The following is a 55,089-nucleotide window of genomic DNA, read 5'->3' on the forward strand; positions in this document are numbered from 1 at the left end:
TACATAACTAAACTCGTTGGATCGTATTGTTCGCATCTAAAGTCAAAATGCTATACTAGGTAAAAAACGAAAGGGGTGATACGCGATGCAGCGTCCACCGATGCCTTCCCCGACCCCGGAGGAAGTGCTCCGCTTAAAGCGGGAACATAATCCAATCAAACCGACCGAGCTCTTCGCGAAAGCGCTGCTCCTCTTGATCGGCTCCTTCATTTTCGCCATCGGACTTGAGGCGTTCCTCGTCCCGAACCAGATCATCGATGGCGGCATCGTCGGCGTCTCGATCATCGTCTCTTATCTGACGGAAACAAAAATCGCCATCTGGCTCGTCCTTTTCAATTTGCCGTTCATTTACTTCGGCTACCGCCAGATCGGGAAGACGTTCGCCGTCGTCACGCTCGTCGCCATCTTACTCATGTCTGGCTTCACCATCCTATTGCACTCAATCGAACCGTTCACGGACGATTTGCTCCTCTCGACCGTGTTCGGCGGTTTCTTGCTCGGTGCTGGGATCGGGCTCGTCATCCGGGCCGGTGGTTCGCTCGATGGGACCGAGATTTTGGCCGTGTCGTTCACGGACCGACTCCCGTTCTCGGTCGGCGAGATCGTCATGTTCTTCAACATCTTCATCCTAGGTACGGCCGGCTTCGTCTTCAGCTGGGACCGGGCCATGTACTCGCTTATCACCTATTTCGTCGCTTTCAAGACGATCGATATCGTGTTAGAAGGGATCGACCAATCGAAAGCGGCGTGGATCATCACGACGTCGCCGGACGACGTCGGCCAAGCCATCATGGACCGACTTGGCCGCGGTGTGACGTACCTTCACGGCGAAGGGGCGTACACGGGTGACGGCAAAAAAGTCGTCTTCACCGTCATTAGCCGACTAGAGGAGACGAAATTGAAAGACATCCTCGACGACTATGACGAGAAGGCGTTCCTCGCCATCGGTAACATCCACGACGTCCGGGGCGGACAGTTCAAAAAGAAAAATATTCACTAAAAAGGTCGGCCCCGGGGCCGACCTTTTGCGTTATCCTAAACGTGCCTGATCGCGTCCGCTCATCTTCGCCGCATAAAGCGCCGCATCGGCCCGCTCGAATACAAGCATACTCGGTTCGGCGTCGGCGACCGACGCTCCAATCGAAATCGTCATCGGAATCACTTCCCCTTCAAACGTGAAAGGCGTCTCGCGGACGATACCGACGACCGCCTCGGCAAGCGCCACGACGGCTTCTCCTGCATCTTCAACGACCATCAAAAATTCTTCGCCGCCGTACCGGCCGACAAATCCCCCGTCCGGACAGTTCAGGCGTAACGTCTCTCCGATTTGACGCAACGCCTCGTCGCCGGCACGATGGCCATATGTATCGTTCAACTGCTTGAAATGATCGACATCGATGACGAAGAGTGCCCACGGTCGACCGGACAGTTCTACCTCGCTCAACCGTTCGAGCGTCATGTAGCGGTTCGGGAGACCCGTCAACTCGTCGACGGTCGCCCGATGGGTATGCAGACGGAACATCCAAAGATGGGTCTCCAACTTCTTGACGCCCCAATAGCATATCCAAGCCCCAAGCGATGTCATCAGGAAATACGGGATGAACACGTCAATAAACGTATCGAGCGAGACGTTGCCGACGACGCGGACGAGGACGAGCGCCATGCCGATTGCGATGTACACTGCGAACGAATGACCTCGACGCACCGATTGGCGGCCGAGCCCGACGGCAATCACCAAAAAAATGCCGATCATGACGAAGCCGTTCATGATGATCATACTGAAGCCATCTGTCAGCAACCTGACCGCGACAGATGTGAGGATGGCGACGGTCACCCCGACCGGACCGGCGAATGCCGCCGCGAGTGCGAACGGAATGATCCGCAGGTCGATTTTGGCCCCGTCGACTATGATTGAGTTGATTGTCAGCAACACAGCGATCAGTCCGTTCGACAGCCCGAACCCGATGCGGATGGCGAGCGGTGACGACACTTGAATCGGCAAAACGTCACGCATCACATAGAACGTCAACGAAATGAGCAAATAGATGATGCTGATATTGATGAAAAAAATGTTTACAACCTGACCCAATCGACCCAATCCTTTCCCAATTCTTCCTGTCTATCCTATCGTACCCGTGTGACACGTGTCAGCCTATCTAAAAAATCAGCCAGCTAAAAAGTCGAAAGCTCATGCTTCCGACTTGTTTTTAAGCATTTGTTTCATCAAATTGGCACTATCGCGGGCCGACTCGTTCTCGGTTTGCATTTGGACATACACCTCGTGGCGATGGATGTCGATATGACGCGGGGCGTCGATGCCGAGCTTGACTTGGTCGCCTTCGATGGCGAGCACGGTGAGCGTCACATCGTCGCCGATATGGATCGCCTCACCTTGTTTTCGTTTCAATACGAGCATCAGCGCACCTCCGCTTTCTGGCCGCCGAGCGGGTAGCGGGCCGAGTAGGCATCGTCTAAGATGACTTGCTTGCCACGGCGCTCTTTCGTCTCGATGACGATCGGCGCCTTCAAGTTGAGCGTCGAGGCGTCGAACGGTTCGCGAAGCGTCACGATGGCATATACCGAAACGTGCTCGGCCTCACCGATCGCGAGCTGCTCCTTGGCACCGTCCGTCAGTTCGAACGCATAATCCGCCTTATGCCAGAACGGGTTCGTCACGACGAACGCACAAGCCGAATCTTCGATCGACTGCAACGACCAGAACGGGAGGTCGTCCCCGTACGGGATGAGGACGAACGTCTTCGAGTCCGGAAAACCGGGCACCTCGCTGACGAACGAAATCGTCTCTTCTTCATTCACTTCAATCTTGCCAAAATAATCTGTCTCAATGAACATGGATTGTCCTCACTTTCAACGCGTCTCATCATACATGCCACCGATCGGCCACATCTCGAGCGATGCTTCTTGGCGAAGCGAGATGTTCGTCGTCCATGGTGTGAACGAAATCTCGGCCGGGGTAAGCGATACATCTATTTGTGCCGGCGTCAGGTTCCATTCGATTTTGACATCCGCCGGCGTATACGTCAACTTGACGCGGTCGATCGACTTCGGCATATAGCCCATGTCGACGATCGGGTACGGGTCGTTCACTTTACTCGCGGCGATGCTCGGGATCGGGTTGCCGTTCTCGATCCGCATCAGTTGATCGCCTTCTCGGGCCGCCTGGCTCGTCGCCTCGCGCACGCCTTGTTCACCGAGCTGGCCGAAGTAGCGGCCGAGTTCGAGCGCGCCTTTCAAATTGCTCTCACTGCGTGCGACCGAAGAGTCGACTTCGAGCGTGCCTTGTCTCGTCTGTTGCGTCATCTCGACCTTGCCTTGCGTCATCGACACATCGGCCCGCCCTTGTCTCATCTCGTGCACGGGGCGGTTTGACGTCATCTGGATCGCGGCCTGTGTCTGCCGCATCTCAAGTCTCGCCAGGTTCATCCGCGCTTACCGGAGGAAGTCGAGGAGCGTCGGCTGGATGATGCGGGCCCCGGCCGACAATGCGGCCCGGTGTACCGTCTCATGTGACTTGAGCTCCATGATGACTTTCTCGATATCGATGTCTTCATTGTTCGACATGATCGTCTTCGCGATGATCTCGTGGTCTTGCAGACGGTTATCGACAAGTTCGAGGCGGTTCGCCCGAGCCCCGAGTTCAGCCCGCTCCGTAATCAAGCTTTGACCAAGCGTATCGAGCGTACCAAGCATTGTCGAGAAGTCTTGGCCTGTCTTCGTCGGGTCTTGAAGCGCCAAACTCAAGTCACGCAATCCTTTGAACAACTCTTCACCGAAGACGGTCTCAGGCTGCATATTCACTTGAACCGTGATTCCTTTTGATACTTCAAATTTGATTTCACCGCTACCAGCCGGAATAGCTCCACTTTCATAAATATCCGCCACAGGCGCAGCCGGATCCGTACTTGCCAAATACGCTTTTAGATTAGCGATATTAATAAGCGGCTTGTCTGTCTTCGTCCCGTTATAAATATACTTCTCGCCCGCTTTCGAGTTCGCGAGCGAACCGATGTGTTCGACGAGTTGGTCAATCTCACTTTTGATAATTTCACGTTGTGACGATTCGTACGTATCGTTCGCTGCTTGCGTCGTCAGTTCACGGATCCGTTTGACGGCTTCCGTCACTTCGTTCAATGTCGAGTCGGTCAAGTCCATCCAGCTCGTCGCTTCGCTGACGTTGCGGCGGAATTGATCGACTTCACGCACCTCGGTCCGGTAACGGATGCCTTGCATCGCAACGACCGGGTCCTCGGACGCTTTTTGGATCCGCTTCCCGCTGATGAGTTGCTCTTGGACGCGGGCGAGCGTGTTATAGCTGCTCGATAAATGTTTCAAGTTCGTCTGTGTGAGCATCGTCTGTGTGACACGCATTACTCATTACCTCCCTACGACACCCATGCCGTTAATGATTTTGTCGAGCATCTCGTCGACCGCCGTGATGTTCCGTGCCGCAGCGTTATAGGCGTGCTGGTACTGGATCATCATCGTCATCTCTTCATCGAGTGAGACCGCGCTTACCGATTGACGGCGCTGGTCTGAGCTCGCCATGAGTGCGAACGTGCTCTTGGCGAGACTACCACTCTGACTTGCTTGGACCGCCATGTTTCCGATGACGTTCTGATAATACTTGCCGATCGATGAATTGGTCGTGACCGATCCTCCGGTAAACGCCAACGCTTGGTTTTTCAAGTCAGCGAGTGCTAACGCCCCGCTACCGTCACCGATATTGCCGTCCTTTGAGGCAGCAATCAAATCAAGATTCTTCATAATGTCATCCCCGACAGTGATTTCAGCGGCACTCGTAATGTTTTCAAAGAATTGATTCGTTCCAGCGGCGCCTGTCGCGTCCATATTTCCACTATGCGCCGTATTGAATGCAGTCGCGAATTGTAGCGCCATCTCATCCAAGTCTTTCAACATGACCGTGAAGGCACCGTCAATCCCTTCACTCCCGCTCTCACCATACATCTCGACGAGTGCTTTCAACTTCCCGTTCGGAATATCGGCGTGGGTGAGCGGCGTAACTGCGCCTGCTGCATCCGTCAATTCAAGGCCGTCAAATTTCCCGACTCCTCCTCCGATAGCGTCAACAAGCGTCACGTTGTTCGGTGCCGCTTTCGTTCCGATATTTACGACGATATCAATCCGTCCTTCAGCCATCCGCTGCGAGTTACCACGCGTCTCCCCGTTCAAGTAATCGACCGGTTTGCGTTCGAACTCGACGTATTGCGCGAGCTCGTCCATGTAGCGATCGCGCTCGTCATATAGTTCGTTCGGTAGAACGCCAAGGGGCTCCGAGTCCCCGATTTGACGGTTGACATCGCTAATCTTCGTCAACAAATCGTTCACTTTCTTGATGACAACATCGGCTTCTGACTTCAAGTCGTCTTGGACTTTCGTGAGCGAGGACGACATATAGTTGAACGTCTCCGCGAGTGTCATCGCCCGTTGACGCACGACGCTGCGGGCACCGGTGTCGTCCGGGTTGACCGATAAGTCTTGGAGCGCGCCCCAGAACATGTCAAGTGACTTGGCGAGCCCGTTCTCAGACGGCTCGTTGATGATATCTTCCATCCGTCCGAATGCCGCTTGTTTCGTCGCGTAAAATGAGTTTTTGACCGTCTCATCACGATACTGTTGGTCGATCATCAAATCGCGGATGCGGGCGAGCGTCTCGCCGCGTACACCCGTTCCGAACTGTCCGGCCTTCGTGCCGCCGAAGTTGACACTAAGCTGTTCGGTCATACCAAGCGTCAATCGTTGACGCGAGTAGCCCGGGTTCGAGGCGTTGGCGATGTTGTTGCCCGTCGCCTGCAGCGCCCACTGGTGCGTCGTCAAACTGCGGCGCGCCGTCTCTAATCCCATAAATGTTGAACCCATGAATGTTCCTCCTTATACGTCACGGCTGAACGAGCGTGTCTCGAACGCCTGTTGTCCGTATGTGAAATCGTCTGCTTCTGGCATGAGCATATCCAAATGCCAATTGATATACCGGAGCGACTGTTCGAGCAACGTCGCGTTCAGTTCATTCTGTCGCTTCAGTTCGAATAACACCGGTCGTAGCGCTTCCTTCTCTTCATCGTCCAAAACGAGCAAACCTTGAAGTCGTTCTGTCTCTTTTTGTCCGATTTGTCGGACAATCGTCGCTTCTTCTTTGACGAGCGCGCTGAAAGCGGGCATATCACCTTTGATGAGCAGTTGTTCTTTCGCATAGGCGAGTTCGAGTAAACGTGTATGTAATGTGAGCATAATGGTCTCCTTTTTCCAAAAAAAGAGCTGACTAAAAAGGGATTCCCTTGTCTAGTCAGCTTCCGTGCCGTGTTATAAGTGCGAAGGCCTCAAGCGGACCTCGCTTCCATTCATCCTTGTAGAAAGCGTTTAGCGATGTCGCGCGCGTCCCGTGTATACGTCCCTGCGTTGATCTCCGCCTTTAAGGCGCTGATCTTCTCAAGACGGTCCGGATTTTTCACCGGTTCTTCAAACCGGGCGCGGGCTTCCGCCGATATCGATATTCGGTCCGTTTGGCGTGTTAGCTCGGGCTTCGTCTCGGCTAGCGTTTTCTTCTCGTAAGTGTTCGGTAAATGTACCCACTTTGCAGAATCGATGCGCATGCGTGTCCCCCCTCTTCATGTTGTTAGTCCAAACGATAAGCGCGAACGCTCGTCTTGTTTACACTTGCTTGTAAACCTTGTAGTTCTTGCTGCATCTCTGCCTGACAAGTCGAACAAACTTTTCCTTCGTTCGTCGCCTTGCCGCAGCGCACACAAGCGATGCTCATTGCTGGGTTGTCCTTGATGATCAAGCGTCCTTCATGGATATATCGCGTGATATCAAGTTCGGTGACACCTGTCGCTTCGACTAAGGCCCCGATTGTTACCTGTTTGTTGGCTGGTTCCCGAATGAAGTCCCGAACTTTCAAGAAGTTTTGGAAATCGACTTCACTACATGACGGACAGTACGGTGAGCGGCTTTGTTTCATGAACAAACGCCCACACATCTGACAAGTTGCTGCTTCCAATGTCATTCACCTCTGCCCTTTATATCGGACGCATTTTTGATTTGTTTAGCGCCCGGAACAGGCAAACCGCAGAAACTTCTGCATAGCCGGATTTCTTCAATGTGTACGCTGCTTGATGGAGCGTCGTGCCGGTCGTATAGACGTCGTCGACGAGCACGATTTTCCCATATGTAGTCGCAGCTTGTACAGCAAACGGGTTTGGACGGTGCCGCCTTTCTCCTTTCCCAAATTCACGCTGACTTGAAACCTCTTCTTTTTGAAGGAGTTGTTTTGTCGGTCCGATTAATCGGGAGAGCACGTCTGTCTGGTTGAAGCGACGCGTCAAAAGCCGCTCCTCCCCGAGCGGGATCGGTACGTAGACGACGCCCGGTTCACGCGTCTTTTTGAGCACGTGTGACACGTGACCGACGAGCGCGACGTCCCCGCCGAACTTGAAGCGATGGAGCCACGTCGCACCGGCCTCGTCGTAGGCGTAGAGACAACGGACCGTCAAATCGAGACCGAGCGCGAGCCAACGGACGCAGTCCGGACACGTCTTCCCGTCTTCAGTCGGATGACCGCACCGTGGGCAGCCCGCTTCGAGCGGGGTCAACATCGTTTCACAGTCCAGGCAGACCCAGTCGCGTTTCAATAGCGTCGACGGACTCCACGGCACCGTCATCGGTTGGCGACAGACGAGGCAGTTCATCGCCGGTTCGCCTCCTCGATCGCGCGGATGGTCTGGTCTTGTCGGAACGTCCGCTCGGTATAGAACAAGACGACGTCCCCGGTCGGCGCGTCGGGCTTTCGCCCGGCCCGGCCCGCCATCTGGATGAGGGCACGCGTCGAAAACAGCCGATGGTCACTGTCGAGAATGGCGACATGAACACCACGGACGGTCATGCCGCGTTCCCAAATCGACGTCGCGAGCACGATGCCGTTCGTCGACTCTAGCCACATGAGCGTGTCCGTTCGCTCGTCGGTATCGGCCGAGACGGCCCGGTAGTCGAGCCCGGCCGTCTCAAGCAGTTTTCCATAACGGACAAGGTCCGGTTTCGTCGGGACGAACAACAGGCGCGGCGCCTCATGGCTCCGGCAAAAATTGAGAATGGCGGAATCGGTCTGTTTTACGAGCCGCGGCACCGGCAAGTCGTGGCCGTGGTAGCGGCGCGACAAGTGAATGCTTGGAAATTGTCGCTGCCAGAGAGTCGGTGTCGCCGTCACGAACAAGAAGACACCTTTCCCCGCGCGCCAAAGCGTCCACCAGAGCGACAAGTCGAAGGCGAACGGGAACGCGTCCGACTCGTCGACGAGGACATAATCGAACACGTCGCGCAAATTCACGAGGAGCGGTGCCGTCGCGATGGTGATCATCCCGATCGATTCCTTGTCCCCGCCTCCGTAGCGCCTTGTGACCGGGACGGTGAAGCTTGCCTCGAGCCGGTCGGCCCACTCGATGGCGACGTCACGCCGTGGCGAGACGATCAACACACGCTTCTCTTCATTGACAATGCGAGCGATGACCGGGAACGTCATCTCGGTCTTGCCGGCGCCGCAGACAGCGTGGACGAGACCGGTCTGTCGTTTCTCCCACCACGTGAGCAGTTGCTCGCTGACACATTGTTGCGCCTCTGCCAACTCGAACGGCATGACGAGTTCAGTCGGTTCGACCGGCGTCGTGACGTCGATCTCTGCTAAAAAGTCACAGCGGCATACCCGCCCGAGGTGCAAACAGTTGCGACAGTAGCTGCATGCGCCGTGATGACAGGTGAACGCGCTGACATCGGTGCTCAGACAGCGTTGACAGACGCCGAAGCGGATGCCCGGTCTCCCGGTCGGACTAACGACGAGTTGTCCCAATAAAATCAGTCCTTTTTCACTGACACTAGCATATAACCGTTAAATCCACATGTCCTGTTCGTCGATGGAACAGGAACGGTTAATGCTAAGACATCAAGTCATATCATGCGAGAGACGGAGGTGAAGAATAAATTTACCGACTATACTACGAGTAGACCATTCATTGGAAATGAGGAGGATTTCATGTTTAAACGACCTATCCATAACGTACTGACCGGTTTAGGAATGTTCGGTATTTTTTTGACAGGATGGTGGCTATGGTATGTCTTTGACGGAAGCGATAAAGCGGAACAACGCGCGATTGAAGCGGCACAGAATTATGTCTATGTAACGTATTCAAACACGTCATTTTACGTAGTAGACGTGATGTACTTATCACTCTACGATCCGAAATACTATGTAAGGATGGCGTCCAAAACAAGCGCCGACACCGAATTCATGGTACGAATCACTCGAAGCGGGAAAGTCGTCGATGACAGCTATGAAGAAGACGTCGTCTCAAAGGAAAATACATACCAACGAATCAGCAAGGCTTATGCAGTTGCCGTTCAAACGTCAATCGGACCAACATTTTCAGACCGAATCGATATCATTACTGAAATCCCTCACTCAAACTGGGAGGCAGATGTCGAAAATGGGATTGATCTCAATGACTTACATATCGACCAACCCGTCGACCTCGAGTTTTACGGGGCTCGCTACGGTATACTCTTTCTGCATGCGGAAAGCAAATCTTATTCGTATGAAGAAGTGGTGGATGTCTTGCATGAACTGAAGTATGTCGCTGACAAAAACAATATCCATTTCCATTCCATCAAACTCCAAATTACGATTGAGGGAACCGATCGTTATGCTGAGGGTATCCTATACGATGATATCGATTCACCTTATCTATTAGAACGGTTAAAGCAACGCATGGACGACTAAAAAGGTTCATCCGACTCAAATGGATGAACCTTTTTCTTATGCCGTTTTAATGTCAGGGTGGATGATGAGTCGTACCCGTTCCTCATGATCCTCTGTCATCTGATGACGGTCAGCATGTAACGGTCGAACTCATCACTAATTTCCCCGACAATCTCTTCGAGCAAGTCCTCGAGCATAATGAGACCGGATGTTCCGCTATATTCGCTGAGAACGATAGCGATATGCGTCCGAACCTCACGCATCTGTTTCAATTTCCCCTCATTTATGCTTGTAGAACATGATCGCTTCATAAGCCCGGAGCGACAGTGTCGTTCCGTCGAGCTGCGGCACGTCGTAGTTATGGCTGACGACGTCGGCGCATGTGAACCGTTCCGGGATCTCATACGTCGTCTCGGGCCCATAGAAGTTGGCGACGACGAGCACTTCTTCATCGTCCGTCTTCCGCGTGTACGCCCAGACGTCTAGGTCCTGTTTCGTCAACAGCGTATAGTCCCCGTCCGTCAACACGTCGAGCTCTTTACGGAGCGAGATCAAGTTCTTGTAGTGGTAGAACACCGAATCCGGGTCGTCGAGCGCCGTCTCAACGTTGACCTCCGTATAGTTCGGTGCCACGTTGATCCACGGTGTGCCGCTCGTGAAGCCGGCGTGCGGCGTCGCGTCCCACTGCATCGGCGTCCGTGAGTTGTCACGTGACTTCTGTTTGATAGCTGCTATCATGTCCTCGTGCGACACGCCCTCGTCGCGCTTCAACTTGTAGATGTTGAGCGTCTCGATGTCGCGGTACTCGTCGAGCGAGTCAAACCCTGGGTTCGTCATCCCGATCTCTTCGCCTTGATAGATGTACGGCGTCCCTTGCAGGCCGTGGAGCACCGTCGCGAGCATCTTGGCGCTCTCGACGCGGTAATCGGTGTCGTTGCCGAAGCGGCTGACGACGCGCGGCTGGTCGTGGTTGCACCAGAAGATGGCGTTCCAGCCCTTGCCGTGCATCCCTTCCTGCCACGTCGACATGATGTCTTTCAGCTGCACGAAATCGAACGGTGCGGCGACGAACTTCTCGCCGTTCGGGTAATCGACTTTCAAGTGGTGGAAGCTGAACGTCATGCTGAGCTCACGCTCGTCCGGGCTCGAGTAGCGAACGCAATGGTCGAGCGTCGTCGACGACATCTCGCCGACCGTGATGACGTCATGCCCGTCGAACACTTCGCGGTTCATCTCTTTCAAGAACTCATGGATGCGCGGTCCGTCCGTATAGAACTTGCGGCCGTCCGAGTCGTCCTCCGGGAAGTCCTGTTGCTTCGAAATCAAGTTGATTACGTCGAGACGGAACCCTTTGATGCCTTTCTCGCGCCAGAAGCGCATCATCTCATAGACGTCCTCACGCATCTGTTCGTTCTCCCAGTTCAAGTCGGCCTGCGTCTCGTCGAACAAGTGGAGGAAGTACTGGCCGCTCTTGTCGTCGTACTTCCAGGCGTTGCCCCCGAACTTCGACTCCCAGTTCGTCGGTTCGTCGCGCCAAATGTAATAGTCCCGGTAACGTTCGTCACCGGCGAGCGATTTTTGGAACCACTCATGCTCGGTCGACGAGTGGTTGACGACGATGTCCATCATCAGTCCGATCCCGCGCGCCTCGGCCTCGCGGACGAGCTCGTCAAGGTCTTCCATCGTCCCGTACGACGGGTCGATCGCGTAATAGTCGCTCACGTCGTACCCGTTATCGTTTTGCGGCGATTTGTACACCGGTGTCATCCAAATATATTCGATGCCGAGATCGGCCAGATAATCGAGTTTCGACGTCACTCCTTTGATCGAGCCGGTAGCGTTGCCTTCCGGGCTGTAAAAGCTTTTCGGATAGATTTGATAGACGACTGATTTGCGCCAGTTTGTTTGTGTCATGAACGACAGCTCCTTTTGTAAGAGTTTTCATTTCGATAGGAAAAGGGGAAGAACCTCCGTCCCTCCCCCTGATGACTCCCGATATTAAGCGACTTTGTTTTCTTTGAGTTCGCCTTTTTTCATGTAGCGTTTCGACAAGGCGAATGTGAGCACGAACGGGACGACGATCGCGATGATCATCCCGACGATGAAGAGCAAGATCTTGTCCGTGAAGATCGACAGGAAGCCAGGGAGTCCCCCGACGCCGATACCGATCGCTTGAACATCGTTCAGTGTGATGAAGACGGCGGCAATCGCCGACCCGATCATCGCTGAGTAGAACGGGAATTTGTTCGGCAAGTTCACCCCGAACATGGCTGGCTCGGTGATCCCGAAGTAAGCCGAGATTGCTGACGTCGATGCCATACTCTTTTGTTTGGCGTTGTGTTTATAGACGAAGAACATCGCGAGCGCCGCCGAACCTTGAGCGATGTTCGACAGAGCGAGCATCGGCCAGATGAACGTGCCGCCTGTCTCCGCAATCAGCTGAAGATCGATCGCGATGAACAAGTGGTGCATCCCCGTGACGACGAGCGGTGCGTAGAACAAACCGAACAACAGTGCGCCGACGACCGGCACGACTTCGAACACGTTGACGAGACTCGTCGCGATGACGTTCCCGATTCCGCGTGTGACCGGTCCGACAATCGCAAGGGCGAGAAAACCTGTGACGACGATTGTCGTGATCGGCACGACGAGCAGTTGGATCGCGTTTGGAACATGTTTTTTCAAGAAGATCTCGATATGGCTCAAAATGAAGGCCGCGGCCAAAATCGGCAAGATTTGACCTTGATAGCCGACTTTCTCGATTTCGAACAGCCCGAGGATGTCGAACGTCGGGATATCGCCTTCAAGCGCCGCTTGCCCGTAACCCCATGCGTTCAACAAGTCCGGGTGGACGAGCAGTAGACCCATGACGATACCAAGTACTTCGCTGCCGCCAAAACGCTTCGTCGCCGACCAACCGACGAGTGCCGGTAGGAAGACGAACGCCGTGTTCGCCATCATGTTGATGAGGTCCCATAAACCTTGCAAGTTCGGATACGCCTCGATGAGCGTCGCATCGTCGACGAACAGTCCTTCCGACGCGAGCAAGTTGTTGATCCCCATCAAGAGACCGGCGACAATGATGGCCGGGATGATTGGCATGAACACGTCTGAGAACACTTTGACGAGTTTTTGGAGCGGGTTCATCTTCTTACCGCCGGACGATTTGACTTCAGCGACCGTTGCCGCCTCGAGCCCGGCGAGTTTGATGAACTCGGCGTAGACGCGCTCGACGTCCCCGGCACCGATGACGACTTGGTACACGCCCGAGTTCTCGAACGCCCCTTTGACGAGATCGGCTTCTTTTACTTTTGCCTCATTGACGAGCGACTGGTCTTTCAGTGAGAGACGGAGTCGCGTGACACAGTGTGCCGCTTTATCGACGTTATCCTTGCCACCGATGGCTTCTAGGATATCCGCGGCGATTTGACGATAATCTGCCTTCATAAGATAGGCCTCCTTTGTTTGAAAGCGTTTTTTGAGAACGGTTACATATGATTACAAACAAAGTTTAACTTATATAGATGAGTTCTGTCAACAACTTATCTATATAAGTTTATCGTGACGAATATGTGACAAGCGTTCACTAATTTTGTTCCCTCTCCTCTCGATTTAAAAACGACAAAAAAGACCCCTTCTTGAAGAAGGAGCCTTATCGGCGAGCCACATCGCTGAACTGAAACTTGTCGAGCCGGTGACGGGACTCGGTATATTCGAACTGTCTGCCCTCGTATAAGAACGTGTCGTTCGTAATGACGATGACGTATTCGTAATCGTGAAGATCGAGGCGTGACCGATCAAGCTCGGTCACGTCCTCGGCCGCGATTTTCCGCTTCGCGTAGCTGATCTGTTGCCCGAGCTCACGCTCGACGTATTGATAGATCGAGTGCTCGGCAATCTGTTTTGTCAGACCGGGGACGAGGTCTTTGACGAAATAGTTCACGTCTAAAATGACGTTCTCCCCGTCGAAGTTGCGGACCCGTTCAATCCGGTAGACGAGCGTGGCGGGCTCAAGACCCATCCGCTCGGCGAGCCAGCCTGGTGCCTCGATTTCCTCGAACGAGGCGACGCTCGTCTCGATCGAACGGCCGAGCATGCTGGCGTATATTTCCGAGAAGCTGACGATGCCGTTGAACTGGAACTCGATCTGGTCGCGGCGTAGCACGAACACGCCTTTACCGTGATGTTTGCGGACGTAGCCGTGCTCTTGGAGCAGATCGAGCGCCTTACGGACCGTGCCCCGGCTTGCATTGTATTCATGCATGAGTTCTGTCTCCGACGGCAGTTTCGACTCCGCCTCGTACTCACCCGTTTTCATCCGCTCGGCGAGCCGTTCATAGATTTGACGATACTTGGCCACAAGCCCACTCCTTTCTTCATCGAAAAAGACGACCATGCGGCCGTCTTCTGTTTAGCGTTCGCGGTGATACCACGTGATGCCGATTGCGCCAGGTCCAAGGTGTGTCCCGATGACAGGTCCGAAATGACCGCCCGTGACTTGCGCTTGCGGAAACTTCTGTTTCATCGAGGCAATTTCTTCGGCCTGACGTTCCGGGCAGTTGGCGTGGATGATGCCGATGCAATAGCCGGCGCCGTCACCGACGATTGATTGGTCCATCATCTCTTCGATGCGACGGACCGCCTTCTTGTAAGTCCGGATCTTCTCGAACGGGACGATCTGTCTATCCTGAAAATGAAGGACCGGCTTGATCTGCAGGAACGAGCCGACGAGCGCTTGCGCCGCGCTGAGCCGTCCGCCCCGTTGGAGGTGGTCGAGGTCATCGACGACGAAATAGGCACGGATCCGTTCACGCGTCTTCTCGAGATGCTGCATGATCTCCTCGGCCGAGGAACCATTGTCACGCATATGGACGGCCTCTTCGACGAGAAACGCCTGAGGCATGCACGAGATCTCCGAGTCGAACGCGTGCACGTTGACATCGACCATGTTGTTCAAGGCGATCATCGATTGATACGTCCCGCTGATCCCGCTCGAGAGCGTGATGGCGATGACGTCGGTCACTTCAGCCGGAAGGCTGTCGATCAGTTCGACCGTCTCCCCGATGATCGGTTGCGATGTCGTCGGCAAATTCCCCGCCTCGATCCGTTCATAAAACGCCTCCGTCGTGATATCGACGGCCTCACGGAACGATTCTCTGCCAAAGATTACACTGAGCGGTGCGACGTGGACGTCGTGGCGCTCACAAAAATCGGCTGGCAAATAGGCGGTACTGTCGGTCAAAATCGCTATGTTTCCCATACTATATCCTCACTTTACATCGTTTCGTTTTTCCAATTGAATTAAGATTCCATTCCATATTGTAGCACAAAAGCGATGTATTGCATCGGTCGAGGTCAAATCTCGACCCACCCGCGGCGGATCGCATCGACGACGGCTTGCGTCCGGTCGTTTACTTCCATTTTGCGCAGGACCGACGAGACATGGTTCTTGACAGTCTTCTCACTGATGAACAGCATGTCGCTAATGTCGCGGTTCGAGCGGCCATCGGCGAGCAAGTGGAGCACTTCGACCTCACGGCGCGACAGCAACCGATAGACGGGATCGTCCATCCGGTTCACGACGTTCCGTTCGGCTTGTTCTCCTTTGAACTGGAGCAGGCGACGGTAATCCTTCAACACGTTCGTCGTCACTTTCGGATGCAAGTACGCCCCGTCTTTCGCGACCGAACGGACGGCCGAGATGAGTTCGCTTGAAGCGACTTCCTTCAACAGGAAGCCCGATGCCCCGGCCTCGAGCGCATGCGTTATGTAAGATTCGTCGTCATGGATCGACAGGATGAGGACGCGCGTGTCCGAGGATGCCGCGGTCAACTGTTTCGTCGCCTCGATCCCGTTCAAGTCCGGCATGTTGATATCGAGGATCATGATCTCCGGTTTCTCCTCTTTGGCGATGCGGATCGCATCAGCACCCGTCCGCCCTTCAGCGATGACTGTGAACTCGTCTTCTAAATCAAAGATCCGCTTCAAGCCCTCGCGAAACAGCTCATGGTCATCGACGATTGCGATGCGGATTGTATTTGTCATTTCCATCGTACACTCCCCTTTATCTGTATTACAAAATCGGGATCGACATGCGGACGACCGTCCCTTTGCCGATTTCCGAATCAATATTGATACTGCCATCCACAAGATCGATCCGTTCGCGCATCCCAACGATGCCGAACGACTCTTGTCCGATCATACTCGGCACGAAGCCGACCCCGTGATCGCGCACATGAATGTGAATCACGTCTAGCGCTTGCTCGACGTTGACGATGATTTCCGTCGTCTTTGAATGCTTGATCGCATTTTGGACCGCCTCTTGGACGAGCCGGAAGACGTTGATCTCGAGTTTTTCCGAGAGACGCGCCCGGTTGCCGCGGTAGTTGAGCCGCGTCTTGATCGCCGTATACTCTTCCGTCTGATGTAAATAACGCTCGAGCGTCGGCAAGAAGCCAAGGTCGTCAAGCGACATCGGCCGCAGGTCGTAAATTAAGCGCCGTACGTCGACGAGCGCCCCGCGAATCAGCCGTTTCAGCTCGTGCAGTTCGGCGAACGCCTCTTCCTTGCCTCTTCGGTCGAACGTCTTCTCAATCAAGTCGGCCCGAATCAAAATATGAGCAAGCGATTGCGCGGGGCCGTCATGCATTTCCCGGGCCAGATGACGCCGCTCACGCTCAGCCGCCTCGAAGACGCTGATCGCCATCTCTTGCTTCTTCATCATGTCCGAATACTCTTGCTGCAGGTCGTCGCGTAAAAAGTTGAGGACGACCGAGACGCGGCTGACTAACCGGTCCGCCCGCTCCATCGTATCCTGAAGGGAGAGTAATCGCCGTTCGAGGTCGTTTCGGCGCTGCTGGCTCGCCATCTCCTCTTTCTGGATGAGGAACCGCTCGAGCTGCATCTGGTTGGCGAGTTCATACGCCTCGCGGATCTCTTGCTCACTATGTATGTGGAACTTCTTACTCACTTGAACGAGTTTATTCTTCGCCGCTTTCACTAATAGATCGAGGCGCTCGGACTCTTGAATGTGAAACTCGATCTTTTGCGTCAACTCTTTTAACTCAGTTTGGATTAACGAATATTCATTAGCTGAATTTTCAGTTATACGGACGATCTCCTCTTTACTCTCCGTCACCGTATCAATCATATTTGTTATGATATGCTCTAATGCTGTACGATCGGTAATATGATTCACGATGCCATCCCCTAATAGTTCGGTAGTAAGTCCTCATTTATTTCTATTATCGACTGCAGAAGCGTTCGTTTCCAGTAAGAATCAGAGGCTATCTTCACAATTCGCCACATAATCTACAGACGCCTACTCGATTTCAAAAAAAATACGTGAAAATAGAAAGGAGAATTTTCAGAAATGTCTACTGAACAAAATTATACTATAAAACAAGACGGAGAATACGAGGTCGTCATACAAAAATCAAAATTTATCGCTCACTTTAAACGCGTCACGACCGAAGCGGAAGCCCAGACGTTCATCCAAACAATCAAAAAAGCGCATTGGAGCGCCAATCATAATTGTTCGGCCTACATCATCGGAGCTCGGAACGAATTCCAAAAAGCGAACGATGACGGCGAGCCGAGCGGGACGGCCGGTTTGCCGATGCTCGAAGTGCTCCGTAAACGCAATTTGAAAGACACGGTCGTCGTCGTCACCCGCTACTTCGGCGGCATCAAGCTCGGCGGCGGCGGACTCATCCGCGCCTACGGCGGGACGGTGAGCGAAGGGCTCGACGCGGTCGGGATCGTCGAACGGCTGCCGATGCAACGTCTCACGCTCACGGTCGACTACGGATGGATCGGGAAAGTCGAGAACGAGCTCCGCCAGTCTGCTTATTTGCTTGACGAGATTGTATATGCCGACACCGTCACGTTCCACATCTCGGTCCCGGTCGAAACGACCGAGGAAGCGCTCGCCTGGCTCGTCGACTTGACGAACGGTCAAGGCGGACTCGAGACCCAGGACGTCCGTATCATCGAACGTGATTTTGTGCGCTAGGTCCCGTATACTAAAAGAAATGACTGAAATGAGGAGACAACATGGAACAAGACTCCCGTAAGAAACGCTCCGTGTGGAAAATCGGTCTGCTCGTGCTTGGCCTCGTCCTGCTGATCGGTGGTTCGGCCTTCGGCTACTTCGTCTTCAAGGCGAACGAGACGGCAGAGAACACGAACAGCGAACTGGCACGCGGCGACAAATCGGAACGCCGCGACGACACAATCGATTTGACAAAAAATCACTTCTCCGTCCTGCTTGCCGGCGTCGATGGCGGTGCCTCGCTCGAAGAAGGACGGACCGATTCACTGATGGTGGCGACGTTCAACAAGGAATCTCGCCAAGTGACGCTCGTCAGTATCCCCCGCGACGCGTACGTCGATATCGTCACGGAGGACGGCGAGTTCAAGGACAAGATCAACCATGCGTATGCGTACGGCGGCATCGACACGACAATCGCCACGGTTGAGACGCTGTTTGACATCCCGATCGATTATTACGCGACGATCAACTTTGACGGCATCGAAGACCTCGTCGATGCGGTCGGCGGCGTCGAAGTCGACGTGTTGATCCCGATCTCAGGACGAGCCACCGGCAACGTCGAGCTCGAACCGGGCGTCCAGATGCTAGACGGCAAGGAAGCACTCGCCTATGCTCGCATGCGGAAAGACGACCCTGAAGGCGACATTGGCCGGGCCAAACGCCAACAACAAGTGCTCGAGGCTATCATCAACGAAGCGACGACAATCAATTCGTTCACGAAGCTCAACCGGATCATGAATGCGGTCGGCAATAATATCCGAACGAATATGTCGCTCTCCGAGGCGTCCCAGCTCCAGCCGTATACGAAATCGCTCCGCTCGTTCAACCAAGAGACGCTAGCAGGCGGCGACTTGACGATCGGCGGCGTCTACTATTATGAGTTGGACCAAGCGGATTTGAACGATAAGCGGGCGCTGTTGAAAACAGAGCTCGGTCTTCCGGTCACTGCCAAAGACAGTGGACCCGACTCTGGCGACGGTTTTAGCGAAACGACGACGTATTGACCTAAAAAAAACGACCAAGGACATAGCGTCCTTGGTCGTTTTTATGTGCCTTGGTCACGTCTTCGCCCGACCGAGCAGGCGGCGTGACGTCCGGATGATCGGTTTGTAGTTCGGGTGGATCAACTCCGTCGACTCGACGATCAGTTCGATGACGATCAAGACGATGACGAACGTGATGACGGCACCGACCATCGTCGTCTTCGCGAAAAGAATCGAGGCGATGCCGAAGAAGAACGTCATCCCGTACATGAGGAGCACCGCTTGGCGCGTCGTGAACCCCATATCGATCAATTGGTGGTGCATGTGTGACTTGTCAGGCGACATCGGCGGGCGCCCTTGGACGAGCCGGCGAACGATCGCGAAGATCGTATCCGAGATCGGCAGTCCGAGCAAGAGGACCGGCACGACGAGCGAGAACAGTGTCACGTTCTTGAAGCCGATCAGCGAGAATACGGCGAGCATGTAGCCGAGGAAGAGGGCACCCGTGTCCCCCATGAATATCTTCGCCGGGTAGAAGTTGTGGACGAGGAACCCAAGCGTGCTCGCGAGCAGCAAGAGCGCCATCATTGTCAAATAGACGTTCCCTTGAATGATGGCGAGGAGCGCGATCGTCCCGAGCGCGATGCTCGAGACCCCGGCGGCGAGACCGTCGAGGCCGTCGATCAAGTTGATCGCGTTCGTGATCCCGATCAGCCAAAGCACCGTCACCGGGATGCTCCAAGCGCCGAGATAGAGCTGTTGGTCGAACGGCAAGTTGATGAGTTCGATCCGCATCCCGGCGTTCAAGACGACGACCGTCGCGATCATCTGCCCCATCAACTTGATGCGGGCGTTCAACTGGAACCGGTCGTCGATCAGGCCGGTCAAGATGATGATGACCGCTCCGATCAAGATGGCCTCGTTATAACGACTCGTCGGCAACAATAAGGCGTAGCCGATCAGGAAGGCGATGAAGATGGCGAGGCCGCCGATTCGCGGCATCGTCCGTAAATGTACTTTTCGGGCGTTCGGGTGATCGACCGCTCCGATCAGAAAAGCGAACCGGCGAACGAGCGGCGTGATCAAGATGGCCATCACAAAACTGACCAACATGGCAATCCATAACATGGCCAACGTTCCTCTCTCAAAAAAATATACTCTGGCGAATTATAGCATATTTCCCGTCATCAAATTCGTATCAGAAATGTTACAGCAAAAAAATCCGACGAGCCGTCTCGTCGGATAAAGGTCAAGCGTGTGCCGGTTCAGTCGTGACTTCTTCAGCTGATGCATATGTATATAGTCCGCGTCCGACTTTCTTGATTTCTGGGTTGACCGATTCGATCTTCACCATCAATTGGTAGATGTTGCTAATATGGTGACGATAACGAAGCTCGAGCTCCATCTGGATGTCACGCACACTCATCGTCTTCCGTTCTTTCAAAAGGTCTGTTACCTGATGGACGTAAACCTCGAGCGGATAACGTTGATTGACGCGACGCGGGCGCAACCGTTTCGACGGGTCTGTCGACAGCTCCTCTTCCCGTTTGTCCCGGCTCAGTTCAGAAATTAAATATTCGGCCCGGCGCTGTAATTGACGATACGACTCCTCGATCTCCATCAGTTCGCGATAGATATGTTCGTTGACGTTCGTAGATTCCATACACAATTCCCCTTCTACATCCAATTGAACTTCTCGATTACCTATTTTGAATCAAGAATTTCTAATTATTACTTGCTATCTTCTAAAAGTGTAACGGAGTTGTAATGTGTTTGTCATCTATTTTTGGGCATTCCTGTCTTTTTAGGACTTTCGGACCACAAAAAAAGATGACGACTGTTCGGGGCAGTCGTCATCTCACGGAAGATGAACGTAGTCTGTTACGCGCCGACGCGTTCGAGGATGCGTCGGAGCGAGAGTTCATCGGTCGAAGCGACGATGAGGTCTGCATGACCAAGCATCGACTCTTCCCCGACGGCGACAGCAAACATGTTTGCCGCTTTGATTGCAGTCACGCCTGCTGCTGCGTCTTCAACGCCGATGGCATGTTCGGGTTTCACGCCAAGGGCAGAGGCAGCCTTCAAAAACACTTCGGGATGTGGTTTTGAGTCGGCGACAGTTGCTGCATCGACAATGTGATCGAAGTAATGGCGGACACCAAGTGCGTCAACGACCGCGAATGCGTTCTTTGATGCAGATGCCATTCCGATTTTGAGACCGGCCTCTTTAATTTCATCGAGAAATGAAATGATGCCAGGAAGCAAATCGGCCGAAGAGATGTGCTGAATGAGTTCAACGTAGTGCTCGTTCTTCTTCTGGGCGAGTTCCGCCTTTTCATCCGGTGTGAAATCGTCCTGTCTTCCGCCGAGCGCAAGGATGCGTTCGAGCGAGTCAGTCCGGCTCACCCCTTTCAGCGTCTCATTGAACTCGCGGTCAAATGGAATGTCGAGCTCTTCTCCGAGTTGTTTCCAAGCGAGGTAATGATACTCCGCGGTGTCAGTGATGACACCGTCCAAATCAAAAATGACTGCTTCAATCGTCGACATACATGCTTTCCGCCTTTCCTTCAAATGTTTGTGTCCTCAGACTACATTTAGGGAACTTGACAAGTACCCGTTGCATGATTGGTCAATGATGCAAACGGTTGCACTTGTTCGATTTCTATTATATCGGATAACGCCTCATCTATGCAACCGCTTTCGCAGAAAAAATAAAAAATAGGAAGAGCGCTTCGCTCCTCCTATCATTTTACAATTGAATGCCGACGACTTTCACGTTCACCGCTAGCGGTGTCATCGCGAGCATCGTGTCCATGTCTTGCGTGATCCGCTCTTGGACGCCCGTCACCGTCTTGACGATCGATTGACCGTAAGCGATGTAGAGCGACAAGTTGATGATGACGCCTTCCGACGACTCATCGACTTTGACGTGCTTCATGAGCGCACGCTCTGAGAGTTTCGTGTCTTCTTGTGTGAACGACACGTGTTTCGTTTCTTTGACGACGACCGCGGCAATCATTTCGACGACGTGGCGTGAGACGTTGACGTCTCCTTCTGTACTGTTCATTCCATTTTCATATGGCATGCTGTCACTTCCTTAGCTCTAGTTTCGGTTCCCATCTAAAGTGTAGCGGAAAACCGCCGTTTAGAAAAGGGTTTACGATTTTGGGTCTTTCACGTCCTGCGCACGGCGGACGTCGATCTCAACGAGCGGCCTCAACATCCGGACGGCCGGCGGGCTGATGATGAGCAGGACGATGAGGCAGGCGACACCGAACAAGACGAGCAACTGTTGCCATGACGTCGGCATGAATCCGGCCGGCACGAACGCCTTCCAGGCGACGATCAAAAACACATGGACCAAGTAGACGTATAGACTATACTTCCCCGCCCGCGTGAACACGGGCAACTCACGCCCCGGCACGATGAGTGCGAAGCTGACGGCCATGAGCGTCGACACCGTGTAGACGATCAAGAAAGCGAACGGGCCGCTCCAAATCGCCTCCGGCACCGCCGTCTCGTAGGCGAACCGGAATTTGAACAAGTTGCCGACGTGATAGAACGTGTCTTCCTTTTGGAAGCTCATCGAGGCGAGCAGTCCGAGCGTGAGCACGGTGAAGACGACCGCCCCGCCGATTCGGTAGCGGTTCCGTTGCTCGGCCCGCTTCGGCAGCTCGAAGAAGTTCATCGTGTTGCGCTCACTCATCCAGTTGCCGATCAAGAAGAACGGATAGAACATGATGACTTTCCGGAGCGCGAAGAACCCGGTCGATTCTTCTTGGAAACCGAACAACAGGGCAAACAACAGCGCATAGAGCACATACCCTTTCAACTGGGTCACGTACGGCGTGATGACGTACCAGATGACGATCGCCATCAAATACCAGAGCGCCCAATACGGCTTGAGTATGTTCAATCCCGGGTTTTCGAGCGACAAGAGCGGGATCCCTTCCGTGAAGGCGAACCACGATCCGAGAATGATTTGCCAGATCACATAGACGACGAACAGCTGGATGACACGCAAATAACGGTTCTCCCGGAAGAAGTAACCGCTCAGCATGATGAATAACGGCATATGAAACATATATAAGAACAAATAAACCCACTTCGGCAGTAAATCGTCATAGGCGCCGCGTACATCGGTCAGCAAGTGACCGAAGACGACGAGCAAGACGAGCACGCCTTTAATATTGTCGTACCAATGATTTCGCATAGCGTTCCCTCTAGTTCTGCTGTTGATTTTTCTCTTTGATGTTGGTGTATCGCTTCTGAGCGACAACCCGGATTTCAGCCATCCCCTGCACCGATCATGTTTCGTTCAGTTGGCATTTCTTTCGCTCCCACCACTTGAGCAGGCCCGCCTTGTCCTCAGCCGGGACGTGCTCGAACAAATGATCGACTTCTTCGGTCAGTCCGAAGACGACGAGCTCGGGTTCTGTTTGTAACGTCTTCATCAGCTTATCGAATTCGGCGAAATAAGCGTTCAGCTCACCCGGCGCGACCGAATGAATCACATCGGCCTGCCTTTCCACATATTCAACAAAATAGTTTAGATAAAAGACCCGCACAACGTTTGTCGCGACCGGGTCGGTGAATGCGGTCGCCTCTTTGACAAGCTTCGCCCCGTCCCGTAATTGAGTGAATTTGAATAGATTCCGCGGATTCGGCTCGTCTAGCTTTTGGATGGCACCGACGAGTCGATGGACCTCTTCCTGTTCGAACCCTTCGTTGAAGTATCGGTTCAACGTCGTCTTCACATCGTTGTGCTGTTTATACAAGCCGACGACGAGCTCAATCAACTCTTCTTGAGTGAAGCGCTTCAGCTCAGCACGCAGTTCTCCGACTTTTAACTTTTTCATCTGACCACCCGCTTCATTTTTTTCCTTTCCCATCATAGCCGATTTTTTGACCCGGTGAAATTACGATTCAACAAAAAAATGATGACGTCATTGTCATCATTCCCCGTATCTGCCTCTTACAAGCCGAATCGTCGACAAATCTTCATGCGCGAGCAGGTTTTGCGCGTATTCAAATGGACGAGAGTGGGTAGAGTATAGTATAGTGGTTTTACTAAATAATCAGAATATTCTAATAAAGGAGGTGTGGAGAATGGCTTCTGTCATCCGTAACCGTCATCACGTGGTCCATGACCCGAAACGTTCGTTCTCTAACTTTGGATTTTGGTGGAGTATCGGCGCACTCTCGATCGGTTTATTCATCATCGCTTTCGAGCCGCTCCGTGAACGGTTCAGCGCGTTACATCCGGTCGCTTCAGTCTTGTTCCTGATTGGCATATCGTTCGTGGTCGGTGTCATCATGAAGCTCGCCCGTGATGTCTGGTGGCTCAACTACCTGCTCGAGCGCACGTCGAACCGGTACATGTATATCGGGGCGGACACACTCCGGAGCTGGCAGTACACGCTCGACTCGATCTGGTTGTTGACCCGCACCTCACAAAAAAAGCTCGGCCGATTGTACATCCAAATCGACCGAACCGTTCGTGCTGAAGAGGCGAAACGCATGTTCGCCGCCTATTTGATTGATCGTGGCGTCCTCGTCGTCTACTCGAGATCGTCCAAACCGAAGAAGATGGCCTGACCGTTTCAATCGATTAACGGCACAACCCATGCCCGAGCCGCTTCGACTTCCTCCATTCGCAGCTCGTGCCCGCCCCCGTGATAGAAGAGCTCGACGTCCGCTCCGGCTTCCCGTAGCGTCGACGTCAGCTCTTCTGTTTCTTGTTTCGGACAAATCGGGTCACGCTCGCCGGCCGAGATGAACACGGTCGCACCCGTCAAGTCAGGGAGCGTGAGCGAGCGGTCGGGCACCATCGGATGGAACAAGAGCGACGCCTTGAACGCGTTGTCCCGATAAAGGACCGATCCGATCAAGTTGGCACCGTTCGAGTAGCCGAGCGGGATCATCTTGTCGCGGGCGACACCGTATTTAGCCGCCGCCTCGTCAAGAAACGCGAGGAAGCGCTCCGTCTGTTTCTTCAAATCCTCAAGGTCTAACACGCCCTCCGCGTGACGGCGGAAGAACCGGGACATGCCGTTCTCGAGGACATCGCCCCGGAGCGTGAGAATATTTACTTCGGTTGATAGTTCACGGGCGAGCGGGATCAAGTCCTGCTCCGTCCCGCCTGTACCGTGCAACAAGACGAGCGTCGTCTCGGTCGTGCCTTTAATGAATTGATGAATCATATTCTGTCTCCTCTCGGAATTGTGATGGTTGGTAACGTACGTATGATCTTGTCGCGGTCGACTTCGAGCCAGTCCGGCAGCTTCAGCACGCTGCCGAGTTCATCGATCGTTTCATCAACGAGGAACCCGGGTGTGTCGGTCGCGAGCTCGTGCAAGATGCGTCCTTCGTCATGGAAGTAGACCGAGCGGAAGTAGTGCCGCTCTCTCACCTCGGTCGGACGGAGGCCGCGGTCAAAGATCGCATCTTGCCAAGCGTTATAATCGTCGCCGTCCGTGATGCGCCAGGCGATATGATGGACCGTCCCCGACCCCGGCACCCCGTTCGGGAGTACGGCTTTTTTGACGTCGATGACGTTGCCGTAATCGGCTTCGCCCTCAAGTCGGACCCATTCCGAATCTTCCCCCGTCTTCGTGAAGCCAAACAGTTCGGTCAATAGCCGCACCGTCGCCTCCGGGTCTTTCGACAAAAGCGTCGCCCCGGCGAACCCGGTGATCGCTTGTTGTTTCGTCACGCCTGGAACGAGCCAGTCCGTCTGTTTCGCGCTCTCACGTGCGACGAGCTCGACGACGAGTCCGTCCGGGTCTTCGAACAACAACGACGGCTCGCCGAATCGTTCGGTCGCGACCGTCGCGACACCATGTTCGCGGAGACGCACTTCCCAAAACAAGAGACTGCCAACTGGTACGAGATACGCGGTGACACCGACCTGCCCGCTACCGACGCTGCCTTTCCCGATACCTGGTATCGGGAAGAACGTGATGACCGTACCCGGCGTCCCGGTTTCATCGCCAAAGTAAAAGTGGTACGTGCCCGGGTCGTCGAAGTTGACCGTCTGCTTGATGAAACGAAGTCCGAGGACGTTGCCGTAGAAATCTAATGTGCGTTGCGGGTCTTTCACCATCGCCGAGATGTGATGGATACCTGCTGAGTACGTCGTCATGACATGTCCCCCTTTTTTATTATCTTGATTTCAAGATAAATCATTTTCGATGAAAAGTGAAACTTTTTGCTCACAATGCCGTACGCTAGGAGTAGACACCTAATAAGGAGGACTTACATATGACTTTACAAATTGACCGTGTCTCGAAGCAGTTCGGGGAGTTCACGGCCGTCGACGACTTGAGCTTTCACGTCCCCAGTGGCGAGATGTACGGCCTGCTCGGGGCGAACGGTGCCGGCAAGACGACGACGTTCCGGATGATCTTAGACATTTTAAAGCCGACCGACGGCACGATTCTCTGGGACGGACGCAACGTCGACCATCGCATCGTCGGTTATTTGCCGGAAGAGCGCGGCCTGTATCCGAAGTCGCCCGTCCGCGACCAGCTCGTCTTTCTCGCCAGCCTGAAAGGCATGAAGTCGGCTGAGGCGAAACGTGCCGTCAAGTCGTGGCTTGAACGGCTCGAGATCCCGCAGTACGAGACGATGCGTGTCGAACAGCTGTCAAAAGGAAACCAGCAAAAGATTCAGTTGATCGCGGCGCTGCTCCACAACCCGGAACTGCTCATTTTGGATGAGCCGTTCAGCGGCCTCGATCCCGTCAACGTCGAGATCTTGAAGCGTGAAGTGCTCGCCCTGCGCGACGAAGGGACGACGATCGTCTTCTCGAGTCACCGGATGGAGCACGTCGAAGAGCTGTGCCAACATATCGGCATCTTGAAAGGCGGCCGCGCCGTCGTCAGCGGCGACGTCCCGACGATCAAGTCGCGTTACGCCGAGCCCGTGCTCTTCATCGAGACCGATCGCGTCGACGTCCTCACGGCACTCCCGATCGTCAAAGCGGTCGAACCTCATCGCGACGGTCACCTCGTCCGGCTCGACTCGTTCGAAGGCAGCGACGCGGTGCTCGGCGCCCTCGTGCAAGCAGGTGCTTCCGTCAAGACGTTCATGCGCCAACCCGTCTCGCTCAACGATATCTTCATCAAGGAGGTAGGCAGCCATGTTTCATAACTTCAAACCACTGTACGCGTTCACGTTGCGCTCGAAACTGCGGTCGAAGGCGTTCCTCATCTCGACGATCTTGACGATCGTGTTCATCCTCGGCTTCACGAACATCGACCGTCTGCTCGCGAACTTCGAGGACACCGACCAAGGTCAGGCGCTCCTTGTCACGCAGAACGCCGAACTGACTGAAATCATGCAGTCGCTCGGTTACGAAGGGGTCAGATCGGCCGACATCACCGAGACCGAGGCGCGCGCGGGGCTCGAAAATGGAGATTACGAGATCGTCGCCTTCATCGACGGTGCTTCGGCCCGCGTCTTGTCCGACCGTCCGGAGCCCGATTTCACGACGCTCCTGCAGACGGCGCTCCGCGAAGTCCGCAACGCCGAGTTGATCGAGACGTCAAACATTGACCCGGCCGTCCTCGCCGCTTTGAACGAGCCGGTCCCGATCGAGGAGTCTTACCTCGGCCGTGGCGGCGAGAACTCAGAGGAGCTGTTCTCGTCATTCGCTTTCGTCTACATCATGCTCATGCTGCTCTACGTATCGATCATCACGTACGGCTCGATGATTTCGACCGAAGTGACGACCGAGAAGTCGTCGCGCGTCATGGAACTGATCATCTCGACGACGCATCCGGTGACGCACATGCTCGCCAAGATCTCGGCGATCGGTACGCTCGCCCTGTTACAGATCGGCATCTTCCTCGGGTTCGGTTACTTCAGCGCCCGTAGCAACGAGATGGCCCAATCGGTCATCGACAACGCCGGCAACGCCCGGGCCGTCATCTACTTATTGACGTTCTTCACGCTCGGCTATCTGCTCTATGCGGCCATGTTCGCCGTCCTCGGCTCGCTCGTCAGCCGCGTCGAAGAGTCACAGCAGATGACGATGCCGGTCATCATGCTCCTCGTCGCCGGTTTCCTCGCCGCGATGTTCGGGTTGAACAATCCGGAAGCGCAGATCGTCACGATTTTGTCGTTCGTCCCGTTCTTCACGCCGATGCTCATGTTCCTCCGCGTCATGCTCGTCGACGTACCGGTCTGGGAAGTCGCCTTGTCGATCGGCATCATGCTCGGTTCGATCGGTGTCATCCTCTGGATCGGCTCGAAGTTCTATCGCGGCGGCGTCCTGTTCTATGGCAACAATGCGATTAAACAATGGCGTCAAATATTACAAAATCGTCAATAACGTTTACAGCATTTTCGTTTTCGTATACTCTAAAGAATGTGCAAAATGAGGAGGAAACGAACTATGCGATCACGATTACTCGCAGCCTTGATCTTTACATTCATGACGACGCTCACGACGTTCATCTGTTATACCGTCTTCTTAGAGGCCGACGCGTTGTGGCAAATCTTGCTCGCATACGCGGGCAGCACGTTCCTCGGAACGCTCGCGTTTTGGTATCCGGTCAGTAGACGTTCTGAGACGTCAAGGTTCGGCGGCGCGTGGATCGGGATTTTGATCACGGCGGCGACACTCGTCGGATTCACGATCATCCGTTTCACCGTTCGCGGTGATGCCGCATCCTTACTCGACTGGCAGACGATGCTCGCGAGCCTCGCCTATACGTTCGGTTACGTCGGCTGGGTACTCACGATTCTCAACATCGTGCTCGGCTTCCTGCTTGCCGGGACGAAACCGAAAGTGCGTTATGAAGCAAGACCAATGCGTTGATAATGTCAAGAACGGCTGCCCTTTGGGTAGCCGTTCTTTTTCATGTTCGAAACCAGTCCCAGAACGCGGCTCCTTGTGCCACGATCAAATAATCTAGCCACCGTGAAAAATTAAAGGGCAAACGATTCAACCTCGCATCGGCTTCATCAAAGGTCAAAAACTCGCCTATCCACATCCGGTCTTCCGTTTCGCTTATGTATTCACAGACAATCCATTCTCCGTCACGACCGGCCCCTATAGGGAGAAAAGATGGAGGACATTCCCATCGTTCACGGCTTGCGATGATTTCTTCAACCGAAAATAGCTCAATCCCTCCACCGTACTCCACATCTTCAAACAATTTAGCTCCGTTATGTTCTTTTAATAATGCACGGACCGCTAGCGGTGTTTCTTTCGGTAACCGGTCTAACTCATCGTCTGTTCCGGGATGGTTGAACGCAAAAGCCAACTGATTCACGTATCCTTCTTCTAATTGCACGTCGAGCCGATTGTTCACTAGTCTTTGTTTCAGTGCTTGAACTGCGACCATGCTGCTCATCACTCCTTTTATACATATTGAAAAAGCCGTGGTCGCCCACGGCCTCGCTCACTGCAACTTATACGACTTATCGACGATGCCAAACTCCGTATATTGGAACGAGTTATCGACGAATTGTTCCGGGACGAGCTGATCGACATAGCGGGCGAACGGGACGATGCGATGTGTCGCCTCATGCGTCCGTCCGAGGTCGAGCACGGCATCGACCAACGCTTCTAACGCGTGGTGCGACGTCGGTTCCTCGTCCTCTTCAAAGATGCGGCGCAGTTCCTCTTCGTGCATCAAGTCGAAGATGCGCATGCGTGTCTCGAGCTGACGCTGCATGTCTTCCGTCGACTTCCCGTGCATCGCTTCTTCATAGGCGAGCTTCATCTGTTCGAGTTCAGGGGCTTTGCCTTTCATGAGCACCTTCAGGGATTCCCCCGTCCAAATGTGCCGTGCCAAGTAGTTCGCGTCAATCTTCAGCGCCTCGGCGAGCGCCTCTATGTAAGGCATCGTCGGGTACACTTCACTGAGCTCGGTCCGGCGAATAAAGTACGGAGCGACACCAATCTGTTCGGCGAGTGCCTCGATTGAGATACCCGTCCGCTCACGCAAGATTCGGATCCGGTCCCCATAACCCCGGTACGGTGCATTTTTACCATCCATTGAATTCTACCCCCTCTTTTCCATTATAGTTCCCGAATCCACAAAAAAATACTCGGAAGCGCATGCTTCCGAGCAAGTGGTCGAATTAATTATTTTTTCGTCAACTCGACGACTTCAGATGAACCAGCTGTGACGTTGTCGCCTTCAGCAACAAGTTTGTTCACAGCGAAGCTGTCATGGTTCGTGATGATGATCGGTGTGATCGTCGACGGTGCGTTCGCTTTGATGAAGTCAAGGTCGAACGTGACGAGCGGGTCGCCTGCTTTGACGGCTTGGCCTTCCGTGACGTGCGTCTCGAAGCCTTCACCTTTAAGGTTGACCGTGTCCAAACCGATGTGGATCAAGTACTCCGCACCGTTGTCCGCGTTGATGCCGATCGCGTGTTTCGTCGGGAAGACCGTCGCGATTGTCCCGTTGACCGGTGAGACGACTTTTCCGTCTGTCGGTTCGATGGCGATGCCATCACCCATCATTTTTTGTGAGAACACTTGGTCAGGCACGTTCGTAATATCGATGACTTTCCCTGTAAGCGGTGAAACCGCGTTCAGTTGCTCGTCTTTACCACCAAAAAGTTTTTTAAAGAATCCCATAGCTTAATCCCTCCAACATGTTCTGTTAATCAAAGTCTTAGCTTTTATACCCGAAAAGCTATTACTTCAATCCCTACCCTATTCACGGTATAGTTGTATTAAGGTAGTGCGAATTCGTTTACACATCGTAAGAATACGAGTGTGCAATCGCTTTTGCAAGCCCTTTTTACACTTTATAAAAATTTCACATGATGGAGGCGCTTACAATGACTACTTTCACAAAATTGTCATACGAACGGCCCGACGTGGACGTTTTAAACAGCCGATTGTCGGACTATTCAGTCGAATTGCAGCAAGCGAGCACACTCGAAGAGGCGAACGAATTGATTCGCCAAATCAACCAGGAACGGAACGCGTTCGAGACGCAAAGTCAGCTCGTCGCGATCCGCCACTCGATCGATACGCGCGATGCGTTCTACGAAGCCGAGCAGACGTTCTTTGACGACGCGTTGCCGGTCTACGAGAAAGAAGTCCAGGCGTACTATCGCGTCTTGACGGAGCACGACCTCCGCAGCCAGCTCGAAGCGGAATGGGGCAGCCAATTGTTCGAACTCGCGGAACGGGCACTCAAAACGTTCGACGAATCGCTCATCCCGAAACTGCAAGAAGAGAACCGACTCGCGACGAGCTATCAAAAAGTGATGTCGGCCGCACAGATCGAGTTCGATGGCAAGACGCTCAACTTGTCACAGTTCGGCCCATACTTACAGTCACCCGACCGGTCGGTACGAAAAGCAGCGTCCGAGGCGCGTTATACATACCTCGCCGACAACGGTGACGAGCTCGACCGGATCTATGGCGAACTCGTCCGCGTCCGGACCGAGATCGCGCACGCGCTCGACTTCCCGTCGTTCGTCGAACTCGGCTACGCCCGGATGCAACGCGTCGGCTATGATGAGTCGATGGTCGACAACTTCCGTAAACAAGTGCGCGACGTCATCGTCCCGCTCGCGACGACGTTAAAAGACAAGCAGGCGAAACGCATCGCTGTCGATACGCTCCGCTACTATGACGAATCGTTCGTCTTCCCGGACGGCAACGCGACACCGCAAGGCGACGAGTCGTTCATCATCGAGGGCGGCAACAAGATGTACCGTGAGCTCTCAAGCGAGACGGACGAGTTCTTCCAGTACATGCAAGAGCGCGGTGCCCTCGATCTTACGGCGAAGCCCGGCAAAGCCGGCGGCGGTTACTGCACGTACTTACCGTCTGAAGGCCTCCCGTTCATCTTCTCGAACTTCAACGGCACGGCGGGCGACATCGACGTGCTCACGCACGAGGTCGGTCACGCCTTCCAAGTGTACGAGAGCCGTCATTTGACGACACCGGAATATGCGTTCCCGACGTACGAGGCGTGTGAGATCCACTCGATGTCGATGGAGTTCTTCTGCTGGCCGTGGATGGAGCTGTTCTTCGGCGACCAGGTCGACAAGTACAAGTTCAACCACTTGGCCGGAAGCGTCACGTTCCTCCCGTACGGCGTCCTCGTCGACGAGTTCCAGCACATCGTCTATCGGAAGCCCGACATGACGGCAGCCGAACGTCGTCAGGCGTGGCGTGACCTTGAGAAGGCGTACTTGCCGCACCGCGACTATGAGACGAACGACTATCTCGAGTCGGGCGCGTGGTGGCACCAACAAGGCCACATCTTCCAAAGCCCGTTCTACTATATCGACTACACGCTCGCCCAAGTATGTGCCTTCCAGTTCTGGGTGCGCATGCATGAGGACCGTGAGTCGGCGTGGAGCGATTACCTCACGCTCTGTCAGGCCGGCGGCAGCCGCTCGTTCCTCGAGCTCGTCGACCTCGCCGGATTGAAGTCACCGTTCGAAGACGGTGTTTTAAAAGAAACGCTCGGACAGATTGAAGACTATCTATTGAAGCACCCGTTAGCAAACTAAAGACATACGAAAGGTGAGCCCACGCTGTGGACTCACCTTTTTTTAAATCACATCTAACGGTTCTTTCCCGCTCGGCGGCGGGAACGCCTCGTCGAGCGCTTTGAAATCTTCTTCAGTCAAATTGAGGAGCAGCGCTGCCCCGTTCTCTTCGACGTGCGCTTTCTGCCCCGCTTTCGGGATGGCGATAACGTTGCCGCTCCGCACAGTCCACGCGAGCAGGATTTGAGCCACCGACGCATGATACGCCTCGGCGATTTGTTTCACCGTCTCATCGTTAAAAATCTTCTCTTTCACGTCGCTGCCTTCAGCGAGCGGCGAATAGGCCATCATCGGGATGCGCTGCTCTTCTAGGAACGGCAACAAGTCGTGCTCGATGCCGCGGCTGCCGAGATGATACAGCACTTGGTTGACCGCACAATGCTTCCCGTTCGGCAAGGCGAGCAGTTCCTTCATGTCGTCGACGTCAAAGTTTGAGACGCCCCACGCCCGGATCTTCCCGTCTGCTTTCAGCTGTTCGAGCCCGTCGACCGTCTCCTTGAGCGGGATGTTGCCGCGCCAATGCAACAAGTAAAGGTCGAGATAGTCGGTGCCGAGCCGCTCGAGCGTCGCGTCGCACGCCTGTACGAGCTTGTCGCCCCCGGCGTTATGTGGATACACTTTCGAGACGAGGAAAACGTCCTCGCGACGGTCTTGGATTGCTTCCCCGACGAGTGTCTCCGACTTGCCTTCCCCGTACATCTCGGCCGTGTCGATGACGTGTAATCCGCAGTCGAGACCTGTCTGTAACGCCTCGATCTCCGCGTCATGTTTTGATGCGTCATCGCCCATGCGCCACGTGCCTTGACCGAGGGCGCGCATCTCGCGCCCGTCCGGCAATTTGACCACGTGTTGTTTCAATGCCGCCAAAATCAGTGTGTGTGGAATTCGGTTCATGTTGTTTCCTCCTTGATCCATTGATCGTGCAACGGCCCTGTCGTCCCGAAGACGGGATCGGTCGCCGGTTTGTCGACGCGTTCGATTCGATGGACGTTGTCCGGGCGTTCTTCCGGCTTGCCCGTCAACGTGTCATAGTCGCGTCCTTCCGGATACGCCCCGACGATTTCGAAGTCATCGCTCGCCTCGAGTCGGCGGTGTCCCGTCCCTGCTGGCAGGATCAACACGTCACCGGCATTCAACGAGACGAGATCGCCGGTCGCGCCGCCGAGTTGAACGGTCGCACGGCCTGACCTCACCCCGAGCACCTCGTGCGTGTTGCTGTGATAGTGGTGATAGTCGAACACACCGTTCACCCAACTGTTACCCCAACCGTTATGCTCGAACGTCGCCTGGATGCCGTCCGCCTCTTCGAACACGCGTCGGTATAACAGCACCGGGTAATACGGGTTGTTCGGGATCGAGCCGTCATCTTTAAATCGATATGTGGACATGTCCATGTGATCGCCTCCTTGTCTCTGACAATGTACCCGACATGAGGCAACAAAAAACGGCCGCACAAGATTGTGCGACCATTCGATCAGGAAATCACGTCTTCACCGGTTTGTTCGATATGCACTTCGCCCCAGGCGCACATGGCGTCGAGGATCGATTGGAGCGACCAGCCATAGTCAGAAAGCGAATAGACGACTTTCGGCGGGACTTGTTCATAGACGGTCCGGATGATGACGCCGTCCGCCTCGAGCTCACGCAACTGTTGCGTGAGCATTTTTTGCGTGATGTTCGGCATGAGCTTTTTCAATTCACTCGTCCGGCGTTCGCCTTTGATCAAATGACACATGATGATGACTTTCCTTCGCGGAAGTCGTCTTTCTAGTTACAGTTAAAGGCTCGATCGCGTGTAACTCAGTTTGAAAATGTTCATGAACAGTATATAGAAAAATGAAGGAAACCAGAATCAATTTAGGTTTCCTTCATCCTTTTTCCCATAAAGCAGTTGCTCCCTCGCTCGCCTTTTCCGTTCTGCCTCGGATATTTCTTTGTAAAGCGCAATCACGGCATCGAATGAACTTTCGACGTCGATTCGTTGTTCCAACAGTTGATCAACATAGAATCCGTGTCGCAAATTCTCGAGGTAGAGTTCCGCTGTTTGATTGAACATCATCTCGAACTGCTCTTTTGCTCTTTGAATCTCGTCACGAGGTCTCTTATCCGTTAAACGTTGCTGGTCGAAAGGGTCTGTCGAATGGATAAGCTCGTCCCACGCTTCAGGCGATAGTCTCGCTTTCCAATAATCATAGCCCGATTCAAAGCGTTGCAACGGTCGACCGGATGGAAACGACTTTTCGGCATACGCTTCGTACAGTTTTTTCCAATGTTCGAAAAACCAATTGATCATCGCCATGTCCCAGTCCATGAATATCTCCAACTTATCATGTTCGACATATTGGACCCTTCCGCCTTGATATGTCACCTCATAACGAATCGTCCCTTGAATGGATTCGTCGCGATAAAACATGTCATCGCGATACATCATATCATCTAAATCGAGGTCTGCCGGCTTCTCATACGCTTCGAGTGCACTTGCAAGCGATTGGACCGCTCCTGTCGTCAAATCGGTGAACGTCACCTCAATCCGCTCGATGGTTCGGGGTATCTTAAGAATCCCTTCGTTGTAACAGAAGGTCAAGACGAGCGACCGTAGGCTGTCCGTCGAATCGGGAATCGCAATCCATTCATGCAGCAGCGGGTCATGGTAATAACCCTCTTTAATCAATGCTTTTGTGTTGAGGGCATCGTTTTCGATGATTGAATACAACAGGACGTCGAGGTGTTGAATTTCACCGTAAGGAATTGTCCCATAAAAGCTTTCCTCAATCACGTCACCCGTCCGGAAGTCCCGACCGCTCCACCACTCCACGACAAAACGCCATCGCTCGACAAGCCACCATACCCACTCACCGCCGCTCATACCGGTTTGCCATTCATTCCGTTCATGGACAACCCACTCATCTTTATCAAACGAGACGGACTGAGAGGTCCCGTCTTGGTAGCGGACCTGATAGGTGAAGATGCCATGTAACGTGTCTCGGTGAAGCAACGAATACGCCGATTCATTCAAAAACAGCATGAAATCGATGAAGTTCACCGCTTCCTCAGACCCTGCCTCTTGAAACCATAGCTCAATCGATTCAATGACTCGTGCTTCCATCTGTAGCTTGCCTCCCCCATCGCTTGTAATCACACATACAAAAACCAACCCGCTTTCACACAGGTTGGTGCATTCGCTCAATTCACTTCGCTCTCAAGCTGTTTCAATTTCGTCGAGTAGTACTCGATGATGTCACGGCGTCGGATGATGCCAATGAAATACTTGCCGTCATCGACGACCGGCACGAAGTTTTGATCGGTGATCGCATCGACGAGCTCCTCGATTTGCGCCGTGATTGATACCGGTTTATAGCGTATACGTTGTTTGATGTCTTTCAGGCGAGTCCGGAGCACTTTCTCGTAATCTTCTTCCCCGCGAAGTTGTTCGGCGAGTGCCCACAGTAAGTCTCCTTCCGTCATCGTTCCGGCGTAAAAGCCGTTCTCGGATACGAGCGGCACCGAGGTGAAGCGATGATGCTTCATCTTCTCGAGCGCTTGCCGCACCGTCGACTCCGGGTCTAAATATTTGACGTCTTCTTTCGGATATAAAAAGAAAGCGATGTTCATATATAATCTCTCCTCAATCTGTTAATCCACCACGCTATTGTACCATGAATCGTAGGGTTGACCGCAATAGTTGAAAGCACCCCACAATTGTTTCACCCTCCCTTCATTAGTTGCTGCCACAGAAAAAAGTCCTTTACAAGAACAGGACCGGCGTGACACGTCATCAACAGAAAACTGGAAAGTAACTCCAATTATTTATACCCTGTACGCATCGATTCTACCCGTCCGAGTCCATAAAAAAAGACGCCTTTGATCAAGGCGTCTCGTCTAATCAGATAAATTGTAACATCGTTTGATTGAACTTCTCCATCTCATCGAGCACGGTACCGTGACCGCTCTCCTCGAAACGCTCGATGCGCGCGTTCGGGATGCCTTTTTCCATCTCTAGGGCAAACTCGAACGGACAGACTTTGTCGTGGACGCCATGGATGATCAGCGTCTCGACGCCGACTTTCGGCAAGTCTTCACGAAGGTCCTCGTCGCGGAGCGCTTTCGCCGAGGCGATCGTCCCGTGGCTCGAGGCGATGAGCGACAAGCTGTGGAACCAGTTTTGAAGCGGCTCTGGATGCTTCTTCTCAAAGAAGATCTCGCCGAACCCAGTCAACATCGAGGCCCGGTCGCGTTTCGTATCTTCGATCAACGCGTCGACTTCTTGTTTTGTCATCCCGTACGGATAGTCCGGGCGTTGCGTGAACACCGGTGCCGCCGCGCCGGCGAGGATAAGTTTTTTCAAACCGCCGTCCGGATAATCGACCGCATAGCGGATCGCGATCGCCCCACCCATCGAGAAGCCGACGAGTGTGAAGTCTTTGACACCGAGGCCGTTGACGACCATGTTCACGTCAGACGCCATCGTCTCGTAGTCATAGCCCGTAGCCGGTGCGTCCGACTTCCCGTAACCGCGGTAATCGATACCGACATAGCGGTAGCCCGCATCCAACAGCGCGTTTTTCTGATACTCGAACATGTTGTTGTTCGCCGGCCAGCCGTGCAAGAAGACGACCGCGTCACCCGTTCCGACGTCCTCGACAAAAATAGACGTCCCGTCATGTGCTGTAATGTAATTTCCCATTATTCAAAACCCCCAATCGTATTGTTGAGCGTTGTGCGCCGTACGTTTGCCCACAACCCATCTGTTCCCGTTTGAGCGAACTGAAAACCTGTCAACCGTCGCGCCAGAGCGATTCGGCCTTCAAAATATGCTCGACCGCTTGCGCGCCTTCTCGTAACACGGACGTCTTCCACGTCTCGTCTTCCGGGTAGAACATAGCCATGAATTCTTTTTTGATGCCGTTACGTGCCTCCGGATCTTTCGTGCCTTCGAAATAGAGGCGATTCTCTAAAATGATCGTCAAAAATTCGCGGATCAGCGCTTTCGTCGACGTCCCGAACGTCCCGAACTCGAACAAGGCCGAGACGAGCTGCTTGTCCGGGTAATGCGTGTCACGAACGTAATAAAAATGGTTCGTCGAATCGCCAAGCACGGCTTCCGGATCGTACGTCTTGATGTTCTTCAACCCGTACGTCTGTTTTAACTGCTCGGCGCTGCGTCCGTCCCGCTCGCTGACGAGCATCGTCACTTCGTTCGTCGGCCCGAGCGCGGTGTGCCAGTCCATATGGACGACCCGGTCGTAACGGTCGAGAAGATCGTGCTGGATCTCTTTCATGAAGACGGCGGACGGTTCGTCGGCGTCTCCGCCATAATAGACGCCTTTCGGGAATTGGTACTGGCCCATCCCTTTCGCCTCGGTCATCGCGTCGAACCCGTCGAGCTTGATGCCAGAGCCGAGGAACGAATAAATGTGTTCGCGCGCCTCGTGATAGTCGTCGATGACACCGTCCGGGACGAACAAGTGGCGCATCACCTCATACTCTTTATTGACGTTTCGCGGCAGCGATTCTCGGTCGACGACGTAGTTTCGGTTCAAATCGACGTTATGTTCGTTGACGCGCCGGAAATGCTTCATCCCCCATGGGTTGACCGCATGGATGAAGCAGACGCCTGTCACGTCATGGCGGACGTTGCCGAGCTGTGTCTCGATGAATTGCGTGGTCACAGCCGCACCGGCGTAGCCTTCGATCCCATGCTCGCCGATCGTCATGAGCAGCATCGCCTCACGTGACCCGGCCGGTTCGCCGATGATCACGTCGATCGTATCTTCCCCGATCGAATGCGACATCGTCCGCGCGCTCGGGTAGTATTGTTTGACGGTGTCGAGCAAATCGAGAAACCTCTCGCGCGACTCGTCGTAAGATGATGAAAAATAAGTACTCATAGTATTCCCTCCATTCATGTCTTCTGTACCCCTTTCCCATTTCGAGGCAAGCTAAAAACGCCTCCCGAGGAAGGCGTTTCGATTAATGGGCTCCGGCTTTCGTGCCGCGGTCTTGGCGGCGGAACGCAAACAAGTAGACAAGCGGGGCGAGCAAGACGGCACCGAACAGCCAATACGCACCAGGGCTTGCGAACAACGGTACGAACGCGCGGAAGAACAAGGCGACAAGTGAAAACCCGACGACGAGCTCGGCTGTCCAAATGACGGCGCGCCGGACGGCAAGCGTGAGCGTGTTCGTTTTTTGGAACAACGCTGCGATAAATGCGATCAAAAAAGCCGGGAAGCTACTGAACCAAAGCATCCGATTCAACGTCGATTCGGCAAAGTAGGTGTTGCCGAGCGACACGGTCATCACGTAATGGGCAATCAACACAAGCAAGACGACGATCCAACCGACAAGGACATCTCGTTCCCATTTTTTCATCGTTCTCCCTCCAATCTTACGAAAAAGAGCTACACTTGTATTTACCCGTTTTTCATGCAGTTCGGTCATATGACACAACAAAAAACGCATCCCATCAGGAACGCGTCTTCGTTCACTTATCGAACAGATGACTTGCCCAGTCGCGGGCCCGCTCGAGCTCTCCATCTTTGAGCGGTCCTTCTTTGTCGAGGACGAGGAATGATTCTTGAAGCACGGGCTCTGCCCCTTTTTCCGTAAGCTCCCGGCCGATCCGGGTCGAGGCGTGGCCGAACCATTTGACGATCTTCCCGACGAAATAGCCTTGGTCTTCTTCGGCCATGCTCGTATCGAACGCTGCGGCCCGCACTCCGCGGAGCGCATGATCCGACAGTCCGTCGAGAAACGTCTTCACGTCCTCGGTCTCACGCCCGCCGTGTGTCGGTGACCCGACGACGAGTAAATCAAGGTTGGCGAGATCCCCGTAGCCGATATGACTGATGTGAACCGCCTCGACTTGATGAAGCTCGTCGAATCCGTCCTTGATGGCGTGGGCGACTTTTTCTGTGCATCCGTACATCGAGTCAAAAGTGATGAGGATTTTCATGACGTATCCCTCCATTAAGCGAAAGCTCTCTCGGTCTACATGGGACTATTCCCTTAATGGTGGACCGCTCATCATGTATCCATTCTTTTCTCTATAATCCGATTCGAAGTCTGTTCCTCAACGTCATATAAGTTCATCGCTGTTTCCTCAGTCTAGCGCCAAAAAATACGGCGATTCCCAAGCCGATGGCGGCATAGGCGATCACGTCTAGATGATTTCGGCTGTCAAACGGCGCCTCATGGACGAATTTGGCCCGCTTCCACTCCGTCCCATCCTCGACCGCGAGCACGTCTTCGACCGACTCCCCTTCCACTTGACGATATTCCGTACCAATCGGATACATGTTCGAGGCGTCGCCGTAATAGTCGCCGGTCATATCGTCGGCCAACGTCTCGACCTCGCCGACGACCTCACCAAGATCCGCCTCAGCGACGACTTCGTCCGTCACTTCATACACCCGTCCGTCCAAGACAACGAACGCATACGCCCAGGACATGGCGTGGACCGACACTGAGACAGACAGCAGCAACGCCACCATCCAGACGACTCGTTTCATTCGATCGCCCAGACGAACGTCGCCGTATCGCTCAAATCGATATCGTCCGGCTGAAGCTCTGGCATCGACGCCTGTGAATGGAACACCTCTTCATGGAATACCAAATTAGTTGGCGAGTAAAGATGGAGCTCGGCCCACGTATAGTCAATCCGTTTCAATTCCCCAAGCTTCGCACCGGCCGCTTTCGTCAACAGTTCAGCCCGATGCAACGCACTCTCCGCCGCGCTGGCGAGGAGTGCATCGCTAACCGTATCTGAATCTTTAATTGTGAACTTGATGGACAGTTTCGGATCTGCCATTGAATTCGTGACGCTTTGGATGACGTCAGACAAGCGTTTCGTGTCGAGGTCAAACTCAAGTTTTGTTCGTTGCTCACACACATAGCCACGGAAACGAGATTTATAATTTCCATCCTCGTCACGGTAACTTTCATAGTCTGTATCGATCGAGAAGTCCGTCGTCTTTAGAGCGGTCTTATCGAAGCCGACCTGTCCAAGCGCCTTTTGCAGACGCGCCATGGCCGTCGCCGCTAGATTCATCGTCTCCTCATAGCGCACGGCCTTCGAAGTTAACTCCATTTTTACGACAATCAAATCCGGTTTGGCCGATACTTTTCCTGTTCCTTTGACTGTGATCGTACGGTCCATACGATTTCCTCCTTATAAGCTAAAAAAGTCGAATTGCACTACGTTTTTGAAGACACATTATAAACGGAACTCCATTCATGTACACAGGTGTTCCAAACAGTCGACACAGACTTTTTTGTCTAGAGTTGGTGACAGTTATTCTCATTTGGAAATTAATTATTCCATTCCCCTTTATTGTTAAATGATGGTATATTGGTAAGGTTGTTTTTGCACATATATATGAGGAGGATTTATTCATTGAACAAAAAATTATTCGAACGAGCCGACGTCATCATCGTTGCACTCATTTTACTGTTCCCATTAGGATTATTCCTGATGTGGCGTCATCAAAAATTTAACGAATCTACACGTGTTCTAATCACTTGCGCCATCTTAATTTTAGTTGGTTCGGCGTACACGCAAGCGACGAAAGTGAGCCGACAAGTGTATGAGCAAGATCTTTCCGCAGAACAAGCTAAATACGTCGCTCTCCAAACCAAAGTCGAGGCCGCCCAACAAGAATTAGACAATTCGATGGAAGAAGTCGAAGTACTTCGTGTAGAAGCTGACGAAAAATCCAAACTTCAAATTGCCGAAGCCGAACAACAAGCTTTACAACTTGTAAAAGAGGCAGAGTCTAAAGCCGACACGATTCTTTCCAAAGCTGAGGATGAAGCGGCAAGCGTCGCCCAAGCTCAACTCAATGAAGCGAAAGAAAAAGCTGCCAATCTCATTACACAAGCCGAGCAAGAGGCAAGCGCTTTGAAAGCCGCATCCGTAAATGAAAGTTCGTCTTACTCGGCCGCTGCTGCGCCGACAAGTCAAAAGTTCCAAAACTGTACGGACCTCCGCGGCACTTACCCGGGTGGTGTCAGTTCAGATCATGCGGCTTACCAGCCGAGCATGGACCGTGATAAAGACGGCTGGGCTTGTGAATAATGGATGCCAGAATCAATCTCCCATCATCGGTGAGGTTGATTTTTTATGCTTCTTACTTCTTACACCCGAGTTGTCAATGACACCACGAGTCCAACGAGATAGCCGAGTGCTGCACCTGCCGCAATCCCATACACCAGTTCAAAATCAAACAGGAGCGACCCAATGATTCCGATCCCCGCCCCAAACACTAAACCGAGTCCTACCCCTGACGCACGCCAATTCTGCTCTGTCATCGTAGCCCTCTCCTCTTCCATATCCTCTTCCCTTTAACGGAACCGTTCCATCATGAACGCCTCCACGTCATCGAGTGTTTCAGCGCCATTCAATGATGGATAGGCATCACGACTGAAGACGAGCCCTTCGTCCGTCTCTAGGAACATATATCGATCACCGTCTGGAAAGCCGTAATCACTCACATCCATCACTTGAAGCATGGCCCCATTTTGTGACCAGATGTGGGAAGCATCATGCCGTCTCGGCATAAAAATTCCTTCCGTGCCGAGGCGAAGTTCAGAGATGACGTCCGCATCCGACTGAAGCACCTTGGAACCGACACCGGCAACCGTGAGAACTTGAATCGTGCTGCCCGGCCCGATATCTCCCCGATAGACGTCTGTCACGCCAATCGTCACAATCGATTGATATTCCTCTTGTCCGTTGAAGTCGAGTTCAATCTGGTCAATCTGCTTCACAATGCCACGCACCACAATGGGATCCCATTTCGAGAACAGTTCATCCTCACTCATCTCGGCCAGGTTTGCGGACGACATCCCGACATCGATGTCCTCTTCATCAATATACGCGACCGACATATTGCTCGAGCTGTCCGATAGCGGAATCAGTTCTTTAAAACCATCCCATGTCACGGCAAAGAGTGTGACAGCAGCTGCTGCGATGAGACCGCCAATCCAACGCCAATGTCTCCGCTTTTTGACTTCAACCACCATCGATTCCTCAACGAAACAGTCATCGACGTCTCCCATCAAACGTGTGAGCCGATCTCCGTTCATAGCGCCACCCCTTCCGCTTCGAGCACTTGCTTCAAGTCGTTCCGAGTTCGCAGCAGCACCATCTTCACCTTGCTCTCGCTCACCTGGCGCATCTTCGCGATGTCTTTAATCGACTGAAAGTGAAAGTAACGCCCCATAAAGATCTGTCGGGTCTCTTGTGGCAACTGGGCCAAAAAATCGTTCAATAGCTCGACGACTTCCGAATCGGTCGCGACGGAGGAGGCGAGACAGTGCTCGAGCTCACTGACGATGAGGGGGACTTGCCCGGCTCCGCGTTTCTTGGCGTTCGCCTTCTCATACTTGTGGAGCGAGACGTTACGGACCAGCTTCGCCAAATAGGCGGCGAGCCGCGCTGGACGGGTCGGCGGAATCGCTTGCCACGCCTTCATGTACGTGTCATTGACGCACTCGTCCGCGTCTTCTCGGCTATGCAAAATATTATACGAAATCGAATGACAATAGCCGCCGTACTTTTGCGCCGTCGCTTCAATCGCCCGCTCGGAACGCCTCCAATACAAATCGATGATCGCTTGATCGTCCAATCGAATCCCCCTCTCGATGATTTACACTTCTATAGACCGGAAATGGAGCCAATCGGTCACACGTTTCGTAAAAGTTTTTTTGAGCGGCTCTTCACGGCTGGACTCCCCGTCTCGAGTTGCGTCTCGAGCAAGGCTTTCAGCTCGTCGCGGAAACGTGAATGCACGGCGTTCAAGTCGAAGATGGCCTGCAGCGAGTTGACGATGACGATATTGCTCGTCTCCGTTTCAATCCAACCGCTGAGCACACGGACGATGTCGGTTGCCTCATCCTCCGTCCACGTCATCCGTGGCATCACTTGAGCCAAGTGCCATCTCACTTCTTGTTGAGTAGTAGTATGTAGCTGTTGGAATAAGGACGCTTGATGCGGTCGCAGCAGTTCCGGATGACGACGTGTCACTTTCTCCATCGCATCTGCGCTCCGCATCCGGACGACGGGACGGTCATCAGTCAATCCGTTCATCAATTCATTGAATCGTTCCGGGTCGTTCCCGACGAAAGCGACGACCGCATCGACGTGACCGATGGAGCGCAAGTCCCCACCGTTCAATAGTTCTCGGATGTCCATTCTCCCACCTCTTTCCTCATTCTCATTTTACAGAAAAAGGGACTCAGTAGACACTGAATCCCTTTGCATGCATATTAGTTATTCTCTTGCTTCAACCGGTCGATGATATTATCCGACTTCACTTTCGAAATTGCATATACCATTGAAGAACCGACGATGAGGAAGATCACGATCGTGACAAATAAGATGTCACTCCACGGCAACGCGAACGGCACTTCGAACGTATTAATTTGGGCCCGGTAGATGAGGTACATGATGAGAATGCTGATTGGAAGTCCATAAGCTAGCGCTTTCAATCCGTAAAAGATGCTTTCATAGTACACCATCTTGTTGAACCCTTTCGGTGTCATCCCAACCGATCGCAGCATCGCAAATTCGCGACGACGTAACGAAACGCTCGTCGAGATCGTGTTGAAAATATTCGCCACCGAGATGAGCGAGATCAACACGATGAACCCATAGATGAAAATCGACATCAACAACAACATCTGCTCTTGTTGTTCGCGTCGTTCCGACACGTTAGTCACATAGATATCCATGTTTTGTTCCGCTTCAATCACCTCTTGCGTCGCGTCAGGATTTGTCGTATTCAATGCGATGAAAGAACTTTGTAAGTTAAGCGCTTCACTAATATCGCCTTCTTCGAACGTTCCTTCCCGTACAATTAAATCGAGCCAGCCGAGAGAACTCGATGTCATCCCGTTCGGAATGATGTCCGTCATGGCCGCTACTTTCACCGTATCGGACGGAATCGCATTTCCCGTCGCATTTTCTTCGTATAAATCAATCGTGTCACCGATTTCGGCTTCAATCGTTTTCGTCATAACAAATTTTTTCTTATCTGCATCTTGATACGAGACTTCATCAATCAACACAGCGCCAGGAACCTCTCCATCGCTAACGTCACTAGAAGATGCCCCAATCTGTTTCAAGTACGCATCGAAACTTTTGTTATCGAGTTGATAGAGTGACACATAGTAACCATATTTCCCATCAACGACTGAAGCTGCCAAATCTTCTCGTTCCATAATCGTTTGTGGCAGTCGATTTGCTTCGACGAACGCTCGGACCGTGGCATTTTCTAAATAGGTACCGCTCGTAACATCTTCAATCGCCTCGTAGCGACGCAAGTCTTCTTGATCGAGATCTATACCTGACACGAGAATATCGTACGTATAGTCTCCTTGCGACATTTCAAAAGACTGTTCAAGTTGGGTCGTAAAGTAACTGACGACTAAAAAGAGAATGATACTGATGACAAGTGAGAACACAGTCGCCAAATACCGTTTTCGGTTACGTTTCGTATTTTTCAGCCCGATTTCCGCTTCCAAACCGAAGATCCGTCGAACGAGCTTTGACGTCTTCACGCTCTTCGACGTCAGTCGAACATCTTGGGTTTGACGAATCGCGTCAATCGCAGAAATTTTGGAAGCGCGGCGTGCCGGAAGATAACAGGAAATGAAAATCGTCACGCTCGAAATCAAAACCGTCAACAGGAGCGTGAGTGGTGTGACGACGACTTCAAACTTCTCTGTCACATTCAATGCCTTCTCGACAAAGGCATTGATAAATAGGAACGTGAATCCGATTCCCGTGATCCCCGCAACGATACCAATCGGGATACTGATCCCGCCGATAATCAACCCTTCAAAGAAGACCGAGTTCCGCTTTTGTCGTTTCGTCGCACCGACACTCGCGAGCATACCAAGGTAACGTGAGCGTTCAGATACGCTGATGGCGAAAGCGTTGTAGATGAGCGAAATCGAACCGATGACGATGACCGCCATGACAATCCCGGCGAAGCCGTATAGCGTTTTGCGTAGCCCGCCATCGTCCGTCACCCCGTAATAGCGAAGAAGCGATGAGTTATAGGCGACTCCCTCAATCCCTTGTTCTTTCATCAACTGATCCGTTTCTTCATAAATCGAGTTGCTGACATCGTTCAAAGCGACGAACGTATCGACGGTCTCCCCGTTCAAGTCCTTGTCGTCAACGTATCCGACGACCGTATAGCCTGGGGACCAAGTCGGCTCCCATGCCGGGCGAGCCATCGTACCGACGACAGTCAACGTCACCGTGTCCTCTACTTTCAATTGCTCAAGGACATCTTCCCCTTCACGCATCAAGCCATCGTTTTGCGTCAACACGCGACCTGATTCGTCCATGCGCTCGCCGATATCGAGCGTCAACTGATCGCCGATGTTGTGCGTGACTTGAGCATTTTGACGGATTGCCTCGGAAATGACGACTTCTCCGTCTTGTTTCGGCAAGCGCCCCTCAGTCAGGTCGATCGGAAAGTTTTTCAATCCTGACGGGTTGTAGTTCCGAATGTACACATACGGTTTATACACATTTTGTGAACCTTCTAGTTCCGCATAGCCATCACTTGATAGAATGACGTCTTTTGTCGCCGCGTCGTCACGAATTGCCTCGACTTGCTGTTCATTTGTATTCATATATTGGACGTGCCATTCTCCGTTCGTCGCGATATCTTGACGAATCATCAAGTCAAGGAAAGAAGAACCGAGTGTCGTCACAGCCGTGATCATCGCCACCGAGATGATGACACCGATAATCGTGACGAGCGAGCGCCGCTTATTCTCGCGCAAATGCCGAATCGTCATTTTATGGATGATATTCATGGGCGGACGACCTCGTTCTTCGCAATCTTCCCATCCTCAATCGAGATGATTCGATCGGCCTGTAAGGCAATCCGTTCGTCATGGGTGATGATGATGAGCGTCTGATTGAATTTCTTGTTGAAAAGTTTCAAGAGACTCATGATTTCTTCACTATTTTGACTGTCTAAGTTTCCCGTCGGCTCATCGGCCAAGATGATGGCCGGGTTACTGATGAGCGCCCGGCCGATAGAGACGCGTTGTTGTTGCCCGCCAGACAACTGGTTCGGCAAATGCGTCAACCGGTTCGACAACCCTAGGATCCCGATGATGCGCTCCAAATGGGCCGGGTCAACTTTTTGCTCATCCAACAACATCGGAAGTGTGATATTCTCTTCAACCGTCAAAATCGGAATCAAGTTATAAAATTGATAAATCAACCCGATTTGGCGGCGACGGAAGATGGCGAGTTGTGTCTCGTCTAACTTGTAAATATCCGTGTCATCGATGAGCACGTTCCCGCTCGTCGGGACGTCGACACCGCCAAGTAAATGCAACAGCGTCGACTTCCCTGAGCCCGACGGTCCGACGATACAGACGAACTCTCCCTTTTTCACGGTAAACGACACGTCATCGAGCGCCCGCACTTCCATCTCATCTTTTCCGTACACTTTTGATAAGTTTTTCACTTCTAAAATATTCATAGTTGCACCCTCCAGTACTTGATCTACCTTGAGTGTACCGAGCGAGTGTGACGCGTCCGTGACTCGAAAGTGACAGTTTAGTCACTTGCCACTTCAGACGACCGCTTTGTAGAATCGAATCTGAAACGTTGCCCCGACGCCGAGTTCACTGCGGACAGACAACTCCCCTTGCTGGCTCGTGATGATGCTGTGCGCCATCGCGAGTCCGATACCGACACTGTCATCGTTCGCATTCATCCCTTTATAAAAGCGCTGAAACACATAGGGGACGTCTTGTTTGGCAATCCCGCTCCCCGTGTCGCGGATGAGGATTTCCGTATAGAGTGTGTTCTCGCTGAACTCGATGAACAGCTCGCCTTGTTCCGGCGTATGTTCGACGCAATTCTTCAAGATGTTGATGAGCGCCTCGGTCGTCCATTTCACGTCCCCTTCGAATGTGACGCCGCGGTCTCCCGTAACGTGAAGTTGTTGCATCTTGATATCGATCGGGACGAGTAGCGGTTCCGTCGCAGCTTGAATCAGCGCTTGGACAGACACCGGTTCCCTTTTAAAATGAATCGTCCCGGCGTCGATTTTAGACAGCTTGAGGAGAGACGACACGAGCCATTCCATCCGTTCGAGCTGTACTTGCACGTTATGGGTAAATTCGTTTCGTTTTTCGTCAGACAGACGCGGGTCACTGAGTAAGTCCGCCATGACGGTCATCGACGTGAGCGGCGTCTTCAGCTGATGTGAAATGTCGGAGATCGCATCCGTCAGCTTCTGCTTATCTTCCTCGAGATGAGTCCCTTGCTCAGACAACATCTTCGTCACTTTATAAATTTGACTCTTTAACAAGCTGAGTTCACCTTCCCGGTTATCGCGAACGTCGAGTCTATAGTTGCCGTTGCTGATCTCTTGAAGATAACTCGAGAGTTGGTCGATTTCCCGATAGCGCCACGTCGTGAAGCGATATGTCACCGCAATGAATGCAATCGATAAGACAGCGACGAGGAGGATTGCCTCAAGCGAGATGAACAGCGCCGCACCAACAGCTAAGCTGACTAACACAAAAAGACTCAGCAAATAAATACGGATTTCTCGATTCCGTAGCATATCAAGTTTCCACCTTATAGCCGATGCCACGCACGGTCTTGATCAAGGTCGGGCGTTGCGGGTCGTCCTCTAGCTTCTCGCGCAACCGTTTGATGTAGACAGTCAACGTATTGTCATTGACGAAATCCCCGCCCATGTCCCACATCTGGTCGAGCAGTTGAGCACGCGTCAGCACTTGTCCCGTATGTCTCCCGAAGATGAGCAGTAAACGATACTCGAGCGCCGTCAACAAGATGTCTTCCCCAACCTTTTTGACTTTAGCGTCTTGCGTGTTGATTTCGATTGACCCGATTGTCAAGACGGGCGAACCACCTTGTTTATTGTAGCGGCGCAATACCGAATGGATTCGGGAGATGAGCTCTCGGACCCGGAACGGTTTCGTGATGTAGTCGTCCGCTCCCATATCGAGCCCCATGACGACGTTTACTTCATCATCGAACGCCGTCAAAAAGATGACCGGTGTATCTTGTTTTTGTTTCACGAGCCGGCACAAGTCGTAGCCGCTCCCGTCCGGCAACGACAAATCGAACAAGCAAAGGTCGATTGTATGTAGCTGTTGCTCGAGGATTCGTGTTGCATCTGTCACGTTATGGCAAAGCACCGTCGTAAATTGTTCTTGTTCGAGCGAATATTGAAGACCGGAGGCAATCGTCCGGTCGTCTTCTACGATTAAAATATGCATGGTATTCCCTCCTGACTCTTCTTCTCATAATATAGCAATCTTTTTTCAAGTGGGAATATAAAACAAAAAACCGAACGAGAAGACTCGTTCGGTCAGATAACGCAATGTTAACAATCTGTTCATGCTTTCACGACACGAAGGCACTCCGGTCGCTCGAACCCGACGTCGCCCAAAAATCGTAGCGCATCAATCGTCAACTCGTCACGTGTGATCGTCTTGACGCTTGGTTCCGTCTGTTCATCGACCCACACTTTCCAAATTTCGACTTCATCCGCTGTCTGCAGATGATCAATGATGTAATCGACGAGTTGTTCGGCTCTCGTCTCAGAATAGCGCCAGCGCAATTCAGCGACGTGTGGTTTTGTTGAATACGCTTCGACGTTCGTTACGTCATAATACAAGTCTCGCTTAATCTCGATTTCATCGAGGTGTTCTTCCGATTCGACGTGCATCAAAATCTTTTCGTCACGATCGAGTTCTTCATCCTCTGTGAGCATTTCAGGCAACACGACACCTTTTTTGATGGCTTCATTAATTGATAAGTGTTCGATAAATGGATTTTCGACTTCTTTTAGCGGTCTATCGCTCGTCATAAATTGAAATTCACTCATGTTATTTGCCTCCTACTCTTATATCATCATAGTCATTGTTTCATTGCGCTGATAGAAATAACCAGTCCGATCAAATATCCGATTATTGAGCCGACCACAATCCCGTAGGCAACCGTAAAATCGAATAGTAGAGAGATGATCATCCCGGCAGCCGTTCCGAAAATAAGACCAAGCCCGACCGCGGATTCGCGCCATTTGTTCATTTCCACCGTCACCTTCCTTCCGCTCACTTCATACGAATCCATCTAAAATATGTTTCATTTTTCACTCACTCTCTCGTCATTTAGCCAACAACGTGTCGCAACGGCTGGACTTCCTGTCTTCGATTGCGTCTGCAGCAGACCAACCAGCTTGTCATGGAAACGCGGACGACCGCATCGACCCGCCCGATGGAACGCAAATCCCCGCCTTGAAGATGTTCCCATAGATTCTCGTCCATCACTGATCCCGCTCGACCAGTTGACGTTCATCTCTCAATTTCGAAAGTTTCCGATATTGTTTCAGCACGAATATGATAAATAGCAGACTGACTAAAAAATTAGGAACCCAGAGGAAAGATTCGATACCGTTCGACAGGTTGAGAAATGCTACAAATAAATTGAGATACAACACAAAACTATACAAATGAAAAATCCGTCGTTCATGGCGAATCTTTGAGTCAATGTCGGAGTAGAGTCGAAACGGGCCGTCAGCTGTTAGTTTCCGGAGAAAGACCCAGCGAAACGTCGTCGCGACGACCTCGATGCCCATTTCCTCCAAAAATTCAAAGTACGCGATCGATTTCGGATTGTTTGGTGCCTCTTCCATCAACTCGATCCGATAAGTATATTCGTTCGGATCCCCTTGAACGAATGTGTAACGCCCAAGTCTAAAACGTTCAAGAAACCAGCCAGCGCCCGCCATATCGTTCAACCAAACCTCTTCTTTTTCGTAATCCGCATAAAAGCGATATACCGTTTTAGTTTTCATGATTTGTTTCCCCCAATCCACTGTTTTCCATTCGTGACGAGTTCTTCGAGCCGGACGAGTTCGGCCTCAAGCACTGCTTGTCCTAGAGGTGTGACGACATACTCTTTCTTTCGTCCGCTCGCTTTCTCTACTGCTTCAATCCATCCTTTTTCAACTAAATTGCTTAACGCGCCATAAAGTGTCCCCGCCGCTAACTGGACACGGTCATCGCTCAATTCTTGCACGAATTGCATGATGCCATACCCGTGACGCGGAACTTGCAACGACAACAAAATATAATAGACCGCCTCTGTCAACGCGACGGTTCCTGCTGATTGTGTCATAGTTTATCTCCTTTACTTCGTCTACCGTTATATCGTCTCCCGATATATTAAGTGTACGCTCATCTTCAAAAATTGTCCACAAAAAAAACCTATGTTCCCATAGGTTGCTTATCCCATCGTACAGCGCTGATACACCAACAAATTGACGCCTGCATAATCATCTTCTTTCATATACGTGAAACCGAGACGTACCAAGACCCGTTGCGAACGCTCGTTTTCAGGATAGCTGAGCGCGATGATCGGTTCTATTCTCGCCAACAAATCGAGAAACTCGAGCGCCTCTTGCGCTGACTCGACCGCGTACCCTTTCCCCCATGTGGTCGGATCGAAAGCATACAATAACTCGACATCGCCAGTCGGTAACCGTGAGAAACCGCAATGACCAATCAGTTGGTTCGTCGACCGTTCAACCACACCCCAGACTCCATAGCCATATTCCATCCACTGCTCCTGGAAACGAGTCAGTAAGTGCGCGGCATCTTCTCGAGTCTTCTGTTTCCCGTCCCCTAAATAACGGCTCACCTCCCGTTGACCGAGTATGGCGGCGTATGTCGATAAATCCTCTTGAGTGAGTGACCTCAATACCAGCCGCTCAGTCTGTCGAGTTGGAATCATCTGTTCGTCCTCCTGTTAATACATATAGAAAAGGAGCGACTTTGCGCTCCAAAATCAGCTTTCAATCAGCTGTTCTATTCGTTTATTTTCTTCAAACTCGGCGAGCAACGCCCGCACTTCATCTGTCGATTTCGTATCCATCAGTTTCACACGGAGGTCGCTCGCCCCGGGGAACCCTTTCACGTAAATCTTGAAGAACCGGTGCAAGTTCGAGATCGAACGCGGCACGTCTTCTTGGAATTTGTCTTGCAGGTCGAGCTGGAGACGAAGAAGATCGAGGTGCTCTTCCATCGAGTGCTCACGCGGCTCCTTCTCGAACGCGAACGGGTTCTTAAAAATCCCGCGGCCGATCATGACGCCGTCGACGCCATACTTGTCGACGAGTTCTAATCCCATTTGACGGTCGAGAATATCGCCGTTGATCGTGATGAGCGTATCCGGTGCGATCTCATCACGCAACTTCATGATATCCGGAATCATCTCCCAATGCGCGTCGACTTTACTCATCTCATTGCGTGTGCGCAAGTGAATCGACAAATTGGCGATGTCTTGCTTCAAGAGATGCGTCAACCAGTCGCGCCACTCGTCGAGTTTCGCGAAGCCGAGTCGTGTCTTGACGCTGACCGGGATGCCACCGGCTTTCGCCGCTTGGATGAGTTCGGCCGCGACGTCAGGACGGAGGATGAGGCCGCTCCCTTTGCCGCGCTTGGCGACGTTCGGGACCGGGCAACCCATGTTGATGTCGATACCTTTGTAACCCATCTCGGCCATGCCGATGCTCATCTCGCGGAAGTAGTCCGGGTTGTCACCCCAAATATGGGCGACCATCGGCTGTTCGTCCTCCGTGAACGTCAAGCGTCCACGCAGGCTGCCTTTCCCTTCCGGATGGCAGTAGCTGTCCGAGTTCGCGAACTCGGTGAAAAACACATCTGGACGTCCGGCATGGGCGACGACGTGACGGAAGACGACGTCGGTCACGTCTTCCATCGGGGCAAGTACAAAGAATGGACGCGGAAGGTCGCGCCAGAAGTTTTCGTTCATATAAAATCATTCCCTTTCGTAATCAATCCAACAAAATCACTTTATCCATTCTATTATGGACGGGGGAATGTATCAACTGACAATACTTTCTAATAATTATTATACAAAACGTCACGACTTCCTCTTTAGTCAAGTCATTCAGCCTAATACACCTTGTTTCAACATCTTCGTACAGTAGACGACCAACAAAAAAGTGAGGACGAGGATTGATAAATCAATAAGCGATGCTTGCATCCCGAAGACTTCCCACCGTCCCAGAAACGTGAACGTGGCGATATCCAATACGAGTTTAGCAAGCCCGGCCAAAAGTGCGAATCCAACCGCTTGTTTTTTTCTCAACAATAAAAGCACAGCCGCCATCAGACCGCTAAACACATTGATGCCCCATGGTATCTTCAATAGAAACGGATAACCGGTAAAGTATGCAACTACATCGCCTTTTACGTTCAATGAGTTCAAATACATAACGTTCTGTGCTTGGACCATCAAGTAATCGTAAATGCCCACACCGTATATAACCATAAAAATTGTTCCTACCATCCATAAATGAATCGGTGTTTTCGCGACATGTTTGTTCGGTGTCTCAGCGCTCATCATGCTCCCCTTCTTTCAAGCGGATGTTGGAAAATCAATCGTTCGCTCTACACCACTCTAACTCTATACAAAAACCCGAACCAGAAACTTAAAGCAAGTATCCGGTATTTCGGGTTAGGACGGGACTTTGATTTATCTTTATTTACCTGGTTGTTCGTGGATCAACTTGAAGAAGTGCGCGAACCCGTCTTGCAACAAATACTCTAATACACGATTCGTATGAACAGATTCGACAACTTGAACATTCAATAACGTTTGGAGCACCATCCCATCGATCGCCGCCATCGTCCACGCGGCAACCGCTCGTGTCGACGAACCCCTTTCGACACCGTATGCGCGCACGAAGATGGCTTCCACCCGGTCAATCCAATCTTCGTATTTTTCTCGAAATTTGTTTTGTAACTCCTCGTTCCCGAGCATCGCCTCATGAGCTAAATAAAACTGCAACCGGCTTTCTGCATCTTTTTTTAAACGGTCTTGCATCCCGTCGAAGATCTCTTGAATGATTTCGCGGGCCTCTTTCTTGTCTTCGATCGACACCGTCGCGATTCGACGGATCTCGCCCAAGCCTTCGTCCATCACGTCATACAGAATGGCTTCTTTTGAGCTGTAATAATGATAGATTGCGCCCGTGCTAAGCCCAGCCTTCTTCGCGATGCCACGAAGTGTCGTACCTTGGATCCCATTCTCGATGATCGTCGCTCGTGCTGCCTCTACTATCTTTTGTTTCCCTTCGTTCATCATGTGCTTCGACGCTCCTCACGTAATAATTGCTAATTATATCATAATGATTTGACGGTTCTGTGACATGTCCTTGTGACGCCCCAAACCGCATTGACAACGCTTCCAATAGTTTGTTACGATTTTCACATAAACATAACGAACGTTCGGTATGTTTATCGACATCATATTTTTCATCGTTGTTCTGTCACCAATACTTTAGAAATGAAAGGGGCGTTATCGTATGTTTTTCTTTGAATCCATTCCTTGGTACAATGTCGTCATGTGGTTCGTCGTATTCGGCTTGTTGATCGGATTAAATGAATTCGTCCGGTCGAGTAAAAAAGCTAGTATTCTCATGTTCATGGCGGTCCCGGTCGTATTGACTCCGATTTGGTTCTTCACCGCCGACCCTGAAATCACATCATGGTTTCACTGGGTGAAAGTGTATTCCGCTCTCGCCGGAAGCTTGATTTACATGGTCATCCGTTTCACCGATTATCACAAAAAACATCCATGGTACTTGTTGCTCGTGCCGGGTATCTTGGCCCTCAATATCGCCGAGGCCGTCGTTCGAGAATTCCAAGTCGGCATCATGGGATTTGAAGGTATGGTCGATGGGATGTATTACATCTCAGGCGGCTGGAACTACGTAAACGCCGTCGCCGGGATTTTGAACTTGCTCCTCATTTGCGGATGGGTCGGCATCTTCGCGACATCCGGCAAGAAAAAAGACATGCTCTGGCCGGACCAGACGAAACTATGGATTGTCGCATATGGCATTTGGAACATCGCTTACGTCTATTCATGCGCCCCAGGTAACGCGTTCTACTCAGGCTTCGCCTTGAACATCGCAGCAACGGTCCCTGCACTCCTTTGGGCGAAAGGGACGTGGATGCAAAACCGTGCCCAGACACTCACGTTTTGGATGATGTGGGTCATGACGTTCCCTTACTTCTTCGCCGTCGGCAGCACGTTCAACGTGAGCGTGTCGTATAATCCGGCAGCGAACTGGACGATCGCACTGCTCAGTCTTGCGCTGAACGTCGTCCTCGCCGTCTGGCAAGTGACACGGATCGTCAAATACAAACTCAATCCGTTGAAAGACGAGTTGTGGAAAGACACGAACGAATACAAAGAAATCAATGCGTTGCGGGAAGATGCTGCTCCTGAACGGGAAGCTGTCATCGGTAAGGCGTTGTAAACAAAAGACGGGCCTCAATGCCCGTCTTTTGCCTGTTTTCGAGTAACTTCAACCGACTTCGATGTCGTGGGGAGGAAATAAAGCCGACATCTCGGTCACTCTTTATTTTTTACGGCGTCACCGTTCATCTCACCTACTCTAAACTCAACGATCCTCTTTATTAATTCGAAAGGAATCGGTTTATCAATCGGAAACTGAACAGAACCTTTTGCACTTTTGTAGTCGGATAACTCATCTTTGAAAGCTTCAATGCCAGTTGGAGTAGGATAAAATCCAATATGATTTTTGTATGCCGCAAAATGCACTAAGTTACCTTTTAAATAATACGTGGGCATTTGGTAACTCATCTTTTCTTCCGCC

At 52.4% G+C, this 55,089-nt stretch carries 67 protein-coding genes and 1 pseudogene (1 of these 68 cut by a window edge); 11 read left to right on the plus strand and 57 right to left on the minus strand.

Annotated features, from left to right (window positions below):
* Positions 1–85 precede the first annotated feature (85 nt).
* On the plus strand, positions 86–1,000 hold the full coding sequence (locus A6395_RS04315) for a YitT family protein (protein WP_233589581.1): 915 nt from the start codon (positions 86–88) through the stop codon (positions 998–1,000).
* 30 nt (positions 1,001–1,030) lie between these two features.
* On the opposite strand, the gene A6395_RS04320 is transcribed toward A6395_RS04315, so the two are convergent.
* The 11 genes from A6395_RS04320 to A6395_RS04370 form a co-directional block, all read right to left on the minus strand.
* Complete coding sequence (locus A6395_RS04320; RefSeq protein WP_252100507.1) at positions 1,031–2,089, minus strand: GGDEF domain-containing protein; 1,059 nt, start codon at positions 2,087–2,089, stop codon at positions 1,031–1,033.
* 99 nt (positions 2,090–2,188) lie between these two features.
* A complete protein-coding gene (csrA, locus tag A6395_RS04325) occupies positions 2,189–2,416 on the minus strand; it encodes a carbon storage regulator CsrA (protein WP_016509303.1) in 228 nt (75 codons plus the stop codon).
* Entirely contained in the window at positions 2,416–2,853 is a 438-nt protein-coding gene (fliW, locus tag A6395_RS04330) for a flagellar assembly protein FliW (RefSeq protein ID WP_071398011.1), read from the minus strand. Before fliW ends, csrA begins: the two co-directional genes overlap by 1 nt.
* 15 nt (positions 2,854–2,868) lie before the next feature.
* Positions 2,869–3,423 carry a DUF6470 family protein gene (locus A6395_RS04335; protein ID WP_252100508.1) on the minus strand — a complete coding sequence of 185 codons (555 nt, stop codon included), beginning with the start codon at positions 3,421–3,423 and terminating at the stop codon, positions 2,869–2,871.
* A 27-nt stretch (positions 3,424–3,450) separates the two neighbouring features.
* Positions 3,451–4,389 carry a flagellar hook-associated protein FlgL gene (gene flgL / locus A6395_RS04340; protein ID WP_071398013.1) on the minus strand — a complete coding sequence of 313 codons (939 nt, stop codon included), beginning with the start codon at positions 4,387–4,389 and terminating at the stop codon, positions 3,451–3,453.
* 6 nt (positions 4,390–4,395) lie between these two features.
* The gene (gene flgK, locus A6395_RS04345) at positions 4,396–5,898 is read right to left on the minus strand and encodes a flagellar hook-associated protein FlgK (protein ID WP_071398014.1); all 1,503 of its coding nucleotides are present in this window, start codon (positions 5,896–5,898) and stop codon (positions 4,396–4,398) included.
* A 12-nt stretch (positions 5,899–5,910) separates the two neighbouring features.
* Entirely contained in the window at positions 5,911–6,267 is a 357-nt protein-coding gene (gene flgN, locus A6395_RS04350; RefSeq protein WP_070328643.1) for a flagellar export chaperone FlgN, read from the minus strand.
* Between the two features lie 110 nt (positions 6,268–6,377).
* Complete coding sequence (locus A6395_RS04355) at positions 6,378–6,629, minus strand: flagellar biosynthesis anti-sigma factor FlgM (protein ID WP_016509310.1); 252 nt, start codon at positions 6,627–6,629, stop codon at positions 6,378–6,380.
* Between the two features lie 23 nt (positions 6,630–6,652).
* Positions 6,653–6,997, minus strand: coding sequence for a flagellar protein (locus A6395_RS04360; RefSeq protein WP_084812947.1), 345 nt, complete (start codon positions 6,995–6,997; stop codon positions 6,653–6,655).
* A 58-nt stretch (positions 6,998–7,055) separates the two neighbouring features.
* Positions 7,056–7,724 carry a ComF family protein gene (locus A6395_RS04365; protein WP_071398016.1) on the minus strand — a complete coding sequence of 223 codons (669 nt, stop codon included), beginning with the start codon at positions 7,722–7,724 and terminating at the stop codon, positions 7,056–7,058.
* Positions 7,721–8,875 carry a DEAD/DEAH box helicase family protein gene (locus A6395_RS04370; protein WP_071398017.1) on the minus strand — a complete coding sequence of 385 codons (1,155 nt, stop codon included), beginning with the start codon at positions 8,873–8,875 and terminating at the stop codon, positions 7,721–7,723. The genes A6395_RS04365 and A6395_RS04370 overlap by 4 nt, the downstream gene beginning before the upstream one ends.
* Before the next feature lie 183 nt (positions 8,876–9,058).
* Between A6395_RS04370 and A6395_RS04375 the strand changes: the two genes are divergently transcribed.
* On the plus strand, positions 9,059–9,802 hold the full coding sequence (locus tag A6395_RS04375) for a hypothetical protein (RefSeq protein WP_071398018.1): 744 nt from the start codon (positions 9,059–9,061) through the stop codon (positions 9,800–9,802).
* Between the two features lie 122 nt (positions 9,803–9,924).
* On the opposite strand, the pseudogene A6395_RS15865 reads toward A6395_RS04375, so the two are convergent.
* The 7 genes and pseudogenes from A6395_RS15865 to A6395_RS04405 form a co-directional block, all read right to left on the minus strand.
* Positions 9,925–10,053 (minus strand): annotated as a pseudogene (locus tag A6395_RS15865) (transporter associated domain protein); the annotation flags it as partial.
* A 7-nt stretch (positions 10,054–10,060) separates the two neighbouring features.
* Positions 10,061–11,695, minus strand: coding sequence for an alpha,alpha-phosphotrehalase (gene treC / locus A6395_RS04380; protein ID WP_071398019.1), 1,635 nt, complete (start codon positions 11,693–11,695; stop codon positions 10,061–10,063).
* Between the two features lie 84 nt (positions 11,696–11,779).
* Entirely contained in the window at positions 11,780–13,228 is a 1,449-nt protein-coding gene (treP, locus tag A6395_RS04385; protein WP_071398020.1) for a PTS system trehalose-specific EIIBC component, read from the minus strand.
* 205 nt (positions 13,229–13,433) lie between these two features.
* A complete protein-coding gene (gene treR, locus A6395_RS04390; RefSeq protein ID WP_071398021.1) occupies positions 13,434–14,177 on the minus strand; it encodes a trehalose operon repressor in 744 nt (247 codons plus the stop codon).
* A 15-nt stretch (positions 14,178–14,192) separates the two neighbouring features.
* A complete protein-coding gene (locus A6395_RS04395; protein WP_071398022.1) occupies positions 14,193–15,041 on the minus strand; it encodes a DegV family protein in 849 nt (282 codons plus the stop codon).
* 95 nt (positions 15,042–15,136) lie between these two features.
* The gene (locus A6395_RS04400) at positions 15,137–15,832 is read right to left on the minus strand and encodes a response regulator transcription factor (protein WP_131443248.1); all 696 of its coding nucleotides are present in this window, start codon (positions 15,830–15,832) and stop codon (positions 15,137–15,139) included.
* Positions 15,833–15,854: 22 nt separating this feature from the next.
* The gene (locus A6395_RS04405) at positions 15,855–16,979 is read right to left on the minus strand and encodes a sensor histidine kinase (protein ID WP_173647372.1); all 1,125 of its coding nucleotides are present in this window, start codon (positions 16,977–16,979) and stop codon (positions 15,855–15,857) included.
* 174 nt (positions 16,980–17,153) lie between these two features.
* Between A6395_RS04405 and A6395_RS04410 the strand changes: the two genes are divergently transcribed.
* Entirely contained in the window at positions 17,154–17,795 is a 642-nt protein-coding gene (locus A6395_RS04410; RefSeq protein ID WP_071398023.1) for a YigZ family protein, read from the plus strand.
* 41 nt (positions 17,796–17,836) lie between these two features.
* Positions 17,837–18,838: an LCP family protein gene (locus A6395_RS04415; RefSeq protein ID WP_071398024.1), complete on the plus strand. Its 1,002-nt coding sequence runs from the start codon at positions 17,837–17,839 to the stop codon at positions 18,836–18,838.
* A gap of 54 nt (positions 18,839–18,892) precedes the next feature.
* Here A6395_RS04415 and A6395_RS04420 read toward each other — a convergent pair whose 3' ends face one another.
* The 6 genes from A6395_RS04420 to A6395_RS04445 all read right to left on the minus strand — a co-directional run bounded on the left by A6395_RS04420 (position 18,893) and on the right by A6395_RS04445 (position 23,676).
* Positions 18,893–19,945 (minus strand): glycosyltransferase family 4 protein, encoded by a 1,053-nt coding sequence (locus tag A6395_RS04420; RefSeq protein WP_071398025.1) that lies wholly within the window; start codon positions 19,943–19,945, stop codon positions 18,893–18,895.
* A gap of 121 nt (positions 19,946–20,066) precedes the next feature.
* Positions 20,067–20,480, minus strand: a complete 414-nt coding sequence (locus A6395_RS04425; protein ID WP_071398026.1) for a Rok-like winged helix domain-containing protein — start codon at positions 20,478–20,480, stop codon at positions 20,067–20,069.
* A 218-nt stretch (positions 20,481–20,698) separates the two neighbouring features.
* Positions 20,699–21,364 carry a beta-phosphoglucomutase gene (pgmB, locus tag A6395_RS04430; protein ID WP_071398027.1) on the minus strand — a complete coding sequence of 222 codons (666 nt, stop codon included), beginning with the start codon at positions 21,362–21,364 and terminating at the stop codon, positions 20,699–20,701.
* 202 nt (positions 21,365–21,566) lie between these two features.
* The gene (locus A6395_RS04435; protein ID WP_070328628.1) at positions 21,567–21,902 is read right to left on the minus strand and encodes an Asp23/Gls24 family envelope stress response protein; all 336 of its coding nucleotides are present in this window, start codon (positions 21,900–21,902) and stop codon (positions 21,567–21,569) included.
* Between the two features lie 72 nt (positions 21,903–21,974).
* Positions 21,975–23,030: an acyltransferase family protein gene (locus A6395_RS04440; RefSeq protein WP_071398028.1), complete on the minus strand. Its 1,056-nt coding sequence runs from the start codon at positions 23,028–23,030 to the stop codon at positions 21,975–21,977.
* A 94-nt stretch (positions 23,031–23,124) separates the two neighbouring features.
* The gene (locus tag A6395_RS04445) at positions 23,125–23,676 is read right to left on the minus strand and encodes a hypothetical protein (RefSeq protein ID WP_131443252.1); all 552 of its coding nucleotides are present in this window, start codon (positions 23,674–23,676) and stop codon (positions 23,125–23,127) included.
* Positions 23,677–23,926: 250 nt separating this feature from the next.
* On the opposite strand from A6395_RS04445, the gene A6395_RS04450 reads away from it, so the two are divergent.
* Positions 23,927–24,415, plus strand: coding sequence for a restriction endonuclease subunit S domain-containing protein (locus A6395_RS04450; RefSeq protein ID WP_071398030.1), 489 nt, complete (start codon positions 23,927–23,929; stop codon positions 24,413–24,415).
* Positions 24,416–24,420: 5 nt separating this feature from the next.
* On the opposite strand, the gene A6395_RS04455 is transcribed toward A6395_RS04450, so the two are convergent.
* Both A6395_RS04455 and A6395_RS04460 read right to left on the minus strand, forming a co-directional pair.
* Positions 24,421–25,020 carry an alpha/beta hydrolase gene (locus tag A6395_RS04455; protein ID WP_071398031.1) on the minus strand — a complete coding sequence of 200 codons (600 nt, stop codon included), beginning with the start codon at positions 25,018–25,020 and terminating at the stop codon, positions 24,421–24,423.
* On the minus strand, positions 25,017–25,961 hold the full coding sequence (locus tag A6395_RS04460) for a VOC family protein (protein WP_071398032.1): 945 nt from the start codon (positions 25,959–25,961) through the stop codon (positions 25,017–25,019). Before A6395_RS04460 ends, A6395_RS04455 begins: the two co-directional genes overlap by 4 nt.
* Before the next feature lie 119 nt (positions 25,962–26,080).
* Between A6395_RS04460 and A6395_RS04465 the strand changes: the two genes are divergently transcribed.
* The 3 genes from A6395_RS04465 (at position 26,081) to A6395_RS04475 (ending at position 28,643) form a co-directional block, all read left to right on the plus strand.
* Positions 26,081–26,971: an ABC transporter ATP-binding protein gene (locus A6395_RS04465; protein ID WP_071398033.1), complete on the plus strand. Its 891-nt coding sequence runs from the start codon at positions 26,081–26,083 to the stop codon at positions 26,969–26,971.
* Positions 26,961–28,154, plus strand: a complete 1,194-nt coding sequence (locus A6395_RS04470; RefSeq protein ID WP_071398034.1) for an ABC transporter permease — start codon at positions 26,961–26,963, stop codon at positions 28,152–28,154. The genes A6395_RS04465 and A6395_RS04470 overlap by 11 nt, the downstream gene beginning before the upstream one ends.
* A 63-nt stretch (positions 28,155–28,217) precedes the next feature.
* Positions 28,218–28,643 (plus strand): hypothetical protein, encoded by a 426-nt coding sequence (locus tag A6395_RS04475; protein WP_071398035.1) that lies wholly within the window; start codon positions 28,218–28,220, stop codon positions 28,641–28,643.
* A 40-nt stretch (positions 28,644–28,683) separates the two neighbouring features.
* Here the strand turns inward: A6395_RS04475 and A6395_RS04480 are convergent, their stop codons facing one another.
* From A6395_RS04480 to A6395_RS04490, 3 genes are all read right to left on the minus strand, one after another.
* Positions 28,684–29,172: an SMI1/KNR4 family protein gene (locus tag A6395_RS04480; protein ID WP_071398036.1), complete on the minus strand. Its 489-nt coding sequence runs from the start codon at positions 29,170–29,172 to the stop codon at positions 28,684–28,686.
* A 57-nt stretch (positions 29,173–29,229) separates the two neighbouring features.
* Positions 29,230–29,829 carry a helix-turn-helix domain-containing protein gene (locus A6395_RS04485; protein ID WP_071398037.1) on the minus strand — a complete coding sequence of 200 codons (600 nt, stop codon included), beginning with the start codon at positions 29,827–29,829 and terminating at the stop codon, positions 29,230–29,232.
* Between the two features lie 89 nt (positions 29,830–29,918).
* Positions 29,919–30,419, minus strand: coding sequence for a PTS sugar transporter subunit IIA (locus A6395_RS04490; RefSeq protein ID WP_070328619.1), 501 nt, complete (start codon positions 30,417–30,419; stop codon positions 29,919–29,921).
* A gap of 206 nt (positions 30,420–30,625) precedes the next feature.
* On the opposite strand from A6395_RS04490, the gene A6395_RS04495 reads away from it, so the two are divergent.
* Entirely contained in the window at positions 30,626–32,320 is a 1,695-nt protein-coding gene (locus A6395_RS04495) for a M3 family oligoendopeptidase (protein WP_071398038.1), read from the plus strand.
* A 42-nt stretch (positions 32,321–32,362) separates the two neighbouring features.
* On the opposite strand, the gene A6395_RS04500 is transcribed toward A6395_RS04495, so the two are convergent.
* The 11 genes from A6395_RS04500 to A6395_RS04550 all read right to left on the minus strand — a co-directional run bounded on the left by A6395_RS04500 (position 32,363) and on the right by A6395_RS04550 (position 40,517).
* On the minus strand, positions 32,363–33,253 hold the full coding sequence (locus A6395_RS04500) for an aldo/keto reductase (protein WP_071398039.1): 891 nt from the start codon (positions 33,251–33,253) through the stop codon (positions 32,363–32,365).
* Entirely contained in the window at positions 33,250–33,753 is a 504-nt protein-coding gene (locus A6395_RS04505) for a cupin domain-containing protein (protein WP_071398040.1), read from the minus strand. Before A6395_RS04505 ends, A6395_RS04500 begins: the two co-directional genes overlap by 4 nt.
* 80 nt (positions 33,754–33,833) lie before the next feature.
* Entirely contained in the window at positions 33,834–34,100 is a 267-nt protein-coding gene (locus A6395_RS04510) for a winged helix-turn-helix transcriptional regulator (protein ID WP_071398041.1), read from the minus strand.
* A 111-nt stretch (positions 34,101–34,211) separates the two neighbouring features.
* The gene (locus tag A6395_RS04515) at positions 34,212–35,465 is read right to left on the minus strand and encodes a hypothetical protein (RefSeq protein WP_071398042.1); all 1,254 of its coding nucleotides are present in this window, start codon (positions 35,463–35,465) and stop codon (positions 34,212–34,214) included.
* 77 nt (positions 35,466–35,542) lie between these two features.
* Complete coding sequence (locus A6395_RS04520) at positions 35,543–35,971, minus strand: CBS domain-containing protein (protein WP_071398043.1); 429 nt, start codon at positions 35,969–35,971, stop codon at positions 35,543–35,545.
* Between the two features lie 271 nt (positions 35,972–36,242).
* On the minus strand, positions 36,243–37,043 hold the full coding sequence (locus tag A6395_RS04525; protein WP_071398044.1) for an alpha/beta fold hydrolase: 801 nt from the start codon (positions 37,041–37,043) through the stop codon (positions 36,243–36,245).
* A 91-nt stretch (positions 37,044–37,134) separates the two neighbouring features.
* Positions 37,135–38,247: a M14 family metallopeptidase gene (locus tag A6395_RS04530; protein WP_071398045.1), complete on the minus strand. Its 1,113-nt coding sequence runs from the start codon at positions 38,245–38,247 to the stop codon at positions 37,135–37,137.
* An 82-nt stretch (positions 38,248–38,329) separates the two neighbouring features.
* Positions 38,330–38,731: a hypothetical protein gene (locus A6395_RS04535; protein WP_071398046.1), complete on the minus strand. Its 402-nt coding sequence runs from the start codon at positions 38,729–38,731 to the stop codon at positions 38,330–38,332.
* A 112-nt stretch (positions 38,732–38,843) separates the two neighbouring features.
* On the minus strand, positions 38,844–39,314 hold the full coding sequence (locus A6395_RS04540) for a flavodoxin family protein (RefSeq protein ID WP_233589585.1): 471 nt from the start codon (positions 39,312–39,314) through the stop codon (positions 38,844–38,846).
* 133 nt (positions 39,315–39,447) lie between these two features.
* On the minus strand, positions 39,448–39,870 hold the full coding sequence (locus A6395_RS04545) for a hypothetical protein (protein ID WP_071398048.1): 423 nt from the start codon (positions 39,868–39,870) through the stop codon (positions 39,448–39,450).
* The gene (locus A6395_RS04550; protein WP_071398049.1) at positions 39,867–40,517 is read right to left on the minus strand and encodes an SIMPL domain-containing protein; all 651 of its coding nucleotides are present in this window, start codon (positions 40,515–40,517) and stop codon (positions 39,867–39,869) included. The genes A6395_RS04545 and A6395_RS04550 overlap by 4 nt, the downstream gene beginning before the upstream one ends.
* Positions 40,518–40,754: 237 nt before the next feature.
* Here A6395_RS04550 and A6395_RS04555 point away from each other — a divergent pair, with 237 nt between their 5' ends.
* Positions 40,755–41,435, plus strand: coding sequence for an excalibur calcium-binding domain-containing protein (locus A6395_RS04555; protein ID WP_071398050.1), 681 nt, complete (start codon positions 40,755–40,757; stop codon positions 41,433–41,435).
* Between the two features lie 59 nt (positions 41,436–41,494).
* Here A6395_RS04555 and A6395_RS15950 read toward each other — a convergent pair whose 3' ends face one another.
* The 16 genes from A6395_RS15950 to A6395_RS04630 all read right to left on the minus strand — a co-directional run bounded on the left by A6395_RS15950 (position 41,495) and on the right by A6395_RS04630 (position 53,549).
* The gene (locus tag A6395_RS15950; RefSeq protein WP_158625491.1) at positions 41,495–41,668 is read right to left on the minus strand and encodes a hypothetical protein; all 174 of its coding nucleotides are present in this window, start codon (positions 41,666–41,668) and stop codon (positions 41,495–41,497) included.
* A gap of 33 nt (positions 41,669–41,701) precedes the next feature.
* Positions 41,702–42,445, minus strand: coding sequence for a hypothetical protein (locus A6395_RS04565; RefSeq protein WP_071398052.1), 744 nt, complete (start codon positions 42,443–42,445; stop codon positions 41,702–41,704).
* Positions 42,442–42,987 (minus strand): RNA polymerase sigma factor, encoded by a 546-nt coding sequence (locus A6395_RS04570; protein ID WP_071398053.1) that lies wholly within the window; start codon positions 42,985–42,987, stop codon positions 42,442–42,444. Before A6395_RS04570 ends, A6395_RS04565 begins: the two co-directional genes overlap by 4 nt.
* Before the next feature lie 56 nt (positions 42,988–43,043).
* Positions 43,044–43,553, minus strand: coding sequence for a HEAT repeat domain-containing protein (locus tag A6395_RS04575; protein WP_071398054.1), 510 nt, complete (start codon positions 43,551–43,553; stop codon positions 43,044–43,046).
* Positions 43,554–43,627: 74 nt separating this feature from the next.
* The gene (locus A6395_RS04580; RefSeq protein ID WP_071398055.1) at positions 43,628–46,195 is read right to left on the minus strand and encodes an ABC transporter permease; all 2,568 of its coding nucleotides are present in this window, start codon (positions 46,193–46,195) and stop codon (positions 43,628–43,630) included.
* Positions 46,192–46,875: an ABC transporter ATP-binding protein gene (locus A6395_RS04585; protein WP_071398056.1), complete on the minus strand. Its 684-nt coding sequence runs from the start codon at positions 46,873–46,875 to the stop codon at positions 46,192–46,194. Before A6395_RS04585 ends, A6395_RS04580 begins: the two co-directional genes overlap by 4 nt.
* A gap of 93 nt (positions 46,876–46,968) precedes the next feature.
* The gene (locus A6395_RS04590) at positions 46,969–47,970 is read right to left on the minus strand and encodes a sensor histidine kinase (RefSeq protein WP_071398057.1); all 1,002 of its coding nucleotides are present in this window, start codon (positions 47,968–47,970) and stop codon (positions 46,969–46,971) included.
* A gap of 1 nt (position 47,971) precedes the next feature.
* On the minus strand, positions 47,972–48,652 hold the full coding sequence (locus A6395_RS04595; RefSeq protein WP_071398058.1) for a response regulator transcription factor: 681 nt from the start codon (positions 48,650–48,652) through the stop codon (positions 47,972–47,974).
* Between the two features lie 119 nt (positions 48,653–48,771).
* The gene (locus A6395_RS04600) at positions 48,772–49,263 is read right to left on the minus strand and encodes a hypothetical protein (protein ID WP_071398059.1); all 492 of its coding nucleotides are present in this window, start codon (positions 49,261–49,263) and stop codon (positions 48,772–48,774) included.
* A 32-nt stretch (positions 49,264–49,295) separates the two neighbouring features.
* Positions 49,296–49,508, minus strand: a complete 213-nt coding sequence (locus tag A6395_RS15955; protein ID WP_158625492.1) for a hypothetical protein — start codon at positions 49,506–49,508, stop codon at positions 49,296–49,298.
* Between the two features lie 193 nt (positions 49,509–49,701).
* Positions 49,702–50,232, minus strand: coding sequence for a DUF2812 domain-containing protein (locus A6395_RS04605; protein WP_071398060.1), 531 nt, complete (start codon positions 50,230–50,232; stop codon positions 49,702–49,704).
* A complete protein-coding gene (locus A6395_RS04610) occupies positions 50,229–50,555 on the minus strand; it encodes a PadR family transcriptional regulator (protein WP_071398061.1) in 327 nt (108 codons plus the stop codon). The genes A6395_RS04605 and A6395_RS04610 overlap by 4 nt, the downstream gene beginning before the upstream one ends.
* A 108-nt stretch (positions 50,556–50,663) precedes the next feature.
* Positions 50,664–51,170 (minus strand): GNAT family N-acetyltransferase, encoded by a 507-nt coding sequence (locus tag A6395_RS04615; protein ID WP_071398062.1) that lies wholly within the window; start codon positions 51,168–51,170, stop codon positions 50,664–50,666.
* A gap of 54 nt (positions 51,171–51,224) precedes the next feature.
* Entirely contained in the window at positions 51,225–52,211 is a 987-nt protein-coding gene (locus A6395_RS04620) for a tRNA dihydrouridine synthase (RefSeq protein ID WP_071398063.1), read from the minus strand.
* Positions 52,212–52,349: 138 nt separating this feature from the next.
* A complete protein-coding gene (locus A6395_RS04625; protein WP_071398064.1) occupies positions 52,350–52,805 on the minus strand; it encodes a hypothetical protein in 456 nt (151 codons plus the stop codon).
* Positions 52,806–52,943: 138 nt separating this feature from the next.
* Positions 52,944–53,549, minus strand: a complete 606-nt coding sequence (locus A6395_RS04630; protein ID WP_071398065.1) for a TetR/AcrR family transcriptional regulator — start codon at positions 53,547–53,549, stop codon at positions 52,944–52,946.
* A gap of 220 nt (positions 53,550–53,769) precedes the next feature.
* Here A6395_RS04630 and A6395_RS04635 point away from each other — a divergent pair, with 220 nt between their 5' ends.
* On the plus strand, positions 53,770–54,729 hold the full coding sequence (locus tag A6395_RS04635; RefSeq protein WP_071398066.1) for a DUF5692 family protein: 960 nt from the start codon (positions 53,770–53,772) through the stop codon (positions 54,727–54,729).
* Positions 54,730–54,824: 95 nt separating this feature from the next.
* Here the strand turns inward: A6395_RS04635 and A6395_RS04640 are convergent, their stop codons facing one another.
* On the minus strand, positions 54,825–55,089 hold the 3' portion of the coding sequence (locus tag A6395_RS04640; protein ID WP_071398130.1) for an iron chaperone. It continues 110 nt past the right edge of the window; 265 of the gene's 375 nt are visible here — the last part of the coding sequence; its start codon lies off the right edge, out of view; the stop codon is at positions 54,825–54,827.

The organism is Exiguobacterium sp. SH31 (genome assembly GCF_001816105.1).
GTDB lineage: Bacteria > Bacillota > Bacilli > Exiguobacteriales > Exiguobacteriaceae > Exiguobacterium > Exiguobacterium aurantiacum_A.

Excerpts from the sequence above, each read along its gene's own strand:
- A6395_RS04315 (WP_233589581.1), top strand. The coding sequence starts at position 86 with ATGCAGCGTCCACCGATGCCTTCCCCGACCCCGGAGGAAGTGCTCCGC.
- csrA (WP_016509303.1), bottom strand. The coding sequence starts at position 2,416 with ATGCTCGTATTGAAACGAAAACAAGGTGAGGCGATCCATATCGGCGAC.
- fliW (WP_071398011.1), bottom strand. The coding sequence starts at position 2,853 with ATGTTCATTGAGACAGATTATTTTGGCAAGATTGAAGTGAATGAAGAA.
- A6395_RS04335 (WP_252100508.1), bottom strand. The coding sequence starts at position 3,423 with ATGCGGCAGACACAGGCCGCGATCCAGATGACGTCAAACCGCCCCGTG.
- flgL (WP_071398013.1), bottom strand. The coding sequence starts at position 4,389 with ATGCGTGTCACACAGACGATGCTCACACAGACGAACTTGAAACATTTA.
- flgK (WP_071398014.1), bottom strand. The coding sequence starts at position 5,898 with ATGGGTTCAACATTTATGGGATTAGAGACGGCGCGCCGCAGTTTGACG.
- flgN (WP_070328643.1), bottom strand. The coding sequence starts at position 6,267 with ATGCTCACATTACATACACGTTTACTCGAACTCGCCTATGCGAAAGAA.
- A6395_RS04355 (WP_016509310.1), bottom strand. The coding sequence starts at position 6,629 with ATGCGCATCGATTCTGCAAAGTGGGTACATTTACCGAACACTTACGAG.
- A6395_RS04360 (WP_084812947.1), bottom strand. The coding sequence starts at position 6,997 with ATGAAACAAAGCCGCTCACCGTACTGTCCGTCATGTAGTGAAGTCGAT.
- A6395_RS04365 (WP_071398016.1), bottom strand. The coding sequence starts at position 7,724 with ATGAACTGCCTCGTCTGTCGCCAACCGATGACGGTGCCGTGGAGTCCG.
- A6395_RS04375 (WP_071398018.1), top strand. The coding sequence starts at position 9,059 with ATGTTTAAACGACCTATCCATAACGTACTGACCGGTTTAGGAATGTTC.
- treC (WP_071398019.1), bottom strand. The coding sequence starts at position 11,695 with ATGACACAAACAAACTGGCGCAAATCAGTCGTCTATCAAATCTATCCG.
- treP (WP_071398020.1), bottom strand. The coding sequence starts at position 13,228 with ATGAAGGCAGATTATCGTCAAATCGCCGCGGATATCCTAGAAGCCATC.
- treR (WP_071398021.1), bottom strand. The coding sequence starts at position 14,177 with ATGGTCGTCTTTTTCGATGAAGAAAGGAGTGGGCTTGTGGCCAAGTAT.
- A6395_RS04395 (WP_071398022.1), bottom strand. The coding sequence starts at position 15,041 with ATGGGAAACATAGCGATTTTGACCGACAGTACCGCCTATTTGCCAGCC.
- A6395_RS04400 (WP_131443248.1), bottom strand. The coding sequence starts at position 15,832 with ATGGAAATGACAAATACAATCCGCATCGCAATCGTCGATGACCATGAG.
- A6395_RS04410 (WP_071398023.1), top strand. The coding sequence starts at position 17,154 with ATGTCTACTGAACAAAATTATACTATAAAACAAGACGGAGAATACGAG.
- A6395_RS04415 (WP_071398024.1), top strand. The coding sequence starts at position 17,837 with ATGGAACAAGACTCCCGTAAGAAACGCTCCGTGTGGAAAATCGGTCTG.
- A6395_RS04420 (WP_071398025.1), bottom strand. The coding sequence starts at position 19,945 with ATGTTATGGATTGCCATGTTGGTCAGTTTTGTGATGGCCATCTTGATC.
- A6395_RS04425 (WP_071398026.1), bottom strand. The coding sequence starts at position 20,480 with ATGGAATCTACGAACGTCAACGAACATATCTATCGCGAACTGATGGAG.
- pgmB (WP_071398027.1), bottom strand. The coding sequence starts at position 21,364 with ATGTCGACGATTGAAGCAGTCATTTTTGATTTGGACGGTGTCATCACT.
- A6395_RS04435 (WP_070328628.1), bottom strand. The coding sequence starts at position 21,902 with ATGCCATATGAAAATGGAATGAACAGTACAGAAGGAGACGTCAACGTC.
- A6395_RS04440 (WP_071398028.1), bottom strand. The coding sequence starts at position 23,030 with ATGCGAAATCATTGGTACGACAATATTAAAGGCGTGCTCGTCTTGCTC.
- A6395_RS04445 (WP_131443252.1), bottom strand. The coding sequence starts at position 23,676 with ATGAAAAAGTTAAAAGTCGGAGAACTGCGTGCTGAGCTGAAGCGCTTC.
- A6395_RS04450 (WP_071398030.1), top strand. The coding sequence starts at position 23,927 with ATGGCTTCTGTCATCCGTAACCGTCATCACGTGGTCCATGACCCGAAA.
- A6395_RS04455 (WP_071398031.1), bottom strand. The coding sequence starts at position 25,020 with ATGATTCATCAATTCATTAAAGGCACGACCGAGACGACGCTCGTCTTG.
- A6395_RS04460 (WP_071398032.1), bottom strand. The coding sequence starts at position 25,961 with ATGACGACGTACTCAGCAGGTATCCATCACATCTCGGCGATGGTGAAA.
- A6395_RS04465 (WP_071398033.1), top strand. The coding sequence starts at position 26,081 with ATGACTTTACAAATTGACCGTGTCTCGAAGCAGTTCGGGGAGTTCACG.
- A6395_RS04470 (WP_071398034.1), top strand. The coding sequence starts at position 26,961 with ATGTTTCATAACTTCAAACCACTGTACGCGTTCACGTTGCGCTCGAAA.
- A6395_RS04475 (WP_071398035.1), top strand. The coding sequence starts at position 28,218 with ATGCGATCACGATTACTCGCAGCCTTGATCTTTACATTCATGACGACG.
- A6395_RS04480 (WP_071398036.1), bottom strand. The coding sequence starts at position 29,172 with ATGGTCGCAGTTCAAGCACTGAAACAAAGACTAGTGAACAATCGGCTC.
- A6395_RS04485 (WP_071398037.1), bottom strand. The coding sequence starts at position 29,829 with ATGGATGGTAAAAATGCACCGTACCGGGGTTATGGGGACCGGATCCGA.
- A6395_RS04490 (WP_070328619.1), bottom strand. The coding sequence starts at position 30,419 with ATGGGATTCTTTAAAAAACTTTTTGGTGGTAAAGACGAGCAACTGAAC.
- A6395_RS04495 (WP_071398038.1), top strand. The coding sequence starts at position 30,626 with ATGACTACTTTCACAAAATTGTCATACGAACGGCCCGACGTGGACGTT.
- A6395_RS04500 (WP_071398039.1), bottom strand. The coding sequence starts at position 33,253 with ATGAACCGAATTCCACACACACTGATTTTGGCGGCATTGAAACAACAC.
- A6395_RS04505 (WP_071398040.1), bottom strand. The coding sequence starts at position 33,753 with ATGGACATGTCCACATATCGATTTAAAGATGACGGCTCGATCCCGAAC.
- A6395_RS04515 (WP_071398042.1), bottom strand. The coding sequence starts at position 35,465 with ATGGAAGCACGAGTCATTGAATCGATTGAGCTATGGTTTCAAGAGGCA.
- A6395_RS04520 (WP_071398043.1), bottom strand. The coding sequence starts at position 35,971 with ATGAACATCGCTTTCTTTTTATATCCGAAAGAAGACGTCAAATATTTA.
- A6395_RS04525 (WP_071398044.1), bottom strand. The coding sequence starts at position 37,043 with ATGGGAAATTACATTACAGCACATGACGGGACGTCTATTTTTGTCGAG.
- A6395_RS04530 (WP_071398045.1), bottom strand. The coding sequence starts at position 38,247 with ATGAGTACTTATTTTTCATCATCTTACGACGAGTCGCGCGAGAGGTTT.
- A6395_RS04535 (WP_071398046.1), bottom strand. The coding sequence starts at position 38,731 with ATGAAAAAATGGGAACGAGATGTCCTTGTCGGTTGGATCGTCGTCTTG.
- A6395_RS04540 (WP_233589585.1), bottom strand. The coding sequence starts at position 39,314 with ATGAAAATCCTCATCACTTTTGACTCGATGTACGGATGCACAGAAAAA.
- A6395_RS04545 (WP_071398048.1), bottom strand. The coding sequence starts at position 39,870 with ATGAAACGAGTCGTCTGGATGGTGGCGTTGCTGCTGTCTGTCTCAGTG.
- A6395_RS04550 (WP_071398049.1), bottom strand. The coding sequence starts at position 40,517 with ATGGACCGTACGATCACAGTCAAAGGAACAGGAAAAGTATCGGCCAAA.
- A6395_RS15950 (WP_158625491.1), bottom strand. The coding sequence starts at position 41,668 with ATGACAGAGCAGAATTGGCGTGCGTCAGGGGTAGGACTCGGTTTAGTG.
- A6395_RS04565 (WP_071398052.1), bottom strand. The coding sequence starts at position 42,445 with ATGAACGGAGATCGGCTCACACGTTTGATGGGAGACGTCGATGACTGT.
- A6395_RS04575 (WP_071398054.1), bottom strand. The coding sequence starts at position 43,553 with ATGGACATCCGAGAACTATTGAACGGTGGGGACTTGCGCTCCATCGGT.
- A6395_RS04580 (WP_071398055.1), bottom strand. The coding sequence starts at position 46,195 with ATGAATATCATCCATAAAATGACGATTCGGCATTTGCGCGAGAATAAG.
- A6395_RS04585 (WP_071398056.1), bottom strand. The coding sequence starts at position 46,875 with ATGAATATTTTAGAAGTGAAAAACTTATCAAAAGTGTACGGAAAAGAT.
- A6395_RS04590 (WP_071398057.1), bottom strand. The coding sequence starts at position 47,970 with ATGCTACGGAATCGAGAAATCCGTATTTATTTGCTGAGTCTTTTTGTG.
- A6395_RS04595 (WP_071398058.1), bottom strand. The coding sequence starts at position 48,652 with ATGCATATTTTAATCGTAGAAGACGACCGGACGATTGCCTCCGGTCTT.
- A6395_RS04600 (WP_071398059.1), bottom strand. The coding sequence starts at position 49,263 with ATGAGTGAATTTCAATTTATGACGAGCGATAGACCGCTAAAAGAAGTC.
- A6395_RS15955 (WP_158625492.1), bottom strand. The coding sequence starts at position 49,508 with ATGGATTCGTATGAAGTGAGCGGAAGGAAGGTGACGGTGGAAATGAAC.
- A6395_RS04605 (WP_071398060.1), bottom strand. The coding sequence starts at position 50,232 with ATGAAAACTAAAACGGTATATCGCTTTTATGCGGATTACGAAAAAGAA.
- A6395_RS04610 (WP_071398061.1), bottom strand. The coding sequence starts at position 50,555 with ATGACACAATCAGCAGGAACCGTCGCGTTGACAGAGGCGGTCTATTAT.
- A6395_RS04615 (WP_071398062.1), bottom strand. The coding sequence starts at position 51,170 with ATGATTCCAACTCGACAGACTGAGCGGCTGGTATTGAGGTCACTCACT.
- A6395_RS04620 (WP_071398063.1), bottom strand. The coding sequence starts at position 52,211 with ATGAACGAAAACTTCTGGCGCGACCTTCCGCGTCCATTCTTTGTACTT.
- A6395_RS04625 (WP_071398064.1), bottom strand. The coding sequence starts at position 52,805 with ATGAGCGCTGAGACACCGAACAAACATGTCGCGAAAACACCGATTCAT.
- A6395_RS04630 (WP_071398065.1), bottom strand. The coding sequence starts at position 53,549 with ATGATGAACGAAGGGAAACAAAAGATAGTAGAGGCAGCACGAGCGACG.
- A6395_RS04635 (WP_071398066.1), top strand. The coding sequence starts at position 53,770 with ATGTTTTTCTTTGAATCCATTCCTTGGTACAATGTCGTCATGTGGTTC.